We start from the raw sequence: 57,671 nt of genomic DNA on the forward strand, positions 1-57,671 counted from the left end.
GTTACGAGAAAAGAGATTTCGGCCTATGCGAAGGAACGAAAGATTGTATTCAGGCAGGATAAGAGCAATGATACTTTGAAATATTCTAGGAATGAGATCAGACATAAATTGCTTCCTGCTCTGGCGAAAATAAATCCTTCGGCAGCGGAAATGATATGGAGCCTCTCCATGAGACTCGCCGCCGATGCCGATGCTCTGACCGATGCTGCCGAGAAGGCCTTTCTCGTATGCGTAGCGCCAACAGCCGATCCTCTGTCGGTTGTTATAGATAAAAATTCTTATAAGAGTTTTCCTGAGGCGGTTAGGATTCGGATTCTAAGAGCAGCCTTCGAGAGGATAGCCGGGAGCAAAAAAGACCTCTCTTCAGACCATCTTTTGAAGATGGACTACATAGCCACTTCCGGCAGCGGATCCGGAAGCTACAGGCTTCCTTTTTCATGCAAATTCGTACGCACAGGGGACGTTTTGGAGCTATTTCGGGCCAAAACGACGCACGACAGGTGATTGATGCGAGCCGCCTTGCCTTGTCGGCTCCTTTCTAATATAGTCCGCGAAACTTTATGGAGGATAAGCAAATGGCCGTTCAGAAAAAACCCGGTATGAAACAGGCGCACAAGACGGTGGCGCTGTGGCTGGTTATAATTCTTTTGGTGCTCTCGGTGCTGCACATGATGAACCAGCCGGTTCAGACGGCCGAAAAGATCAGTTTCTCTGAATTTATGAAGGCGGCCCAGAATAATTCCATCGAGTCGGTCAGCATTCAGGAGGATGAATACAAAGGAAAGTTCAAATCCGATTATAAAACCGGCAGCCGCTTTGAGACGATAGGCCCGATCGACAGCGAGAGGGCGCTTTCCGTACTCGGCGCCAGCGACGCCAAGATCGATTACTTGAAGAAAAAGGAGACTCCATTTTGGCAGTCGATGCTTATCTCATGGCTTCCCATGCTCCTGCTTTTCGGATTTTTCTTTTTCTCCATGCGTCAGCTCCAGGCCGGGGGTGGCAAGGCGATGAGTTTTGGCAGAAGCAAGGCGAAGCTTATAGCCGACAACTTGAAACGTATAACCTTTGCCGATGTCGCCGGAGTGGACGAGGCAAAAGACGAGCTGCGTGAGATAATTGCCTTTTTGCGCGAGCCTAAAAAATTCACTATGCTTGGCGGAAGAATTCCCAAGGGAGTTCTTCTGATGGGTCCTCCGGGATCCGGTAAGACGCTTTTGGCCAGGGCGGTAGCGGGTGAGGCCGGCGTGCCTTTCTTTTCCATTTCCGGATCGGATTTTGTCGAGATGTTCGTCGGCGTCGGCGCCTCAAGGGTGCGCGATCTCTTCGAACAGGGAAAGAAGAATGCTCCATGCATCATCTTCATAGATGAGATCGATGCGGTGGGCAGGCATCGCGGCGCCGGCTTGGGCGGCGGGCACGATGAGAGGGAACAGACCCTCAACCAACTCCTCGTTGAGATGGACGGATTCGAGTCTAACGAGGGAGTCATAATAATGGCCGCCACTAACAGGCCCGATGTTCTCGATCCGGCTCTGCTTCGCCCCGGCAGATTCGATAGGAGGGTGATAGTTCCGCCGCCGGATGTCGGGGGGCGCGAAGCGATACTCAAGGTGCACGCAGCAAACAAGCCTCTGGCCGCGGACGTCAAACTTGAGATCATCGCGAAAGGAACGCCGGGTTTCTCAGGGGCGGATCTTGAAAATCTTGTCAATGAGGCGGCCCTTCTTGCCGCGCGAGCCTGTAAAAAGAAGATCGACATGTCTGATTTTGAAATAGCCAAGGACAAGGTCCTCATGGGCACGGAGAGAAAGAGCATGATCATCTCCGAGGAAGAAAAGAAGAACACGGCATATCACGAGGCAGGACATACCCTCGTCGCAAAATATCTCCCCGGCGCCGATCCGATACATAAAGTTACGATCATTCCGAGAGGGGCGGCCCTGGGCCTTACTCAACAGCTGCCTACCGACGACAGGTACACCCAGAACAAGAGGTTCTGCGAAAACAGCCTCGTACTTCTTATGGGCGGAAGGGCTGCCGAGGAACTCGTATTCAATCAGCCTACGACAGGGGCCGGAAACGATATCGAACGAGCCACCCACCTCGCCAGGAAGATGGTCTGCGAGTGGGGAATGAGCGAAAAACTGGGACCGCTTGCCTTCGGCAAAAAGGAGGAGGCGATATTCCTGGGCAGAGAGCTTTCCCGTCACTCCGATTACAGCGAGGAGACCGCGAGAGAAATAGACGGTGAGATTCGCCGCCTGGTGACTTCCAACTACGAAAAGGCGAAGAGCATAATATCGGAACACAGGGATCAGCTCGAAAGCCTGGCTCAGGCCCTTCTGAAACACGAATCCTTAAACGGCGAGCAGATCGACCAGGTCATGCGCGGTGAGGAGGTCGTCATCCAGCAACAAGAGATTCGCAGGGACATCCTCAAGGAACAGCAAGAAGAGGGAAAAGCGGTAAAGCAGAACCCCGCAGCCGACACATCTTTTTAAATGAAGATACGAAATCTGGAAATAGGCGCCGGTCCCATGCCAGCGATAATGGGGATCTTAAACGTAACCCCGGATTCCTTTTCGGATGGCGGTCTTCATTTTTTGCCTTCCGATGCGATCTCTCACGCCTTGAAGCTCATCGATGAAGGAGCGGATATAATCGATATAGGGGGCGAGTCGACCCGCCCCGGTTCATCCCCAGTTTCAGAGGATGAAGAGATCGACAGGGTAATTCCTATAATAGAAGGGCTAAGGAGTAGGTCCGAGATCCCCATATCAATAGATACGTCGAAATCCGCAGTTGCAAAGGCCGCCATCGAGGCAGGGGCCGACTTGATCAACGATATAAGCGCCGGTCGCTTCGACCCTGAAATATTTGAACTCGCGGCCCTGCATAAAAAACCGATTTGCCTCATGCATATGAAGGGTTTGCCCAAAAATATGCAGGATAACCCCCATTATGACGATCTTATCTTCGAAATTAGCGGTTTTTTGTCTGAAGCGGCCTCTTTTGCAATATCAAAGGGGGTCCCATCGGAGCTCATCATTCTCGATCCCGGGATAGGTTTTGGCAAGAGCGCCGACGATAACTTATCTATACTTCGCAATATCGGCTCCTTTAAATCTCTAGGTTTTCCTTTACTCATAGGTACATCAAATAAATCCTTTATTGGAAAGAAGTTAGGCTTGGATGTTAAAGATAGACTTGAAGCAAGCTTAGCGACGATTCCTGCTTGTATGAATGGCGGGGCCTCAATCTTGAGGATGCATGATGTAAAAGCAACAAAGCGCTTTTTGGATATGTACCTCCTACTGCAGTAACCCATATCGCACAAAACTTCTATTTGCTTGATATTTATGTAAATTTTTTGTACAAGCTCTCGCCTCTAAATTTATACGATTCTCAGGAACAGGGCGATATGGCAGAACTATCAAATAGAATCTTCGGCACGGATGGAATCAGGGGAAAGGCCAATTTTTATCCGATAGACTCCGAAACGGCGCTCGCCTTGGGGCGGGCCGTGGCATATCTCTTTAAAAACGGTACAAATCGTCATCGAATAGTCATCGGCAAGGATACCCGCTTATCGGGCTACATGATCGAGACTGCGCTTGCCTCCGGGATATGTTCGATGGGGGCGGATGTCATGCTAGTCGGACCTCTGCCGACCCCGGGGGTGGCATTCATATCCAGGAGCATGAGGGCGGATGCGGGAATAGTGATATCCGCTTCGCATAATCCATTCGACGATAACGGAATTAAGTTCTTCGACAGGGATGGGTTTAAGCTCAGCGATTCCATGGAGCTCGATATCGAGGAGTTGGTGAAAAGCGGGATTCCCCGCGAAAAATGGCCCAGCGGAAACCTGATAGGAAAGGCGCAGCGAATAGATGACGCTGGTGGCAGGTATATACAGTTCCTAAAGGACGTACTTTCTTACTCCATCTCATTGGATGGTTTTCGCATCGTGGTGGACTGCGGCAATGGCGCAGGCTATCGCGTCGCTCCCAGCGTATTTCAGGAGCTGGGAGCCGAAGTCATAGAGCTCGGGACTTCACCAGATGGCACCAACATCAATTGCGCTTGCGGTTCCATGCATCCGGAACGGATGTGCAACCTCGTTCGAAAGATGGGAGCCGATGCCGGAATCGCTCTGGATGGAGATGCTGACAGGGTTATCATGTGCGACGAGCATGGGAACATCGTCGATGGCGATGTCATCATGGCTCTTGCTGCAATAGACCTGAAGAAGCAGGGCAAACTGGCGAAAAACACCTTGGTCGCCACCATAATGAGCAATATGGCTCTGGATGGTGCGATGCGCGCTGAGGGTATAAATCTAATCAGGACGCGCGTCGGCGACAGACATGTAATATCCACGATGCGCGACAATGGCCTGAACCTGGGCGGCGAACAATCGGGGCATCTCATCTTTCTTGATCACAATACAACCGGAGACGGAATCGTCGGAGGCCTGAAGGTTCTTGCATCGATGGTTCGCTCCGGCAAGCCGCTTTCCGAGCTGGCGAGTGTTTTTGAGCCATACCCGCAGGTCAAAGTGGATGTGAACGTTTTGAAGAAGGTCGATCTTTCAGCTATTCCTCAGCTGCAAAAGGCCCTCGATAGTTACAGGGTGGAGCTCGGGAATTCCGGACGGCTGCTGCTGCGTTTTTCAGGAACTGAGAATATCGCCAGGGTTCTTGTGGAAGGACCCAATCGCGAGCGCATAAGGTGCATGGCAAGCGAGCTTGCGGGGCTGCTGACTGATCATCTCGCTAACTGATTCAACGGAGGAGCGCTTGATAAAATTAGGAGTAAATGTCGATCACGTTGCCACCTTAAGACAGGCTAGAGGGACCTCTTACCCCGACCCGATAGAAGCCGCACTCCTGGCAATAGAAGGGGGCGCCGACCAGATAACGATTCATCTGAGGGAAGACCGCAGGCATATTCAGGATCATGACCTGGTTCGAATGAAGTCATCCATAGATGTTCCCTTGAATCTGGAAATGGCCGCTGCAGATGACATCATCGCCGCCGCCGTCAAGATCAGACCCGATACCGTCACTCTGGTTCCGGAAAAGAGAAACGAGCTGACGACCGAAGGAGGTCTGGATGTGGTCTCTGCACCTTCCAAACTTAGCGAATGCGTATCAAAACTCAGAGATTCGGGGATTTTGGTCAGCATGTTCATAGATCCGGAGGCCTCTCAGGTCGATGCCTCGATCTCCATCGGAATAACCGCCGTCGAATTTCACACCGGTTCATTCTGTGATGCGGTGAATGAAATTCGCGCCTCTGCGGAATTGGAGCGCCTCCTCTTGGCATCCAGATACGCGGCATCGAAGGGGCTCAAGGTGTGTGCCGGTCATGGTCTCAATACAAAAAACACACCGACGGTGGTCAGGGCGATTCCCGAGATAGTTGAATACAATATTGGGCATTCGATTATAGCCAGATCCGTCTTTGTCGGGATGCGTGAGGCGGTAAGGGAGATGAAGGAAATTCTTTTTGCAGGCGGGAGGAAATAATTCTCGGGGGAATTGCCCGAAAGAGACCGCCGATTTTTGCCGGTTGTTCATCGAGGGTATAAAAACTGGGGGGAGAATGATTATCGGAATCGGAATTGATCTGGTTGACGTAAGAAGGTTCGAATCTATCATCTTCAGGTGGCGCGACAGGTTTCTAAAGAGGGTTTTTACCGACAAGGAAATCAAATACTGCAATACGAAGAAGCATCCTGCCCAGCGTTTTGCAGCCAGGTTCGCTGCGAAGCAGGCCTTCATCAAGGCCTTTTTCCCAAAGGGGCACAAGGGAATACGGATGCAGGATATCGAGATAGACCAGAAGGATTCGCGGCCGGTTATAAATCTTTACGGCATTGCAAAGGAGGCGGCCGATAAGGTCAAGGTCAGCGGCACTCACCTCATGCTTTCCCACGATGGCGATTATTGCATAGCCAATGTAGTTCTGGAATGGTGATCGATTCTCATCGAGATTTTAAAATGAAACTACTCTCCTCCTCACAGATGCGCTCGCTGGACGAAAGCGCTATAACCCAGCATCGGATTCCATCCATGGAACTCATGGAAAACGCTGGAAGGGCGCTCGCCGATGTAGCCGCAACCTCTCGTCCTTCCCGGGCAGCAGTCGTATGCGGCAGAGGGAATAACGGCGGTGATGGGCTCGTGGCTGCGAGGTATCTGATCGGCATGGGGATCGATGTAGCCGTCCTGATTCTGGCCTCGCCTCAGGAGCTCTCCCCCGACGCTAGGGCGAACTGGGAGAGGCTGGTGAGGATATCCACGAGGGTCTTCCCCTGTACGGATGCTTCGTATTTGAGCAGTCATGCCTCGATCTTGGCGGAGGCCGATCTCATCGTGGACGCTATTTTCGGAACAGGTCTCAGGGACGAAGTGAAGGGGATATCCCTTCATGCCATAGAGATGATCAACGCGATGAAGGGGCGAAAGTCGCGCGTGGTATCTGCCGATATCCCGTCGGGGCTTTCATCCGATACCGGCATGCCTCTGGGAGGATCCGTCGTTGCTGATGATACGGTTACATTTGCTCTGCCAAAACTCGGCCTTTGTCTCGGGAGGGGGTTGGAGTATTGCGGAAATATTCATGTCGTCGATATAGGTATTCCGCCGGAGGAGGCGGAGAAGATCCCTTCTAAATATTCTCTAATAGTCGGGGATGATGTGCGTCGTTCGTTTTTACCGAGAAGAATGAATTCCCATAAGGGGACCTTCGGACATGTGGCGATATTCGCCGGATCGCGAGCCAAGATCGGAGCGGGGTATCTCTCCTCGAGGGCGGCGCTGAGAAGCGGTTCCGGCCTCGTCACCTATGCGATGCCGGAAAGCGCCTTCGCATTTTTCGATTCGAATTATTCTGAGGTGATGTGCGAACCTCTTCCCGATAACGGTAAGGCATTTTTTTGTCATGAATCGCTGGATAAAGCGTTGCATCTTGCGCAGGACAAGAGCGCCGTCGCGATAGGTCCGGCGATCGGGACGGAGGAGGCGACGCGCGCTTTTCTCAACGCCTTTGTGAGGGATCTCAAAACCAGCTTGGTCATCGATGCCGACGGGCTGAACCTGCTCGATCTCTCTTCCCTCAGGATGAGGGGGGCGGCGACCGTTTTGACGCCGCATCCGGGGGAGATGGCCAGGCTCACCAAAAGCGATACCGGATTGGTCAATGCGAACAGGACGCAGGCGGCGATCTCTCTTGCGGCTTCCTGTGGGGCAATTGTGGTCCTCAAGGGGATGGGAACGGTAGTCGCTGCTCCCGATGGACGCTGTGCGATAAATCGAACCGGGAACTCAGGGATGGCATCGGCCGGAATGGGGGACGCACTCACAGGGATCATCCTCTCCCTTCTCGGTCAGGGGCTGGACCCATTCGATGCGGCCTGCGCCGGAGTTTTCGTTCATGGAATGGCCGGCGACTTTGCCGCTTCGGAAATAGGAGAGCGCGCGCTGATAACTTCCGATTTGATAAAAAATCTTCCGCGTGTTTTTTCGAGCATCGAAACTCATAGTCATTCCCGCGGAATAGAACTGGATCCCTGATAGAACCATTCGGGGATGACAATCATAGTGTCATTTCCGCGGTCTTAAGCCGCCGCTAACGCGGGGCAAACGGGAATCCCGTGGAATAGAAATACAAGATGATAAAACGAAAAACAAAATCTCCGGTAGAAACACAGGAATTTGCCGCCGAATTTTCGGCGCGTCTAAGGCCGGGGGACCTTGTCGCGCTCATCGGGGATCTTGGCGCAGGCAAGACCCATTTTGTCCAAGGGCTTGCAGCGGGTTTTTCCGTTCCGGAAAAAATCTACGTTCGCTCTCCTTCCTTTGCGTTGATAAACGAATATCTTGGCGGTCGCCTCCCTCTATACCATTTTGATTTTTACAGGCTTTCGGATCCCTCCGAAACAGAGGGGCTTGGAATGGAGGAATACTTTTACGGTGAAGGGGTAACGGCTGTCGAATGGGCCGATCATTTTCCTGAACTCATCCCCGCGTCCGCGTATTGGGTGGAATTTAAAATCCTCGGCGATAGGGAGAGGGAGATAACGATTACGGGAAAAGATGACGTCATTCCCTCGGAATAGAACTGGATCCCCGATTAAAGCACTCGGGGATGACGAACGCGTCGATAAGGAGGCACAATGTACGATCTCGCTGTAATAGGGGCCGGGCCCGGCGGTTACGTCGCCGCGATTTCAGCGGCTAAACATGGCGCAAAGGTTTTGCTCATTGAGCGCGAACAAGTTGGCGGCGTATGCCTCAACAGGGGCTGCATACCGACCAAGGCTTATATAGCCTCAGCCCACGCTCTTCACGCCATTCATAAATCCTCTGAATTCGGAATCGAACTCGCCGGAGCTGCGGCGATCAATTTCGCAAAAGCCAAGAGTCGCAAGGATGAAGTCGTCTCAACTCTTCGGGGCGGAATAGAGACCCTTCTCAAGGGAAACAAAATCGAGCTAGTCAGGGGAAGCGCAACCTTTGTGGATTCAGGGCTCAGGATCGGAGAGAGGGAGGTCGATGCGAAAAATATCATCATCGCCACGGGATCCGATTGGATCGATCTTCCAGGGATAAAGCGCGATGGCGAAAAAATAGTAACCAGCGACGAAGTTCTCGAATGGGACTCTCTCCCCAAAAGTTTGGCGATCATAGGTGGTGGAGTGGTCGGGTGTGAGTTCGCATGTATGCTTTCCGAAATGGGCGTCGCTGTGACCATAATCGAAGCGACTCCCTCTATCCTGCCCCCCGTCGAGGCCGGCATATCGCGCCTGCTCGCGCGTTCGATGAAATCCCGTGGAATAGAAATCCTGACATCCACCTTTGCCAACTCGGCATCTGTAACCGCCTCCGGCGTTTCGATATCCCTTTCAACCGGCAACTCCATAGAGGTTGAAAAAGTCATGGTGGCGGTCGGCAGGCGTCCTTTTGTCGAAGGGCTTTCGCTGGCATCGGCAGGAATCGAGACCGACGGGCGGGGCTATATCATCGTGGATGAAAATTTCATGACCAGGAGAAAGAATTGCTACGCTATCGGGGATGTCAAAGGGGGCTTCATGCTCGCGCATCAGGCCAGCGCGGAAGGGGAGGCGCTCTCGGAATATCTCTTTGGCGGCAGCGAAAGGCTTCGCGATATCGGTCCTATTCCAAAGCCGATCTTCACCTACCCGGAGGTAGCCTCCGTGGGATTGACTTCGGAAGAGTTGAAGCGCGACGGGATAAAATTTTCAACCGGAAGATTTCCGTATGCTGCGTGTGGCAAGGCGCTTTGCGACGGCGAAACGGAAGGACAGGTCCTTGTTCATGGAGATGAAGACGAAAAAGTTCTCGGCGTTCATGCCTTCGGCGAAGGTGCGACGCTTATGATAGCGGAGGCCGCGCTTGCCATGAAGGCCGGGCTCTCCGTAAGACAGATAGCGCAGACTGTTCACTCTCATCCGACCATCTCCGAAACGCTTGCAGAGGCCGCAGCCGACGTGTATGGCAGCGCAGTGCATAAGATGGGGAGGAAATCGTAGATGAACTGGATCCCCGATAAAAACGCTCGGGGATGACACACAGATTGGTCGGAGTAAAATGAATATTATCGTTCAAAAATATGGCGGGACATCGGTGGCGGATCTGGAAAAGATCCGCGCCATAGCCGGGCGAATCGCGAAACGCCGGGAGGATGGGGAGGGGATAGCGGTCGTCCTCTCCGCCATGGGGGATTCCACGGATCAACTCGTCGGGATGGCAAATGAAATATCAAAGGCACCGGATCCTTGCGCGATGGATCTCCTGCTTGCCACCGGCGAGCAAATTTCAATAGCGCTGATGGCAATGACTCTAAAGGAGCTGGGAGTGCCATGCGAAACCTTCATGGGCTTCGAGGCAGGTTTTTCCACCAGCGGCGATCACTGCAAGGCGAGGATAAGAAGGGTGGACCCCTCCGCGGTCAAGGCATCCATCGAATCCGGCAAAGTTGCAATAGTCGCCGGTTTTCAGGGGATTTCGGAGTCGAATGAAATCACGACGATAGGAAGAGGGGGCTCGGATACCACCGCGGTAGCGCTTGCGGCGGCGCTGGGCGCGGGCCGCTGCGAAATTTACACCGATGTCGATGGCGTCTTCACCGCGGATCCAAGCCTTTGCAAAGACGCAAAGCTTCTGGAAAAGAGCTCCTATGAAGAGATGATGGAACTCGCCGATGCCGGCGCCAAGGTTCTTCACAGCCGCTCTGTGGAGATAGCGGCGAAATACGGCGTGGTTCTGGAGGTTCGTTCCTCATCTACGGGAAGGCCCGGGACATCGCTAATCCCCGAAAGTGAAATTTCAGAGGGGAGTGTCATATCCGGGATATCTTGCAATCTAGATGAGGCGAAGGTCTCTATAAGGAAGGTTCCGGACAAAGTCGGAGTAACCGCGGCAATCTTCAAGCCGATTGCGAGGGCGGGGATAGATGTCGATCTCATCATCCAGACGGTTTCTGAGGAGGGCTTCACCGAGCTCAGCTTTACCGTCCCCAAGGAGGACCTTCGTCGCGCGATGACTCTGGCGGAGGTCGTCGCAAGGGAGGTCGATGCCGGCAAGGTAACCGCATCCGGCGATATCGCTAAAATCTCAATCGTCGGTTTGGGGATGCGCAGCCATGCCGGGGTCGCACACAGGATGTTCGATGCGCTCGCGCGGGAGGGGATATCCATCCAGATGATTGGTACCTCCGAGATCAAGGTCTCGGTGGTCATCGATATGCGCCGCGCAGAGGATGCCGTGAAGATACTTCACCGTGAATTTGGATTGGCGGACCGTTGACCTAAAAAACAGGTTGAGGCTGAGGTTAAGGTTAAGAAAAATCATTTTCGCTCAACCTTAACCTAAACCTTAACCTTTCGAATTTTTCGGTCGATGGTCAAAAACCGTGCGATAATACGATAGTGCAATAGTGCGATAAAAGCATGTCATCCCCGAGTGATGAGAAGGTTGTCATCCCCGAGTGGTGTAGTCGGGGATCCAGCAATAAGCGTGACTCGATATAAAAATAAAGATATATTAACTTGACTATGCAGGTTGATATATATTAACCTGCATAAAGAGGTTAATATGACCATCAAAAACTTCGTGTCGACGACGGAAGCCGCTAAAATCCTCGGAATAAGCACGGTAGCTGTCTTTAAAAAAATCAAGAATGGTCAGCTTCCAGCGCAGAGGGTCGGTAGAAATTATCTGATCGACATAAAAAACCTCGGTCTTAAAGATTCCAAGCCCAATAAAAAAACAAAAAAGCTGATCAGCGAAGCGGTGAAACGCGCGGTTTCTGAATATGGAGAAGCGTTGAAAAAACTGGGGGAAGAGTAGTGCATATACTTTCTCTTCAGGAAGTTCGCGATATAGCATTCGAGCTCGCCAGAGAGAGTATGGCATGGGACGAACCTATTCCGGATTTTGACACCCGATTTCCTAACGTCCTGGAAAGCTGTCTATCGGCACCTTTTCAAACCTTTGACAAAAAAAATCTTTACAAAGGGTTGCTCGAAAAGAGCGCAATACTTTTCTATCTCATGATAAAGAATCATCCCTTTGCAAATGGCAACAAACGCATAGCGGTTACAGCTCTGCTTGTTTTCTTGGCTCTAAATGGGAAATGGTTGGAGGTAAGCAATCAGGAACTGTATAATTTTGCGGTTTGGGTGGCAAGCAGCCCGCCGCAACTCATGAACGAAACCGCTGATGCTATAGAGGGTTTTCTGACAAAAAATATCGTCTGTTACAGTTGAAGGACTGGCAAATTGACCATGGACCATAGTGCGATAAAAGCCTGTCATCCCCGAGTGATTTTATCGGGGATCCCGTAACGACCGTGACTGGTGGAAAAACAGAGGCTAGAGGTGAGATGTTAGAAACTAGAAAAAAACGGGCTCGTAAAAATCTCGTTTCTCACTTCTAGATTCTAGCTTCTTGATGTCGGTCGATGGTCAATTGTCGGGTTTAGGATGCATATCCCTGAAAAGAGCTGTTGGCATATTCGTTCAGATATTGTTAGAATGGGCGCCATCATTATTTAAGATTCGGGGTCCCTTTTATGCGTCAGAAAACGGATGCGCGCCTTATCATAACGAGAATGCCTGTTTCGATTTTTTCGCGTAATCACTTGAAATTATTCATTATTAGCTAAATCGGCTTTGGCATATAGGTTGCAACGTTATACGCCTGGAGGTTCTTATGAAGAAAATAACCATACTAATTCTTTCCGTGATCGCGATCGCCGCGGCCTATCCGCTTTTCGCCGCACAGGATTTTGGGTTTTCCGATCCGATACCGGTCGTCGGGGATAACCCAAATGATCCAGGCGGGACGAGTGCTGTGAGGATGTATTTTTTCAATCATCCGGCATACACGGGGGACTCTAACTTCTCATCCTCATATGAGATCGATAAAAAAGTGAGCGATGTGATTGCAGTTCCGGGATCTGTTAGGATTGGAGAGCCTACTGCTATCTATTTACCCGCTTTTGGCTATGATAAGTCAAATATGCCGAAGTTAAAATCAACTTTAGGTTTAGGGCCTAGGAATTTGACTCTAAAGTTTGCTGAAGATAAGGAAATTACGCGTTATTTAGTGATGAGACCCTCCACCAAACCTAACCGACATGGAAGGTCAGTAGTGCTTGCAGATATCAGAAAAACGAAGTCAGGCGAATACCAATCACTTTCACTCGGAAATGACCGCCAATATATCGGCTATGCAGGCAACTATATTGCCCCATACTTGAGCGCTTCAGGGAAGAGCGATCATCCGGCATTATTTAAAAGTGCCAGCTCTGCTTACTTCAAATGGTGTTCCAGATCCAATAACATGGGTATCTACTTCGAATGTGCCGAAGAGGATACAATAGAAGAGATAGATGATATATTAGCGTACGACCTGGTTCCGCCTGTTGATGCCTCTTTGATGATAACCCCCGTTTTTGATCCATTGCAGATACATGTGGGCGGTACAACTGCTGAACGTGGGTACTTGCTGAAAAACGGCCAAAGCACCAAGGGTTTTTATGCACTGAACGCAGCTACTACGGGTGCAGAACAACGAAAAGGCGAATTTAGAAAAGGCGAATTTAACTTTGCCTTAATTTCTCCTCTAAGTTTCTTTTACAAAGGCAACTACGACAAATATCGTTTTTTGGGGTACTCAAGTCTTCAGGACTACGTGATAGACATGACAGCGTTTCCTGAGAACAACTCATCACTAGGGGGACTTAATCCAGAAGATTGGTTCGACTTACTCTATAAAAAGGTTGACGAACCTAAGGACTTTAGCTCAATTTTTATGTTGTATTCTTTAGGTTTAATAAATCTTCCCTATGCCACAGCTAACACTGTTTCGTCCGAGACACGTACCGCAGAATCACTACAGACGATCAGCGATATAATAGCGCCTGCCTACATCACCAACCCATGGTTTCCGGTGGCGGCCAACCCTGTGGCAGTTGTCAGGGATTCTAGCCAGGATGTAGCTACCCTTTATTACAACACACTCTTTAGTTGGAATGATTTTTTGCTTACCCCTTATGGGCGTCCGACAATTTTCAAGGACATGGATGTTCACAGAATGAAGGAACTCGTCGGTTTTAAAAAAACAGACGGATCCTTTACTTCTCTGGAAGACTGGTCTGGATATGAGTTCTTTTATCCGAGCAAGGTGGTAGTGCCGGTGGTGATATGGGGAGTCGGTGATGTAGATATTGCGCAGTATGAGACATCCAATCCATCTTCGATAATTACGCCGAAAACGGTAGCTCTCGTGGATTATGGCGCCTCCAGCCACCCTGGAATTTTCAATATGGCACATTTGCAGGACAGATCAAGAATTCCTAAAGACTATCTTCTTCTTCCCTCATCCATCGCTAACAATCGTGGCTTTGCCGGCATGATATACGTCATCGATAAAAATGACACGGAAAGCCAGCTTCATATGAAGAGTTGGAAATGGACCGAAGAACTAGGAAATGCTGACGATGTCAGAAAACGATTCGCCCTAAGGCCAAGAGAAGAAATATATACGGAAATTCCGTTCAGGGTTCCTTCCAAGGCTATTATGATTCCTCCCTATGATGGAGATCCAAACGTGGTCCCTTATCAACTTGCCACGGGAAACCTTGATGGAGATTCCTGTCAGGATATCGTGGTAAGTTATCGAAGCGCCGAGATGGTAACAGATATCCCAACTAAAAATTACACTGACTTTCACGTATCCTATCCAAACCTGTTCAGCATCATATTCAGGAGCCCGCTCAAAGATGGTAGCTGCCCATTTTCCACTAGTGATAAATATTGGGATCCTGATGGCATTACTGTTGTTCACAAAACTTTGCCGATTTTGGGTGGGAATACGGCCGGCAATGCCGCTGTTTCAGCGGTTTCAATAGGCAATTTCGTGGGAGAACTTGGAAATAAAAAAAGAAACGATATAGCCGTCGGAAACCTAAATCTCGAGAAGGACGCCGATGGCAATTTTGCCGGCTTTGTCTACGTCTTTGCGAATTCGGAAGATGACATTGATCGTACAACCGGAAAGCCGATCTTTAGTTCGCCAAACACAGGATATGACCCAACTACGGGCATTGGCGCCATCAGAATTAAGGCCGGTTTTAAATCTCATCCCGATAGCACAGATAAGTGGGGCGTGGGTTATTTGACGACTGACAGCGTTAGTGTTGAAGAATACGACAACATAGGTGCCATAAGCGGACTTCCGCTGATCCTCCCATCCCTGGCATGTCCAGTAAGCGGCAGCGATACAACCAGGGCAGTTAGCGTCCATGAAGGAATGCTCGCCACCCTATATGCGAGAATGAGTGAAAGCATAGGATGTGATGAGATAATATCAGCTAACGAAAATAATTTAAACCAAAGCTCATGCATGGACTCCACTCATAAAATGGAATACCCTTTTCAAAAATTCGGCATGCCATTGCCTCAGCGCTGTGCGCCCAGAGAAGGGGTATGTGGAGCTGGTCTTGTTGAAGAAGCAACTAATTACAAACTTCCGTTGTGGAGTGATATAGATTGCCCAACCCAATGCTCAAAATGGGAAAATCTATGCTTACTTAGCCAGATGGACCAAAATCTTACGTCATCTTCAGAACCTTATATGGGGCTTGGCGGAAATTTTTGTATGGTAAGAGATGACATTCATGGCCAACCTCTTAATCCAATGGCTTACCTTTGTATGCAGCAGCTAAATGCTGTGCGCGAGCCGGTGAATAAGCAAGACAGCTTTGCGTATTTAACCGACTTAGGCGGCATTGCCGATGGATCGCAGACGGAAAATGCATTCTATTATTTTGCGCCACTATTTCCGCCCGATGAAGAAACAAGTCTTAGTGTATATTCTACACTTTTTACTGGAAATAATCGCTATGCGCCAATTACGTTTATGGACAATTTGGTCAATGCGAGCAATGCTTGGACGTTCTATCTGCCATCTACGGCAAGTGCCCAGTATAATCCCACTTACCCAGAGCGTGTGCAACCGTTCCCAAGTGGCGCAGCCGGATGTTCCCTCTTACCTCCTTCTCAGCAGAACGTAGTCAGCCAGGATAGAGAGATGTCCGTGCCATTTGCATATGATTTTCTCGATCCAAAGATGCCGCTGGAGGATAACCCCCTGTTCAATAAAATAAGCCCTCCGAGCGGCTCTCAGGCCGAGACAACCTACTATCCCTCGACTATAGATTATAAAAAAATCCCCCTTATAAAGGGGCGTGAGATGCCGGGACCTAGGGAGATGACCGTGATACTGGGGGCCGCTGCGCCATGCGGCAATGGATCTGTAGATGTGTATCTTGGCGAGCAATGCGATCCTATTGCTGACGACCCAAGTTCCTCATGTAAGAGCTTGGGATTTGGAGATTCGAGCTCATGCAATGCAAATTGCATGTGTAGCGGATGTGGTGATGGTACGGTGGATTCGAATGCGGGAGAGGAATGCGATCTGGGTTCAGAGAATTTTTCAGATACCGATCGTGACGGATGTCGAACCGGATGCAAGTTGCACTCATGCGGTGATGAAGTGGTTGATTCCGACGAGCAGTGCGAAGGAAATCAGACGCAGGAAGGGTCACACTGCGATCCTGACAAATGCCAGTGGGTTTCAAATACCTGCGGAGATGGGATCTTTTCACAGGACGCGACTTACAGCGAAGAATGTGATTACTCAGCCGGTGAAGAGGGCGCCTGCAAAACTGCTGGTTTTGAATGTAGCCAAAGTTGCATATGTGAACCTATTTGCGGCGACAATATCGTAGCAGGCGCTGAGGTTTGCGATGGTACCGCCGGCTGTCAGTCAGGATACACCTGTAACGAAGAATGCAGCGTATGCGAAAAGGTGCCGGTCTGCGGCGATGGAACTGTCGACCCCGGGGAAACCTGCGGAGAGCTGGGGCTTTCATGTGCTGAAGGTTTTGAATGCATCGCCCAAGGGCAACCTAATGCCTGCACATGTACGCCGGTGCCGGACTCGTTTTCATCCGACTGCGAGGTGAAGTGCGTAAGCTTCGCAGACGAAGCGGAGAAGCTCTATTACGATTCACTTAACGAGACCTATTTCCGCGCTCCATCGGGAAGAAAGGACGATTTCTTCTGCCCGAACAACTCCGTCATCCAGATGTCCTGCCTTGTCGCAGATGCTGCATTCAACGGATCCGTCGGCCCTTGGATGATGGTCCAGAGCAAGGGAATGGTGCTGCATGACATGGCCAAGATCACATCATCGGATTTTCCGTTCGATGTCGTAGCCCCGCAGAGCCCGATTCGAATCGCTCCTCTCGCATCCTCCGCGAGCTCCGGCGGAAAAGCCGCTGCGGTCGTCCTCCCGAACCTGGCCTCGATTCGAGGGAATCTGGAGTTTTCAACCAGCGGAGTCTCGCCGATGGCGGCGACATCTGTGATGGAAAGCACGGCCGGCATAATGACGATCAACAACATGATAGAGCATCGTGCAGTCGCTCTAATGCCTTCGAGTTCAAAATCGCAGTCGAGGGATGCTGGCAAGGCTGCTGCGGCCCCTGCCGTACATTACACGAGGCTTCGGGCCTATCCGGAACCGACCCACACTACGATAGAGAGCTGGCCGAAGGATCTCGATCCTGAGAAGCTCTATGTCGAGAATCGGCTGAAACCGGATTATGTCAGGAGCATAATTGAAACTCGTAAAAAGGAAGGGGCAAAGGGAACCCGCGATATCGCCCTGGGAATTTCTGACGATGTCGGCATATACGAGATGTCGATATTGCAGGAGACCTATGGTGAAAAGAGCAGCGGCACTACGGCGGTCAACTATTCATTCTATGCTGGGCCCGTATCTTCGATCTCCGAAGGGGGCGCAGGATGCGGAAAGTGCTCGATATCCGAGAATTCTGGCTTCAATGCCAGGGCCGCCACACCTATATTGCTGGCAGTGCTGTTGTCGGCACTCGCCCTTGGCGCAGTAAGGGTGAGGGTTAGCGTGAGGTCGAAAAGGAAGTAGGGCGTTAAAATAGAAGTATCTTCTTCGGGGGAGATGTAATCGCTTCGTGCGGCCGTGTCCCCCGAGTTTTTTCAGGCATTCTTAAAATCGACCATGGACAATTGGCCTCTGTTTTTTCCAGTCACGGCTGTTGCTGGAGGGGGTCGAATCCTGATCGCTGATCCCTGATCTTTGATCAGCATTTTGTAAGATTAGCTTATATTCGAAAACATCCTTATTAAGATTAAGATCAGGATCAAGATTAAGATGAAGATTAAGATTAAGAGGAAGATTAATCAAAATATCGGATTAAATTTTTTCATATTGATGATCATAGCATAAGCCCTGCGAAGCAGCGTTTTTAGTTCTTCCTGATACTTGGCGGATATATATCCATAAGCCGATAGGATATCGATGATCGAGGCGACCTCGGCTATTGAGCCTGGGGAGATATCGAAAAACCGATTTCTGTCTTTTTGGGACTTTCTGCCATTTCCTTCCGCTAAGTTAAGCAGGGTGCTGGAAAGGGCTCGTTTAAGCTGATCCTCCAGATAGTAATTTCCCCTTGGAAGAGATCCTATTAGCTCTGGCATTCTTTTTGCGACCGAAAGCAAAAGTCCGTAGCAGTTAAGCCGCTGATGATTCATTTAAAACCTCCTCCTTGTGATTTTAATTTCAAAACCTCCCGACCGGCTGAGAGGTTTTGAAATTAAAATCACAGATGGAGGGGTTATGTTCGGACATCAGCGGCTTTACTGCTACAATCTTTGCCTTGGGGTGGCAAAAAGGATGCCAGAGCTAATCGGATCATGGCCATCGGGGTCAGGATATCTCGTGGATCAGCTTAAACGGGCCCTTTCGAGCGTTATACTGAATATCGCTGAAGGAAATGGTAGAAAGTCGATAAAGGAGAGAAGACGGTTTTTCGATATCGCGATAGGTTCTGCTGCCGAAGTATCCTCTATCTTCGATGTCGCCAGAGCTTATGGATATATCACCGAGCCAGTCTATGAGGAGCTTCAGTCGGAGCTGCTTCAGGTGGTGAGGATGCTATACAAGCTGAAGTAATCCTCGAATCCTGATCCCTAATCCCTGATCTTTGATCAGCATTTTGTAAGATTAGCTTATATTCGAAAACATCCTTATTAAGATTAAGATCAGGATCAAGATTAAGATTCGGGGATGACACCATGAATGTCATTCCCGCATGCTGTAAGCCGCCGCTAACGCGGGGCAAACGGGAATCCCTTGCCAATCGTTCAGCAGTTACGAGTCACCAGTCACAGCTTTTTACCCAATAATCTCTTGTAATCATTGACTTCTTTCTTTTTCTCAATAAGATCACCGCAAATTCAAGAAGTTAAAGCGGGGGAGGAAAAATGGCGAAAGTACGAGTCGTGTTGGTTCTTGCAGTGGCGGTTTTTGCGGCCGTCCTCTTTATCTCAAAAGCGGTCGAAGCGGGACACAGCCCGGATGTGGTGACCTTCAACCCGGTCACGGATGGCGGAAAGTACAACGTCATCCACCAGTCGAAAACCTTGCCACAGTGGGGATTCAACGTCGGAATGACCTTCGATTATGCCTACGAGCCGTATGAAAAAGCCACCGCCGCCGGAACGAGGATAATCGGGATAGTTGACGACCTCATGATGACCAACGTCCACGGGGCTATCGGCTGGACCGACTGGTGGTCGATGGGCGCAAATCTTCCTGTCGCGATTTGGCAAACCTGGTTTGATCCAAACCTTCCCATTGCCACCGTGCAAAAGGAGAACAAATACGGAAAACTCGGCGATGCGCGCCTCGAGATGAAATTTCGCCTTCTCGACATCGAAAGACACCACGTCGGCTTGGCGCTGGTTCCCTATATGTATTTTCCAACCGGACATTGGCAGACCTATCTCGGCAACGATATGTGGAGCCCCGGCGGAACTCTGGTTTTCGATGCCGATATAAAGAACCGCGTCTTTCTCTCTCTGAACGTCGGTTACAGGATGTATAAATATGTCCGTTACGATACGACAAACCCGAATGCGTTTCTTGATGACACCCTCAGCATGGGGGGAGGGATAAATGTCAGAATCAATGACACCTGGGCAATCACCGGTGAGGCATGGAGCGAGTCAGTCATAAAATCCCTCTTCAAGAACCAGCTTCAGAATCCCTCGGAGTTTTTGGTCGGGACCAAAATCACTCCGCAAGGTGCGGCGAAGGGGTTGGGAATCACAGTCGGCGGAGGAAGGGCGATCACTACCGGCATAGGCGATCCTGATTTTCGCGTCCTGGTCGGCGTAAACTATCGCTACGATCGTGAGCCGCCGCCGCCGCCGCCAGTTGAAGTTGAAGCAGCGGTAGAAGAAAAGATCATCATCACCCAGAAGATTCACTTCGAGTTCAACAAGGCCGTCATAAGGCCAGTTTCTTATCCAATTCTCGACGATGTCGTGATGTTGCTGCAGCAGAATCCGCAGCTGGGGCTTATCCGTGTTGAAGGCCACACCGACTGGATCGGGAACGATGCCTACAACCAGCGGCTGTCGGAAAAGAGGGCGAACTCCGTCCGCGAGTATCTGATCAGCAAGGGGATAGAGCCGTACAGGCTTCAGGCTGTCGGATATGGCGAGTCCAGGCCGATCGCCGACAACAATACCACAAAGGGGCGCGCCCGCAATAGGCGAACGGAATTTACGGTCGTGCAGTAAATTTCAAGAAGCAAACTAACTTCGACCATGGACAATTGACCTCTGTTTTTCCCAGTCACGCTTGTTACGGGATCCCCGATAGAACCATTCGGGGATGACGACCTTTTCGACACTCGGGGATGACAATCACGCCGTCATTCCCGCGGTTTTAAGCCGCCGCTAACGCGGGGTTCCGACTGTTTCTTAACCTTGATTTTCACTGAAAAATCGATTCTACCTGGCCAGGATGGCTAATAAATTCACAGAACGGGCTCCACTTGCGACCCCTGTGCAGTACGTAAAAGGGGTTGGTCCGGTCTTGGCAGGGAAGCTCCTCAAGATGGGGATCTTGACCGTTGGAGATCTCCTCGCGGTAACTCCCATCAGATATCTTGACCGCAGGAATCTCATCAAGATTTCAGAACTCACTCCCGGGAAGGATCGAACGATCGCCGGCGAGATAGTGAGAAGCAATATAGCTTTTATGGGACGGCGTAAAAAAAGAATTTATGAACTGGTTGTCGATGACGGCACCGGCAAGGTCTCCGCGAAATTTTTTCATTTCAGGCAGAGCTATTTCGAAGATCGTTACAGGGTTGGAAGCCGGATTCTGCTATCCGGAGAGGCGAGCGCATTTTCGCAGCGCCTGCAATTCATCCATCCGGAAACGGAAATTCTGGGGGAAGGGGATGATGCCGCCTCGATAGGAAGAATAATCCCGGTTTATCCCCTGACCGAGGGACTCTACCAAAAGACCATGCGCAAGATAATCAGAAATGCATGGGACAGATTCAACGGGCACATAAAGCCGATCTTCCCAGAAAAATTTACCGAAAAATTCAATTTGGCCGATCCTTGGAAGTGCCTTCAGGAGATGCATTTCCCGTCGAACGATCTCGACCCGGAGCTGCTTACCATAGGGCGTTCGATAGCGCACAGGACGCTTATATTCGACGAGTTTTTCTTTCTGGAACTTGGGCTGGCGCTTCGAAGAAAAAATCATTCGGTGAAACCGGGGATCGCGTTTCCAAGGAATGATGAAATTCACAGCAAATTCATATCATCTCTGCCTTTCGAACTTACGGCGGCTCAGAAGAGGGTGACAGACGAAATATTCAACGACATGAGTTCCCCAAGGCCGATGAACCGGCTCCTGCAGGGGGACGTCGGCAGCGGCAAGACGGTCGTGGCCCTCATTGCCGCCCTCAGGGCGATATCGGCGGGATATCAGGCTGCGATAATGGCCCCAACAGAAATTCTGGCGGAACAGCATTTTTTGACGATAGATCGCTTCGCTAAAAACGGCGGATTCAACTATGCGCTTTTGACCAGCTCGGTGAAGGGCTTCGAGCGGGAAAAAATTATCGCAGGCCTCGCAGACGGATCGATATCGCTTGCGGTTGGAACGCATGCGCTGATTCAGGAAGGGGTTAAATTTCAAAAGCTTGGCTTTATAACGGTGGACGAGCAGCACAGATTCGGCGTCATGCAGCGCGCTGAGATCAGGGATAAGGGTTCTCCTGAAAACGCCGATCGCGGCTGGCCGGACATACTCATAATGACTGCGACTCCTATACCGAGGACGCTGGCGATGACTCTCTACGGAGACCTCGATGTTTCGGTGATAGATGAACTTCCAAAGGGAAGAAAGCCGATTGTTACTCGCTTATACGAGGAGCATAATCGAAAGAAGCTCTATGACGGTATGCTGCATGAATTGAAAAGCGGCAGACAGGTGTACGTAGTCTATCCTCTTATAGAGGAGAGCGAAAAGGTCGATCTGAAAAATGCGACCGACATGTCAAAGGAAATTGCGCGCATCTTCGAACCGCAGTTTAAAGTTGAGCTGCTCCACGGGAGGATGGCTGGCGAGCGCAAAGAGGAGATCATGCGCGCATTCAAGGAAAATCGCGTTCATATTCTTGTGGCGACTTCGGTCGTAGAAGTTGGCGTCGATGTTCCCAACGCATCGGTGATGGTGATCGAACACGCCGAGCGCTTCGGCCTTTCGCAGCTCCATCAGCTGCGCGGTCGCGTCGGTCGCAGCGAGCACCAGTCCTATTGCATATTGATGACCAATTACAGGAGAACCGAGGAGTCGGGGACCAGGCTCGCCGTTATGCTTGAGACGACCGACGGCTTCAAAATCGCGGAGGAGGATCTCGCTATAAGGGGGCCCGGGGAATTTCTCGGCACGAGACAGTCCGGACTTCCACCATTTAGAATTGCAAACCTTGCGCGCGATGTTGGAATACTGTCGCAGGCGAGGCAGGCGGCTTTCGATTTGATAGCCGCCGACCCCAAACTTTCAGCTGCGGAAAATTTGCGGATAAAAGAAGTTCTGCTGTCGCGCTGGGCTGGAAGGATGAATCTGGCGGATATATCGTGACAGCCGTGACTCGTAACTGGTGAACGGTTGGAACCCCGCGGTAGCGGCGGCTTAATGCCGCGGGAATGACATTCATAGTGTCATCCCCGAATGACGAGAAGGTCGTCATCCCCAGTGTAAACAGAGATCTTGTTGTAACATGCTGAAATTAAACGATAAATCTGCATTATAAGCTTGTTATATGGTATGATATGTTAGTAATTGATTTTTTTACAGTATTATAATATAGTAGTGATCTATGAGCGAACAAGTTCAAATCTATCTTAATAACCAAATATCTAAAATACCTGCGTTTTTAGACGCTTATCTCCATGATCGCAGCGGTAAATTATATGCAAAACGCCATCTTTTTGACCGTGTAATGAGCCGTGTGAACAATTTTCTACAAAATCGTTCTGAGGTGAGATTTATTGGCATTTCAGGGCTTAGAGGGGTTGGCAAGACCACCTTGCTCGCTCAACTGTCTAAAGAAATTATCTCAAAATACCCAAAGGATTTTCTTTATTTGACGATGGATGAGGTGACAGGAGTCCTTCAGAGCGATTTGTTGGAAGTTCTAACGGAATATGAAAAAATTATAGGTTGTTCTTTCGAAGAAATTAAACGGCCTGTTTTTATTTTTATTGATGAAGTTCATTTTGATGAAAAATGGACGCTGGCATTGAAAACTATTTACGATAAATCTAAACATATATTTGTTATATGTACAGGCTCGTCCGCGCTTTCTTTGCGCGCGACTCCAGATCTTGCAAGAAGAATCTTATTTGAAAAACTTTATCCGATGAAATTTTCAGAATATATTTTTCTTAAAAATCACGACGATATTGTTTTAAATCAAAAAAAGTTAAATGGTAGTGTGTCAAACGACTTGAGCGCAAAGATTGTTCAGGCTTTGTTGTACAGTCCAAGCGGAAAATCTTGTTATGAATCTTTTTTGAAGCTTGAAAAGGATATTAAAGAGTTTTGGTATGGGTTGAACGCTTTGGAAATGGAAAGATTCCTAAAATTTGGCAATCTGCCTTTTGCATTAAAAGAAACAGAGGAATTCGATTGTTTAAAATTGATTTTAGAAATTATCGACAGGATTGTTGAAAAGGATATTCCAGCACTAGGAAAGTTTAAAATTGAAACTTTGTCTCGAGCAAAAAATATTCTTTTAATGTTGGCTTCCGGTGACGAAACTAGTTTTACGAGTTTTGCCAAAAGTTTAAATAATATTTCAATAATCACTCTTCAAGATTTGTTTGATGCGTTTGAAAAAGCTGAGATTTTGTTTCGTGTTTATCCCTATGGTTCGGCTTTTAAAAAGGTGAGAAAGCCGTCCAAGTATCTCTTTATGTCTCCATCCCTTCGTTATGCATTGCTTAGTGTCGTAGAGGGGCGCAATGCTTATTTAACCCATAAAGGAAAATATTTGGAAGATGTTGTGTGTATGACATTAATTTCAAGCGCTGAGGATATTATTGTGAAATCCCTTTTTTACGATAGCTCAAAAGGTGGCGCTGATTTTATTATAAAAATTGGAGATAAAAAAATTGTATTAGAGGTCGGTTTTGGGGAAAAAGGTAATGATCAAATTTTATATACGATGAGAAGGACGAAGGCGAATTATGGGGTTTTAATATCAGAAACAGAATTAAATTTTGATAGTGAGAACAATATCGTAAAAATACCGCTGCAAACGTTTTTAAGCATATAATTTGAACAGCCGTGACTGGTGAGACAAGAAGGTCGTCATCACCGAATGGTTCTATCGGGGATCCCGCAACGACCGTGACTTGTGACTAGTGACTCGTAACTGGTGAACGGTTGGAACGGGATCCCGCAACAACAGTAGTGAGTGATACGCATATGAATAAACTAACGCACACACGACTTCCCGAATGGCTCAAGAATCGCTGTGGAAATGTCGCATCGACTCATGATTTGAAATCGCGCCTGCGAAAAAGAGGGCTCCGTACCGTATGCGAAGCTGCCAAATGCCCCAATATTGGAGAATGCTTCGAGCGTGGGACGGCGACATTCATGATAATGGGCGATCTCTGCACGAGAAACTGCAGGTTTTGCAATGTAAAGCATGGGCTGCCGCAGCCTCTCGATCGGGAGGAACCTGTGCGGGTTGCTGCGGAAATTTCAGAACTAAAACTTCGTCATGCGGTGATCACATCGGTCACGCGCGATGACCTTCCGGACGGCGGAGCAGCGCACTTTCGCAAAACTATCGAGGCCATCCGTTCGCATTCTCCTAAAACTACTATAGAAGTTCTCACACCAGATTTCGAGGGGCGTGAAAAGGAGATATCCGAGGTTTGTTCCGCTGCTCCGCAGATATTCAACCACAATATTGAAACCGTAGAGCGCCTCACGCCATCCATAAGAAGCATGGCAAGCTACCGAAGGTCGCTCTCCGTCCTTGAATTCGCAAAGAGGAATTATCCTGACATTCTGGTGAAGAGCGGAATCATCGTAGGTCTTGGTGAACGCCGGGAGGAAATACTTGAGACTCTAGCCGATCTGAAAACGCTTGGCTGCGATATAGTCACAATCGGCCAGTATTTGAGGCCTTCCAGGAAAGCGATTGCTGTCCACGAATATCTCGAACCGGAATATTTTACAAAACTGGAAGAAGATGGCAAAAAGCTCGGGTTTAAATATATATTTGCGGGTCCTCTGGTGAGAAGTTCATATATGGCGGAAATGGTTTTAAAGGAGTTCTAAAAATGGTCACTGTCGAAAAATCGATACTCATAGGATCCCCGCGCGAAAAGGTCTTTGATGTAATATCGGCCTTTGAAGAGTACCCCGAATTTTTGGATGAAGTTACAAGGGCGAAAATAATCAAAAAATCGCCCAAGGGATCAACCGCTCAGTTTACGATGAACGTGATGCAGGAGGTTTCCTACACCTTGAAATTCTCCTCCGATAAACCTGAGAAACTTTCATGGAGCTTTATCGAGGGAGACAAACTTCTAAAGGATAACCGCGGTTGGTGGGGGCTTAAATCTAAAAACAGGAAGGCTACTGAACTTACCTATCACATAGACCTCGAGTTTTCTATCTGGCTTCCGGAGTCGATGGTTTTGGGGTTGCTTTCCGAACACGTCGAGAAGATGCTGGCAAAAGTCAAGGCGCGGGTGGAAAAATGACAGCCTCTTCACCACTCACCAGTCACGGCTGTTACGGGATCCCCGATAAAAGCACTCGGGGATGACACCATGAATGTCATTCCCGCATGCTTTATACTTCTTTCCCAGGGCTGAGCTCCTTGGCATATCTCCCAAGTGCCAGAAGAGGAAAGTAGTGGCGGTATCCGTGATATCTGATGTAGAAATGCCTCTCGAATCCGGTCCCCGTATAATGCTTCTCATCCCATCCGCCCTCTGCATTGCGGTTGTTCAGAAGCCAGGCAGCCCCGCGACTTGCGGCCTTTCCCTTGGCGCGACCGCCGGCAATCAGCCCCATGAGGGCCCAGGCAGTCTGCGATGGGAGGCTGACGTTATAGCCGGAAAACTCTTTGACATCCTCGTATGTAATAGGGGATTCACTCCAGCCCCCATCTGCCCTTTGGATTGACTCCAGCCAATTCAGGGCCTTCACTATGCGCTCATCGGATGGATCTACGCCGATAGCGGAAAGGCCCATAAGTACATTCCAGGTCCCGTAGATGTAATTTACGCCCCATCTGCCGAACCATGCGCCGAAGGGTTTCTGGCGGTTCCAGATGAACTCTATTGCGCGGGCGACGCGAGGGTCATCCTTCGTATAACCTTTTGTGACAAGGTACTCGAGCATCCTTCCGGTGATATCCGGGGTCGAGGGGTCGAGGCATGCCTTGTGGTCCGAAAAGGGTATTCGATTGACGAGCTGCTGATTCTGGTTGATATCGAAGGCCCCCCAGCCGCCATCCTTGCATTGCATGGAGAGCATCCAGTCTATGCCAACGGCAACCGCCTCAGATTTTTCCTCCTCCGGAATAGCTGTCCTGTCTATGGCCGTGAGGACCTCTATCGTGTCATCGACGTCAGGAAAATAGTCATTCTCAAATTCGAAGGACCACCCGCCTGGTTTTGCAAGGGGGTTTTTGATCTTCCAGTCGCCTTTTACTGTTCTTATCTGTTTCCCTATGAGCCATCTGGCTGCCTTGAGAAGGGCGGGGTGGTCAGGAGGGAGTCCCGTCTCGAGAAGCGCCATCATCATCCATGGCGTATCCCATACCGGCGATATGCAGCACTGCTGATGTATCCTATTTCCGTCGCTTTTGGAAACAAATGGGTCCTTGCCAATCTCACGAATTTTCGACGGGCGTGCTGCAGGGGTGTCGCGAATTTCATCCGGAAGCGCAGGTATTTCAGCTGTCGCATAACGCTGTTGAAACATTTTTAGCGCCTGGAAGGGCTTTCTTATCTGCGGCGAATCGTTGTGATATCCGATGGCTTTGAATGCAAGGGCACAGTAAGCCAGCGCGGGATATATGTCCTCGGTCCTCTTTACATGCTCCCATGTCCATTCAGAACACTTTGAAATCGCATACTTACGTAGTGGACTAATAGGTATTTTGTTAAGGATCTTTAAAGCTTTATCTGTGATTAGGAACATATTTTCAATAGAGATAAGGCCTTTTTCATGCTTAAACCGAAACTTTCTCTGTTCAGGTTTATCTCTAAAGAGCTCGTCTAATGTTATGTTATTAGGAGCTTTTTTATTTTTTTTCAGCGTCATGAAAATTAGCAGAGGCACGATCGTAGCGCGCGCCCAGCTGGAGAACTCGTATATGTTAAATGGTATCCAGTTCGGCATCAGTATAAACCATGCCGGCATCTCAGGGCATGCCGACCACGGGATGATGCCGAACATGGCAAGGTGTATCTTTGTGAAAACACGACATTCCTCTATTCCGCCATTTTTGACGATGTATTGTCTGGCTTTGACCATATTTTCATCATCGGCCGGGACGCCGGCTATGCGCAATGCGAAATAAGACTCGATCGTCGTGGAGAGATCGGGAGGGCCATCGTGATAGATAGCCCAGGTTCCATCTGAACGCTGGACATCGAGGATTCGGTTTTTGATTCCTTCCTGAATTTCAGCATCGACCTCGCCGAGATAGTGCATGAGGTATATAAACTCCGCTCCGATCGTCTCGTTGGCCTCAAGGGAATACCACCAGTATCCATCCTGGCGCTGCTGGGAAAGAAATCGTTCGACGGTGGGGGCGAGTGAGGAGAGCAGCCCATCCCGCGTAAGCTCTTTAGCGTCAGCGGGTGTCGGTTCGAGATCCCTTGAAATGCTCTCTTTTATAGCTGCGTTATCCTTCATATGACAATCCTCCAATCTCGGGGCCGAACTCCTGATATCCCCGTAAAGACGTATAAGAAATATTATGTCTGGTAGCGCGGCTCAGCGCCGAAGGGTCTCCACCTCTATACCGCTCTCCTTGAAGAAACCCTTCAATCTTTCTATCAGGCGCTCCTCTATTTGTCTAACCCTTTCTTTTGATATGCCAAATTGCTCGGCGATCTCCTTTAGCGTCAGCGGAACTTCGGAGAGCAACCTCTCCTTAAAAATCTTTTTTTCACGATCACTTAGCGTCTCAGAGAACTCGGCGAACTTATCTTTAAGAAGTTGCTCCGTCTGATGCTCGGCCAGCGCTACGTCCGGAGTCGCCGCCGCCGAGGCTATAGTATCCTGCCAGCGCCCGCCTTCATTATCATCCTGTTTTCTGATCGGTGCCTCGAGAGCTAGCTCAGGCGTAGTCAGGCGCCTATGCATATCCTCCACCGCATCCGCATCTACCCCCAGCCTCTTTGAAAGCTCTACGGGTGTAGCTACATAACCCATTGATTCTAAACGTTCTTTTTCGCGTATCAGATTGTAGAAGAGTTTTTTCTGTTCCTTGGTCGTGCCTATTTTGATCATCCTGAAGTTATCTATTATATACTTTAGGATGTACGACCTGATCCACCATGTCGCATAATGAGCCAGCCTTGAGCCCTTGTCGGGCTGAAAGTGTTTTACCGCCTGAAGAAGCCCTATGCTCCCCTCTTGTATCAGGTCATGGACGTTATAGTTGGCGCTACGATACTCCATGGCTATCTTGGCAACCAATCGCAGATGTGAAATTACGAGCTGCTTGGCGGCCTCGATGTCCCCATGTTCGCGGTACCTCTTAGTGAGCTCGAGCTCCTCCGCATGAGTGAGCATCGGATAGCTCGCGACCTCCTGCATATACCTCTGCAGAGGATCGAGGGCCACCAACGATTCCACCCGCCCACATTTGGGTTTATTGGTGTTTCCTGAGCTGATCATCGGGCGATAGCTCTATAATATCAAGGAATTAGGAGCAAGATAATTGTGCCCCGTTCAATTGAGCTCTATTAGTGTATCTGAAAGGCAGGTGGCGTGGATTTTCCCAAAACTCTCCATCCCAGCAAAGGGACAGTTTCTGGACTTGGAATGAAAGCGCTCCGGATCTATTACAACCCTCGCACTCGGATCGAAGATCGTGAACTCAGCCGGCATCCCAACCATTAGGCCGGCTGGTGCGCGACCCATGACCCTGCGAGGGCCGCTCGTAAAAAGTTCCAGGAGCCTTTTTAGATCCAGGAGGTCATCGCTTACAAGCTTCATGCAGACGGGAAAGGCACTCTCCATCCCTATAACGCCAAATGGAGCAGAGACCAAATCTCTTTTTTCGAAGTCTGCATGCGGGGCATGATCGGTTGCTATCGCATCCACCGTGCCATCGAGTATGCCGTCGATTAGGGCGAGCCGGTCTGCTTCGGTTCGAAGCGGAGGGCTCATCTTTCCATTTGCTCCCAGGTGCAACACGTCCTCTTCGGTGAGGATTATATGATGCGGGGTAACTTCGCAGGTTACGCGGATTCCCTCCCGCTTCGCCATTCTCACATAATCCATTCCCTCCGCCGTGCTTACGTGCCCAAGATGAAGGCGCGCCCCGCTTTTTCTGCAGAGCTCTATGTCCCGCCTTATTACGGAATTCTCCGCCTCGCGGTCGATTCCTTTTACATTCAGTTGGCGTGCGACAGGGCCGTCATTTATCGCCCCTCCAGCGGTGATCTTGGTATTTTCCGGATGAGTGCTGATGACAAGCGAAAGCTCTTTCGCAATTTCCATAGCGCGCAGCATGATTCCGTCATCGTCGACGCTGCGCCCGTCATCGGAGATCATTTCGATCCCCTCCTTTTTAAAGGATGCAAGGTCGGTGAGTTCGCTTCCGGAAATAGCGCGCGTAATCGCCGCAACTGGGCTGACGTTAGTAAGCGCTGCCTCACAGGCACGCGAATTTACAAGACGGATAGTTTCAAGAGAATCCTGAGCGGGTCTCGTGTTCGGCATGCAATAAATTTTTGTAAATCCACCTGCAGCCGCTGCCTTGCTTCCGGAAAGGATATCCTCCTTGTACTCAAAGCCGGGTTCGCGGAGATGGACATGCAGATCATGAAACCCGGGAGAGAGAAATAAGCCGGAAGCGTCATAGACTCGCAGCTCCGGCTTCGGGCGCCTTCCCCCTATTTCGGAGATCACGCCATTCTCGATAAAGAGATTGGCAACCTCGTCCAAGCCTATTGCGGGATCTACGAGTCTCGCACCTACGATTGCGTCTATCTTCCTCTTTTGTAAATCAGGTCCCATAGGGCTCCGTTATCTCCTTATCTATTCCGAATATCTTGGCGATCAGTGCGACGCGGGTCCACATGCCATTGCGTTCCTGCCGCCAGTATTTTGCGCGCGGATCATCATCCACTCTGATATCAATTTCCGTCCTTCTTGGCAGAGGGTGCATGATAATGGCGCTCTTTTTCAGAACCTTCATATGCTCGTATCTGAAGTGAAATTTGCCGTAATCGACTCCCTTCGACTCGCCTTCCGTATCATATTCATCCTGAATCCTCGTCATGTAGATCGCGTCGGCTTTCGGGATGACGGATTCGAAATCGTCGGTTTCGGAATATTTCATATTATTCTGATCGAGATATGACCTCAGATCATTTTCTATCCGCAGCGTTTCCGGAGATACGAATATAAGTTCGGTATCTTTGAAGTGTCGCATTAGACGGCTGAGCGAGCGCACAGTTCTTCCCCTCTTAACATCGCCGACCATCACTATCGTTTTTCCATCTATGTCGCCTCCGTTTTTCCCGAACGAGCGGCGAAGGGTGTAGATATCCAGAAGCGCCTGCGTCGGATGTTCATCCTTCCCCGATCCGCCGTTGATCACGGGAACCCTCCTGGGGGTCCTGTCCAGAAGATCCGCTATGGACTGTGCAAGCCCGGCCTTTGGTGAACGCATGATGATCATATCGACGTAGCTGCTGAAAGTCCGGATGGCGTCTTCCGCTGTTTCCCCTTTCATTTCGGAGGATGTGTTTGAATCCCTGATTTCGGATGTCTGCATGCCGAGTATTTGGCAGGCATTCAAAAAAGAGAGGAAGGTTCTGGTCGAGGGCTGTGTGAAATATAGCATTGCCCTTTTTTCCGACATCAGTTTGCGCAGATAATCGGCGCCTCGCTTTGTCCTGGAAATCTTGCGCAGGTTGTTGGTTATCGCATAGAGTTCATCCAAAAACTTTTTGTCGAACTGGTCCGAGCGTAAAACATGGAATATTTCAGACATCAGATCATCCTTTCACTATGACTTCGTTGATGCCGTCGGTGCTATGAAAGCGAACCTTCACATTCTGAGTAGCGAGAGTTTTTATGGTTTTTGCGGCATAGTCGGCCTGTATGGGGAGTTCGCGCCAGCCCCTGTCGACCATGACCATGAGCTTGATGAATTTCGGTCTGCCGATATCGACTATGGCGTCTAGAGCGGCCCGCGTCGTTCTGCCTGTGTACAACACATCGTCCACCAGGATGACCCCCCTCCCGCTGATGGGAAATTGAAGCTCGGACTTCTTTACGACCGGCTGGTATCCCACCTCGCTGAGATCATCCCTGTATAGATTTATATCGATGCTGCCTACATCTACTGGCTTGTCTCTGAGGGAGCGTATCTTTTTGGCGAGCCATTCGGCAAGGGGAACACCGCGCGTTTTTATCCCTACCAGTGCGATGTCGTCCAACCCATCCGCTACTATCTTTCTTGCGACATTGAGTATCGCCCGGTCCATCGATGCCTCATTTAGTAGCAATTTTGCGTTGGCCTCTGCCATATCCCCCCCTCGATCCCTAAAAAAAAGGCCTCCCGAATTGCTTCGGAAGGCCTGTTTGGTGCTATATTTTTTTCCTCTCCATTTGTCAGCATCCCCCAATTTTGCGGGCCGTTAAGCCAGATAATGAAAAAATAGTCAATGAAAAGTTAGTGTTTCTACGGAATGGTCGAAACAGGATCTCTGTAATTACTTCAGGAATTTCTGAAAAGCTAGCTGCAACAATAACTTCGACCATGGACGATTGACCTCTGTTTTTCCCAGTCACGCTTGTTACGGGATCCCCGATTACACCACTCGGGGATGACAAGCGCATAGTTTTTAGAGGTGCCCTGAATTTGCTGATTTCTCAGAGATTACTTAATCCATCTTCCAAACTCGCGCCATCTTATGCCGCCGTGATCCTTGTCTATGGAAAGCCACACGAACATCGCCTTTCCCTTTATATTTCCATCGGGAACAAAACCCCACTCCCTGCTGTCGGCGGAATTATCTCTATTGTCACCCATCACGAAATAATATCCCGGAGGGACAACGAGATCATAGGAGTTCCTATCCAGATATCTCTCGTACTGGACGATATGATCTGAATCCCCAGCCAGTTCATTATAAAAATCGAAATCACGCCAGCCTCTTACGAATGGGATTGCGCGCTCTGCCGAGTTTTTTACTAGGAGTTTTCTTTTGTCCCCGGGATATTCCTTCACGCTCAGCTTGTGTCGGGGCAGGTTTTCTCCATTTACCGAAACATCCTCGCCATAAATTTTCACCCTGTCCCCCGGCAGGCCGATAACGCGTTTGATGAAATCCTTGCTCTCATCTTCGGGATATATAAAGACGAGGACATCCCCGCGTTTGGGCTCCGTAAACCTAAAAAAACGATGCCTGGTCAGTGGAATTCTAAGACCGTAGATGAACTTATTCACGAAGATATGATCCCCGATGGAAAGGGTCGGTATCATCGACCCGGATGGAATCTTGAATGCCTCGATCCCAAAAGATCTTATAAAGAGAGCGGCGATAACCGCTATGAGTAGGGCCTCGAAGTACTCCCGAAATGCCCCCTTCTTTTTCTGATGTTTAGGATTAGGTTCTGCTGACATCACCCCTCCAAATAACGTCTTTTTACTTCAAGTAATGCTTTAATGTATCGTCCCCTGCGAGCGGACGAAGGGAAATCCCGTTCATTCGACCTATTTTATTTTCAAAACGCTCAAAAAGGCTTCCTGTGGAATATCGACGCTGCCGACCTTCTTCATCCTCTTCTTCCCCTCTTTCTGTCTTTCGAGGAGTTTTCGTTTTCTTGTGACATCGCCGCCATAGCATTTCGAGGTAACGTCTTTGCGATAAGCCTTGACCGTCTCCCGGGCAATTATTTTGCCACCTATCGCAGCCTGTATGGCGATATCATACATCTGTCTCGGTATCAGGGTTCGTAACTTTGATACAAGCTCCCGTCCTTTGTACTGCGCATCATCCCTGTGCACGATTACCGAAAGGGCGTCGACGGGATCGCCGTTGATCAGGACAGTGAGCTTTACAAGGCGCGCAGCCCGATAGCCGATGATTTCATAATCCAGCGAGGCATATCCCCTTGAGACCGATTTGAGATTATCAAAAAAATCGAACATCATTTCGGAAAAAGGCATTTCGTACTGGACCATAATTCTCTCGCGGCCGAAGAACTCCAGGTTTTTCTGTTCCGCCCTTCTCTCCTGGCAGAGCTTCATTATACCTCCGAGCGAATCGGATGGAGCGAGTATGGAGGCCTTGGCGTAGGGCTCTCGAATCTCTTCGATATTCTGAGGCTCGGGAAGCTTGGCTGGGCTATCGACCATGATCTTTTCACCTTTGGTCGTGATCACTTCATATACGACCGTCGGAGCGGTTGAAACAAGCTCGAGGTTATACTCTCTTTCAAGCCTCTCTTGAACTATCTCCAGATGCAGGGACCCGAGAAAACCCGCTCTGAATCCAAAGCCAAGGGCGGTTGAGCTTTCAGGTTCGTAGCTAAACGCCGAATCGTTCAGCTTCAACTTTTCGAGGGCCTCCTTCAATTCGTCGTATTGCCCCGGATCCGCCGGATAGAGCCCTGCGAAAACCATGGCCTTCAAGTCCTGAAATCCTGAAAGGGGTTTTGATGCCGGGTTGGAAGAGAGCGTAATCGTATCGCCAACCTTGGTATCTTTGACCTCTTTGATTCCGGCTACCACTATTCCCACCTCTCCGGATTTGAGAGCCTCTACATCTCGAAGATGGGGATTGTAAATGCCGAGGCGAAGAACTTCGAAGTTCTTTCCAACGTTCATGAGAAGAATCCGTTGGCCTACCCTGATTTCGCCGTCCACTACGCGAATCAGTGCGACGGCACCCATGTAGCTGTCGAACCAGCTGTCGAATATGAGCGCACGCAGCGTCGCTTTCTCGTTTCCCGTTGGTGGCGGAAGATGCTTCACTATCGCTTCAAGTAGATCCTTTATTCCTTCCCCGGTTTTTGCCGAAACCGCAACGGCGTTGTCGGCAGGAATAGCCAGAATCTCTTCGCATTGTTCCTTGGCGGATTCAACGTCTGCGCTTGGAAGGTCGATCTTGTTTATCACCGGCACTATGGCCAGATCGTTGTGCATTGCCAGAAGGGCGTTGGCAAGCGTTTGCGCCTGTACCCCCTGAGTGGCGTCTATGACCAGGAGAGCTCCGTCACAGGCTGCGAGCGAGCGACTGACCTCGTAATGAAAATCCACATGCCCGGGAGTGTCTATGAGGTTGAGTTCGTAGGATTTGCCATCTTCTGCGTTGTACGTGATTTGCACGCTCTGGGCCTTGATAGTGATTCCGCGTTCACGCTCCAAGTCCATCTTGTCCAGGAATTGGTCCATGTGCTCGCGCTTGCTGAGCGCACCGGTATGTTCAAGGATTCTGTCGGCCAGCGTCGACTTTCCATGATCTATATGTGCGATGATGCAAAAATTTCTGATGTGCGATTGGGACATAGAAAAGTCACTGCTCGTTCAAGACGACAAGAGCCTCCACATTTTCACGCGTTTGAAGTTCCTTCAGATAATGGGCGGCATCCTCCCTGTTTTCAAAACCACCAAGTCTGACCCTGTACCACCGGCCTCGATCCGGTATGTCAGCGATCATCATGTAGGCCGGATACCCCTTCCCCTTCCAACGCTCGACGATCTGGGTTCCTTCCTGCATGCTTGGGTAGGAACCTATCTGAACCGAGTATCTAGCGTTGGAACCCGACTTCACCCTGATCACGCTGGAATCGTTTGTCTGGGCAAGGTCCGCAGATGATATTGAACCGGGTTGTTGGGCCGGCTGAACGGCTGCAAGTTCTTCGGCAAAAGGCTGCTGTGCCGGAGCGCTTTCGATGACCTTGGGAAAATCCTGTGAAGGATCGGGCTCTGCCTGCGGCTGATCCGATATTCTTTTTTCTATAACGACGGGCTTTTCAGCGCGTAAACTTCTGTCCCCCGATGCACCATCTATCATCTGCCTTATACGTTCCTTGAGTTCAGGAGTCTTAGCTTCTTTGATGAGTTCCCTGGCTATTTGTTGTGCCTCCGGATCGCTGGTGGTCAGCACCTTCGGCTTTTGAAGATCCTGAGCAGTCTCGGAAATTTCATTTTCAGCATCAGCACGGAGCGTGCTTCCATCCATTCCCAAAAGCTCGCGTCCATAGCGCGCACCGAGGTAAAAGACGAAGAATATCGTAAAAACTTCCATGACCAGCAACGCGAAGAACTGCCCAAATGTAAAACGGCAGAAGAAACCATCGCTTCCTGCTGCGCCATTTTCCTGTTTTCTTCGGTTTCTGATATAATCAGACATCTGCTTCCTCCATCCGCTTCATTTCAGAAGGCGCGGAAATTCCGAGAATTCTCAGGGAGTTTTGTATCACAACCTGTATGTTTTTCAAGAGATAGAGCTTGGCCAGCGTTCTCTCCGCATCGGTGCTGATGACCCTGTAGCGTTCATCCCGCTTTCCCTGGCTGTAATAGGATTGGAACATCCTTGAAAGCTCGAGCAGATAAAAGGAAAGCTTGTGCGGCTCGAGTTCCTCGGCGCATTCCGATATGATGTTCGGAAGGGAGGATGCCATCCTGGAGAGCTTTATTTCTTCGGGAAGATCGAGCTTTGAAAGATCTACTTCTTCATTCGAAGGTAAAGTGAAACCGGCCTCTTCAGCTTTTCTGAATATGCTGCATATCCTAGCGTGGGCGTACTGTATGTAGAAGACCGGGTTGTCCGGCGTCTCTTTTTTAGCGAGATCCAGATCGAAATCGAGCTGGGCGTTGTGGGATCTCATCAGAAAGAAATATCTGCAGGCGTCCCTCCCGACTTCATCTCTGACATTTTCCAGGGTTTCGTAAGTCGCGGACCTGGTGGACATCGAAATCGATTCCCCACCGCGCATCAGATTGACGAGCTGTATGAGGACGACGTCTAGATTTTTCGGATCATATCCCATGGCCTCCACAGCTGCCTTCATCCTTGCGACGTATCCGCCGTGGTCCGCCCCCCATATATCTATAACTCGGTGAAATCCGCGATCGAACTTGTTTTTATGGTAGGCGATATCGGCTGCGAAATATGTGAGTGAACCGTCAGCCTTTCGCAGCACCCTGTTCTTGTCATCTCCGAATTTCATTGTATTAAACCAAAGCGCGCCCCCCTCTTCGTAGGTATGTCCGTTCTTTTTCAAAAACCTGAAAGCGCTGTCTATCGCAGAGTCGGCATGCAGGTTATTTTCGTGAAAGTAGGTATCGTGGATCACGCCAGTTTCGGCAAGGTCGCGCTTGATCCTGTCCAAAATTTTCACTCCAGCATACTCCCCGCAGTACATTATCGCATCTTCTTCTGTCATCGAATCTATCTTGCAGGAAGCTTTCTCCTCTATCTCGGTCGCTATCTCCGCTATGTATGAGCCTTGATAACATTCCTTTGGAAATTCGACGCTAGAACCTTTTTTTTGCAGGTAGCGCAGATAGACCGAACGCCCGAGGGTCTTTATCTGGTTGCCGGTATCATTCACATAATATTCCTTCGTAACCTCGTAGCCGGCCGCCGAAAGAACGCTGGCCAGAGCATCGCCGTACACCGCGCCCCTGCCGTGTCCTATGTGGAGCGGCCCGGTGGGATTTGCGCTCACGAATTCTATCTGAACTTTTTTTCCCGATCCCAGGTCAACTGATCCGTATCTCTCGCCTTGAACCGATATATCCCTCAGCATTTCCAGATAGACTTTTGTATCGATCTTAAAGTTGATAAAGCCCGGGCCCGCTATTTCAACTTTCTCGACGCCCTCCGTACCTAGCGGGATCTTGGCTGCAATTATTTCAGCCGCCTTTCTTGGGGGTATTTTGGCGCGCGAGGCTACGACTAGAGCTATGTTGGTTGTAAAATCTCCGTGTGCTTCGGACTTGGGAACGGAAATTTCTATTTCCATCTTGCCGTCAAGGCCTGACAGAAGTCCTTCCTGAACGGATGAAAGGATCGCAGCTTTAACTAGTTCTCTAATTTTATTTTCAAGCATATCATTCCTCGGTCGGACCAAGCATCAGGATCTTTATTCCGTCCGGATGTAAATACTTTGAGGCTGCATCTTCAACATCATCTTTCGAAACGCGGGCTATTCCTTCGTAAGCCTTGATCCAATAGTTTGATGGATAACCGTAAAACATGAAGCGGGCTCTGTCAGAAACTATCTTGAATGAACCGTCCAGTTCGAAAATCGAGGAGGCTAGTAGCGATCTCTTCGCCAGATCCAGCTCTTCGTCAGAGATCTCCCCGTGCTTTGAAAGCTTTTTTATCTGTTCCTTGGCCAGATTTATCGCAGCATATGCGTTGTCGGCCGATGTGCTCATCTTGACCGTGAAGAGACCGTAGTCGGTCGCCTGCGATATCCCGCCCGACACGCTATAGGCCATCCCCCTCTTTACGCGAATCTCCTCGACGAGCCGACTTTTGAACCCGCTGGACCCGAGTACCTGGCTAAGGAGATAGATCGAATACCAATCAGGGTTATGCCGCTTTACCCCCAGATGCCCCATCCTTATGAAGGTCTGTGTTTTGGGCCCTTTCACCACCCTCAAATCCGGAAGGAATGAGGGCTTCAGCTCTGGCACATTCGGGAATTCCACCTTCTTGCCGGATTCTTTGGGAAAATATTTTTTCAACTGTTCAACGAGATCTCGAGTTTTGAAATCCCCGGCAGCGGCAAGGATCATATTCGAAGGTACAAAATAGCTGGCGTGAAAGTTTTTTATATCCTCTTCCCCTATCGATGTCAGCAAATCCGGATCCGGCCTTCTGGCCCACGGGCTGTTTTTGCCGTAGACGAGCTGGGAAAAGAGTATCGATGCGAAGAGATTGGGTTCGTCCTTGTCGCGTCTCAACGACTCCGCAAGCTTGTGCCTTGCAATAGCGACTCTGCCTTTGTCAAATCTGGGTTTGAAGAGGAGATCGGAAAGAAGTCCGACCCCTTTTTCCATGTCCTCAGAAAGTATTGCGAGATATACCGAACCGCTTTCGGTTCCGATTGAGGATGATAATTCTGCCCCCATTGAATCAATAAGCAGATCCAAATCTTCGGGCGAAAGTTCACCGGCCCCCGCGCTTCTAACTGCGGAGCCGGTGATTGAAGCCAGTCCCAACTTATCGGCAGGCTCGTAAATGCTGCCTGTTTTTATGGTGACCTGAATCTGTATTATGGGCAGAGACCGATCTTCTTTGATAAAGCAGGTCATGCCGTTTGGCAGAACCACTTTATCTACGGAGGGAACAGTCATCTTCGGGAGTTCTTTTCCTTCCAACCCCTTCAAATATTCCGAATCGGCGGCAGCTCCACCTGGGAATGCGATGGCTAGAACGATCGCGGCAGCTATGGCTATGTAGAATTTTTTTATCATCTGGATTTCACCCTCTCCACGACTATCCTGTCATCTTTTGTCATGAACTTATTGGAAACCTTTATTACATCTTCAGGGGTGACCGCTGAGATCATTTCCGGATAATCCGCTAAAATCCTCCAGTCGCCAAATACTGCATCGAAACGTCCAAGGGCCATACCGAGCGATCGATTATCATCCAGAGCGAACATGATCTCTGCAAGCACCTGTTTTCTGACTCTTGCCAGATCGCCCGCAGATGCCGGAGAAGTTCTTAAAATTTCAATTTCTTCTTCGACAGCAGAAAGAATTTTTTTGGAAGGAACTCCTGTAAGTGGTTCTATCCACAGTATCAAGAGATTGTCCAAACGCGAGCCCGGATATCCGTTAGAACAGGAAATGCCTCTGGCAAGTTTTTCATCGTAGACAAGTTTTTTTTCCAACCTGCTCGATCTTCCTTCGCAAAGAAGAGAGGTGATGACGTCGAAGACATATTCATCTTTATCCGGAAGAGTCGGCTTATGATACGCAATCGCGATGGAAGGCTCCGAGTTGAAGGCAAATCGCTCGTATGTCCCGCGCTTCCACTCCCCAGAGTGAAGAGGTGCTTCGGGCAAGGGCCTTCGTTCGTAGCCGCCGAAGACCTTCTGAATTATTTTTTTAGCGTTGGTAATACTCACATCGCCGACTATTATACCGACCATATTCCCCGGGACATAGTAGCGACGATGAAATTCTCTCGCGTCGGCTATCGTCAGATTTTCTATGTCTTCCATGGATCCTATCGTCGAAGATCTGTAAGGACCGTCCTTGTAGGCGGCTCGAAGGATCCTTTCAGCCATCTCTCCGTTCGGATTGTTTTCTGTGAGAGACCTCCTCTCATCGGCTACAACATCTCGCTCTATATAGAATTCGCGAAACACGGGATCGAATACCATCTCGGCAGCGACCCGCGCCCAGAGTTCCAACCTGTTTTTGGGCATGCTGGCATAGTATGCTGTCATGTCCTTTGAGGTAAAGGCGTTGATTTCGTTCGCCCCGTTTCGCATCAGTATTTCCCAGACTTCATTTTTTAAGCGATACTCATCTGCTTCCTTCTCGAAATTTTTTATCCAGAGATCGATCTGCTCAATTTTCATCCGATCCGGTTTTTTGGAGCGTTCCTCCTCCTCTCGAAGTTCGCCAAGATCCTCAATCATCCTGAGCAACGGTTTTTCCTGATCATAATCTTTGGTGCCGAGGCGCGTCGAACCCTTGAATGCCATGTGTTCGAACATGTGGGCGAGCCCGGTTTTGCCCGGCGTTTCATTGAGACCGCCCACCCTGAGGATCACCGCACCAAAAAATACGGGAGCGCCGGTACGCCTGACTATGAGCCATTTCATACCGTTTTTTAGCTGTACCTCATGTACCCTCTGGGAAAGATTGGAGGCTTCCGCTGAAAAAGCGAAAAAAATGATAAAAACCGCAGCGATAAATCGTAAAAATATGCGCATAACTCCTCACTTTTAGCGTATCTCGGTAGCAAATTGGACGTACCATAACAAGTGAAATATATAGCTATTCATAGATATGAATTAACTTAATATTTCATATATCATCTTGACTTTATATAAAATATTTTTAAAATATACTTAAATTAAGCATAATTAAGTATAAACTAAGTCTGCTTTTGCTTTGATATTTCAATGACTTATTGCCTGCTTGGCACCCTAAGGCCGCCAAAGCTGATCCTAAAGGGGGATATATGGATCCAGCTCTCAAGGCACTTTGTATTGAAGTTTTAGACGGCGATGTTGACGGGGACGAATTTGCCACCCTGCTGATGGAGACCGGGGTCGATCTCGACGATTTTGAGTGGAATGTAGCAAGCAGGCTTCTCGAGCGCGGTGACGTCATGAATTTCCTTACCAGGCGTTATGGATATACCTTGCAGTGACCCACCCTTACCTTTCTCAATGCACAAAAACAGTTTTGATCAACGGGATAAGTTCTAAGTTTTCAGTGAATTAACCTTCGAAAAATCAGCAAATTCAGGGCACCTCCAAAAGCCATGCGCTTGTCATCCCAGCAACAACCGTGACTGGTGAATCGTAACTGGTGAACGGCGGATCAAAGATCAGCGACAATGGACCATTGACCAGCTACGATCGGTGGTTTTTGTCGATGGTCAATTGTCCATTAGCTTTTCAGATATTCCTGAATTATTTAGATATGCGATAGCCTTATAGCCGAGCTTGGCTGCCAGAAAGTCGCATGCGTGGAGATTCGCTATCGGCGCGAGCTCGACTATGTCCATCCCGACCACAGTCTTTTTTGCAAAAAGTTCATTCATGAAATCTACCGCATCGTACCATCCTATTCCTCCCGGCTCCGGAGTTCCGGTGGCAGGCATGAGAGAGGAATCGAATCCATCCAAGTCGAAAGTTATATAGACCTCTTCACTCTTGATCGAGTCGAGTGCTTTTTTGATCCAACCTCTGTCATGATGAATCTGATGGGCGTAGAATATCTTGTACTTTTTCTCCCGTGCGAGTTTTGCCTCCGGTTCAGAGAGATTGCGTATGCCTATTTGTATGGCATCCTTTACGATTTCCCTCACCCGAGCCATCGCGCATGCGTGGTTCATCTTCGATCCTTCGTAGGAATCGCGCAGGTCAGCGTGGGCATCGAACTGAACGACAGTCACATCGGGAAACTTTTTCTGGACCGCCTTGACAACTGGAGGGGTAATGGAGTGCTCGCCGCCAAGGAGGAGCGGCCACTTGTCGTCGGCCAAAATCTTTGAAACCGCTGGCGTGATTAGGTCCCCTATCCTCTCGTGACTTATTCCTGAAAAGTCAAGGGGAGGAAGGGTTGCTACGCCGATTTGATAAGGTTCGCATCCTGTCTGTTCGTCATAGAGCTCGACCTGCGTTGAAGCATCGAGTATCGCAGCCGGTCCCAACGCAGTTCCCTTGCCGTAGCTCACGGTAGCTTCGTATGGAATCGGAAGAACCACCACCTTCGACTCTTCGTAGGAAGGAGAGAATTCATTATTTCCGAGATATCTTATCATCTACTGTTCATGGAACGAATATTGCGCCGGCAATAACTGTGGTCCAAAGGCCCTTCGGATCCGCAACCGCTGACTGAGTGACGTTCATGGTCCTGACTATTTCGCCGGAAATTGTCCACGTTCCCTTTCTGTCGTTCCAAGATTTATCTGGATCGAATGGAACGCCAAGGACGGTCGCTAGCATCTCGGCGGCCAAATCCTCAGCATAGTCGCCAGCCTGTTTTTCATTCTGCCCGTAGGCATGATGTTCAGAAAGATAGCCATGATTGTCCGGATTCTTCGGCGTTGAAAGTCCGACCGAAGCCGCAAGCAAACGATGTGGTTCATTTGTTGCGATGTCGGAGAGGACGCAATAGACAATCTGGCCGGGGTTCAGCTGATTTACTCCCTCGTTCCTGCTTATGATCTTGCAGTTAGGGGGATAAATGCTCGACACGCGCACCAGATTGAATTGCGCTATTCTTGCATGTCTGAGAGCCATTTCAAAGCTCTGAAGTTTTTCGCGATGTCTGCCGACTCCCTTGGTAAGAAAGACCTTGTTCGGAACAAATGCTGACATTTAAAACCTCCCTTCAAAATCATCCTGAAAATTCGATGAGCGCAGCTAACACATATGGATAGGTGAAACAAGATAAAATGGAGGATCATGTAAAATATTTTCACCGAGAGATCGCTCACGGCTTTTACTGGATCCCAAGCCGCCTCGCTGTAGGCGGTGTGATTAAAGCACTCAAGGCAAGGGGGAATAAAAAAGGAGCCTCAAGAGGCTCCCTTTTATGTCTGCATCTTCGAAAAGAACTACTTCCTGGTCTTTCTCCTCGGGGACGCCTTCTTCTTTGCTACTTTTTTCTTCTTCACTACCTTTTTCTTCTTTGCCACTTTTTTCTTCTTCACTACCTTTTTCTTCTTCGCCACCTTCTTTTTCTTCGCTACTTTCTTCTTGCAAACCATTTTCCCCCTCCTTTGCAAAAAAGGTTGTAAATCAAGTACTTCTGCCAAATCCAAGGTAATTATATGGATTTACAGGGAGATAGTCAAACAGATTTTATCAAATTATATTCAATTTAGCTTAATTATGTATATGAGTTCTCAAAGAGGGAATTTTTTTGTCGAACTTTTTTCATGGCAAGCGCATCAGGAATTGCGTTTGCGGGAATTTTGAGCTGCACGATATGATAGATGGAAGGGCGGCAAAAAAATCACTCCGACTTCAATTTTCTAAGAATTCTGAGGGCGGCGCATGCGGCCCCGAATCCATTGTCGATGTTCATGACTGTAATTCCTTCGGAACAGCCGTTGAGCATCGCGAGAAGTGCGGTAACTCCTCTGAAACTTGTGCCATAGCCTACGCTGGTCGGAACAGCGATGATCGGAGCATCGATCAATCCTCCAAGCACGCTCGGCAAAGCCCCTTCCATCCCGGCAGCAACGATAACACAGTCGAGTTCCCGGATGGAGGGAATCGATTTCAGAAGTCTGTGAAGTCCTGCTACGCCTACATCATAAAATCGGCTGGGCTCGGAGCCAAAAAATTCGGCTGTCTTCGCGGCTTCCTCTGCCACGGCGATATCGGCTGTCCCGGCGCAGACTATCGCTAGACGCCCCGAAAGCTTCTCGATGCCTCTGTTTATGATGGAAAAGGTCCTGCTCCGCTGATCTATCATAGCGCGTGGAAATCGCTGCGAAACCTCGGAAAGAAGTGAGGGGGCTGCGCGAGTCGCGAGGAGATTGGAGCCTTTTTCGCTCACTGATTCGACTATCTTAAATAGATCTTCGGTCTGTTTCCCCTCGCAGAATATCACCTCGGAAAATCCGTTCCTTAGAGGACGATGAAAATCGTGCTTTGCTATCTCAATATCCGAGTAAGGCATCTCGCGAAGGGAATCGAGAGCCGCATCGACAGATATGCTTCCAGCGGCGACTTGTTCTATGATCTTTTTTATATCCGATCTGTTCATCCCCTGCTCCCCCCGGTTCTATAGCCGATGATATCGAGCGTTATGAATTTCCAGCCGAGGCGTTTTAGCTCTTTATGAACGAATTCTCCGGCTTCAATACAAATTCCGAATTCGTCCCGCCTTATTTCTATTCGCGCGAGTTCTCCGTGGTGCCTGACTCTGACCTGTGAAATTCCCAGCGAGCGAAGAAAATCTTCCGCTCTGTCGATTCTCGACATGAGTTCGGGGCTCAATGAAAGGCCGGTCGGAATTCGCGAGGCCAAGCATGCAGAGGATGGCTTCTCCGCCGAAGGGAGTGAAAACTCCCTGGCCACGGCGCGTACATCTTCCTTTGTAAATTCACAATCTATCAGAGGGGTCACCACGCGCGGATTTTCCTTTGACGCCTGATACCCCGGCCTGTCCCCTCCCAAATCTTCAAGATTCGTCCCCTCGACGAGGAGATCAAGTCCAAGGTGATCGGCGAGCTTCACGAAAGCGCCGTACAGATTCTTTTTGCAGAAATAACATCTGTCGTCCAGGTTGGCGATAAATGCGGGATCTTTGAACTCAGTTGTTTCTATGATTCTCAGATCGACTTTAAAGTCTGAACAAAACTTTTTAACCTGCAAAAGATCAGAAGATGGGTAGCTCGGAGATATGGCTGTTGCAGCTACAAAGTTCCCCGGAATTGTCCTCCTCGCGGCCTCCACGAGGAGCATGGAATCGACTCCTCCGGAAAATGCAACAACGGCGCTCCCAATCTCCCGGAAGCGCCGCATGAGAAGATCTATCTTTTCGGCTATTTTTTTGTTCATGGTACAGCGTTCAAAAGGCACTGGCGAAGCTCGCCGACCGTCTCAGCGATATGATCAGCGCCCGCGCTCACAAGCTCATCCTTGGTGCCATACCCGTAGGAGACACCGATCGACTTCAGCTGGCATTTCTTCGCCGCCTCGATGTCGATTCCCCGATCGCCTATTACGAAGGCATCCTTTATCTTTTCCTTCGCGCAGATATGTTTCAACAGATCACCCTTGTTGGAATTTTTTCCGCCGAGATCGGCACCGTACACCGAGGTAAACATCGGCCTGATGCCCAAGTGATCGAGGACCATCTCGCATGATACCTGCGGCTTTGTCGAAGCGATGACCAGCGTGCCGGCCTTGGATGCAGCCTCGAGCAGGCCGACGATCCCCGGATAGAGGCGGTGCTCCGCGATCCCTTCTTTGTGGAAGCGCTCGCGATAGGTCTCGACGCACTGCTTTATGAAGCGCTTGTCCTTTCGCTTGGTGATCTCTTGGAAGATAGAATCGAGGCTGAAACCTATATAGCGCTTGAGCCGTTCGATTGGTACGGACTTTACGCCGAATTTCTGAAGGGCGTGATTTATGCACCTTGGAATCGCAGTGCCGGGGTTTACCACGGTTCCATCCAGATCAAAAATGAAGTACGTCCTCTTTTTTGTATTCATAGGGCGGGCCTTATATATGAAGTGGCGGAGCACTTTCAAGCTTAAACTTCTATCTAATTGATATTTATGACATATTAGCGTATTTTTAGAATCCAGCCGGCGTCGAAAAAATGGCCATATTCAGCTAAAATCGTCAAAATTATACCACCACCGACTAGGCCTATTAAGATAAAATCCCTGCCTTTTTATGCGGGGGTGGGTAGTTTGATTGATCTCAGCAAGACCATCACCTTCTACCCGAGCCCTCATCGCTCATATTCGCTTCGCCAGAGCAATTGTGTACTCCAAAACAGCAAACTCCAACTGCAACAGAGGTATGGGAATACCCTATCTCTATAAAAGCTACCTATTGATTTATTTCCATAAATGTGAGAGTTAGCCGCGCTCAGGTTATTTAAACCCGTCTGCGAGGATTCAGATGAATCTCAAGAAGATATTTACGGCGGGCTCGGTGACGGTCGATCTGCATGGCGGCAACAAGCAGGAAATTATCAGGGAGCTGATGCTCCTAATGGTGAGCTCGGGCCGGGTCAGATCATCGGATCTCGAAGGCGTAATCGACGCTATCGTAAAACGCGAGCTGCGCATGTCCACTGGCATGCAGGATGGGATAGCCATCCCTCATGCAAAGAGCAAGGCGGTCAAGAGTCTCGCTGCGGTTTTGGGGATCAAAAAAAACGGCATCGACTTCGATTCCATCGATGGAAAACCTTCGACCATCTTCATAGCGACCCTTTCGCCGGAAGAAAATCCCATCCCACACGTTCAATTTTTGGCTGAAATTAGCAAGAGGCTCCGAAGCGCTAACTTCAGAACGAACCTAATCAACTCGAACTCGGATGAGGAGCTGCTCGCCAACCTCATCGAAGGCTCGAAATGACAATCGAAAAGAACAGGCCATGAAAAAAACTTTATTTTTTCTTTTGCTTCTCATTTTTCCACCCCTCCTCCTTGCCTCAGACGGTTCGACCAGTTCAGATATGGGGGAGAGGATGACGCGCCTAATCCTCGAACTCGCTCTCATCATAATAGTGGCGAGGGGTTTTGGATATTTCTTCACAAGGGTTCTTAAGCAGCCGGCAGTGCTTGGCGAGCTTTGCGCAGGAATGATCATAGGTCCCTATGCGCTTGGATCACTTCCCCTGCCATTTATAGGCCCGCTCTTCATGCCCCATCACTCCTCGATTATTCCTCTTAGCGCCGAATTGTATGGAATCGCGACACTTGCCTCCATAATTTTACTTTTCCTTGTCGGTTTAGAAACGGACGTAACGGCCTTTCTGAAATACTCCGTTGCTGGAACGTTCGTAGGAATCGGCGGGCTTTTATTTTCATTCATATTCGGAGATCTGCTGGCAATCTTCTTCGGCGTCGCCGACAGCTTTCTGGATCCGAAGGCGCTTTTCTTGGGAGCGATATTGACAGCAACATCGGTAGGAATAACAGCCCGAGTTCTCTCCGATCAGAAGAAGCTCGATTCCCCTGAAGGCGTTACGATTTTGGCAGGAGCTGTCATCGACGACGTCTTCGGCATAATAGTTTTGGCCATAGTCGTCGGTATCAGCAAGGCATCCGGCATGGGAGAAGGCGACATAGAATGGAAGAGCATATCGATGATCGCGATCAAAGCCTTCGGATTCTGGATAATATGTACCGCGCTTGGGCTTTTGCTCGCCAGAAAGATAACGAAGGTACTGAAGTGGTTCAAATCCACCGACCTGATCGCCAGCCTTTCGCTGGGCTTGGCGCTTTTGCTCGCCGGCCTTTCGGAATTGGCGGGTCTAGCGATGATAATCGGCGCCTACATAGTGGGGCTTTCCTTGTCGCGCACGGATCTGGTCAACGAGGTGCACAATCACCTGAAGGGAATTTATTCCATACTGGTTCCGATATTTTTCTGCACGATGGGAATGCTGGTCGATTTTCAAGCGATGAAAGGAGTAATTCTCTTCGGGCTTGTGTATACAGCCTTTGCCTTTGCCGGAAAAATATTCGGGTGCGGAATCCCAGCGCTTTTCATGGGTTTTAACTTAAGAGGGGCTGCGAGGATAGGAATCGGAATGCTTCCGCGTGGAGAGGTCGCTCTTATCATAGCAGGTATCGGACTTTCATCCGGCATAGTCGGACCTGAGATATTCGGCGTTGCCATTATGATGACGCTTATGACGACCATCGCGGCCCCGCCGGCGATGATGAAGGTATTCAAGGGAGACTCCGGTCTCAGAAAGCCCCTCACAGCTGAGGAAACACAGCTTGAAAAAATCACCATCACCCTTCCCAATGCCGATATCGCGGAGTTCGTGACGACAAGGCTCGTAACGGCCTTTCGCAATGAGGAATTTTTCGTGCATAGAGCCGATTCTCGCCTCAGACTATTTCAGATAAGGAAGGATGACATAGTCATGACTTTGACTCAAAGGGGCGGCGTTATAACTGTAGAAACAAAAAGCAAATATGAGTCTCTGGCGAGGTTCGTCATGGCAGAGGAAATGCTGGATCTCGAAGGGGTCTTTGAAGCGATAGAGGGGATTGTCTGCGCAAGGAAGATAAGCGCCGACCTCATCTCCGGTGCACTAAATTGGAAGGCCTGAAAATGAAAAATCAAACCTTGATTGAAACTGTAATGTCCAAAATTCCAATTCCTGAAACCGCAGCAAGTGCCGGTCTATTTCTGGTCGCCATTTTCATCAGCAGAGTTTTTGGAAAATGGTTGGAAAGGAGGCTGGCAAGGTCGCAGAGTGAGGGTTTTATTGGCGAGTTCTTAACCAAGGAAAAGAAACTGCTCATACACAGCATCAGAATAATCGTATGGTTCGCATTTATCGTATTCCTATCGATGATATGGGCGGATTACATCGAAAAAATATTCTCCTCTGCGAAGTCTTTGTACGCTCCTATCATCAAGGGAGTAGTAATCGTCGTAATCGCACTGATGCTTTACAGGGCGATACATCTTGCCACCGAGATTTTGCTCTCCCGCCTCACCCCGGTTGCCGAGAAAGCGACCCTTCGCGGAAAACAGCGAATGAACAGCATCAGCCAGATATTCCGCTACGGATCATCAGCATTCATATTCTTCGTTGCCTCGCTGATGCTCCTTGAGACATTCGGAATCGATCTCAAGGCTATACTTGCGACGATAGGAGTTGGAAGTCTCGCGGTAGGCTTCGGCGCGCAGAGCCTTGTCAAGGATGTAATCGGAGGGGTATTCATACTCTGTGAAGACCAGTTCGGTGTCGGAGATATCGTGGACATAAACGGCGAAGGTGGTTTGGTTGAAAGGATGACATTGAGGATCACGCAGTTGAGAAATTCGGAAGGAACTCTCATAACAGTTCCAAACGGGTCGATAGTGAATGTCAAAAACTTCACCAACGAGTGGTCGAGGGTTGACTACAAGATATGCGTTGCGCTTAAAACGGATCTGGAGTTTGCGATCAAGGTGCTTTCTGATGAAGCCGAAAAATTAAAAAACGATATGCCTGAAGATATCACGGATAACCCTGAAGTTTTAGGTGTGGATGAGTTTCAGGACTCCGCTGTGGTTCTGCGCCTGTGGTTCAAGACGGCTCCGCTCAGGCAATGGGTGGTTCGGCGAGAGTTTAATAAGAGGGTCCATAAGCGTTTCAAAGAGGAAGGAATTAGCATCCCCTTCCCTCAGAGAACTCTCTGGGTAAAACCCGAGGGAATTACACTTCCACCCGGTGCAGAAAAATAGAACTCGGATAAACTTGACAGGAAGCGGAGGATGGTATATCCGCCTACCTCCATATTGCGGGGTAGAGCAGCCTGGTAGCTCGTCAGGCTCATAACCTGAAGGTCCTAGGTTCAAATCCTAGCCCCGCTACAAAAAGCCTCCAGTCGATCGGCTGGAGGCTTTTGATTTTCTGAATAGAAAGCATATCCGATCTAGCGCATTATCAGAGCAGGAGCTCTCATAAATGACAGCGATGAAGCGATAAAGGGCTGAGTCAGTCCGATCATTGCAGAGCTCGCCATCCCCGTCCCGCCTTGGACTGGACCCGGGATGGGCGTGCCCTGCGGAGTCTGCATTCCGAGCGATTGAAGTTTTGCTGGAATGGTAACCTGAAATTCGGTCCCTGCGTTGAAAAGTCCATAACTCTTCAAGTGTTTGTAGGTCATTATCAAGCCGGCTTTTTCGGCCAGTTCGTGGGCGGCCTTTAGCTCTATGCCAAGGCCTGGTGCCATATCCGGACGTTCTCTCTTCCCTCCCATTGCGGAGGCAGGGTCCCTAAAACCGACACCGTTATCCTTTACAGTAAATGTCAGGTTGTCATCGCTGACCGATGATGAAAACTCAACCATCGCATCGGATCCACGCCTCGCAGGATCCGAAAAATTGATGGCGTTATCCAAGAGGGTATTCAGTATTTTGAATAGATCAATTTGGATCTCCTGAGGAATCGCTAGGTCTGTCTCAGCAGTTGTCATCTCAACCCGCACTCCAAGCTTCTTCGCCAAATGGTTCTTGAACCCGAGGACCTTACTCATCATTCCGCTCGCAGTGCCCATACCATGGTAAATGCGCAGCAGCCTCAAAGACCAGCTCTGGCGATCCTCATATGAACGATGGAGCCCTATCTGTTCGATGAGAGAAAGGTTTCCATCTACTTGGCGGAGTGCCTTTTCCATATTTGTTTCCGTGGCGAGAATCGTATGGAGCCAGTTGGCATTGAAGGTCGGATCCGTAACGAACGCACTGGCAAGCTGATTCACCATCCCCCGAAGGCCCCGATTCGCATCGAGCAGCGCTACAACGGCCTCCCTAAATCTTTCAGTTTCCTTTCTGGCGAGATCGAGCTCTTCTTCCGTTGGGATCCTGTCCACAGGAAGAAAATGTCCGGCCAGAATAGATGGAAGATTTTTTTCAATCACCCATATCGTCTTTTGATAGCTGTGCAGAATCTGCTCGGCATCTGAAAAGAATCTTTGATGAAGTGCCGCCACCGTCGGTGCTCGTTCTCCTCCCATAAGGAAAGACAGATTGACCGACTGAAGATCGCTTGCTTTGTCAGGATGTTCAGATTCCTCCAGGTTCAAAAGAAAATTATTCAGCTTCTCCTGCGTGGAGGCAAGCAGCCCTCTAACAACGCCCCACTCCTGAGAAACATTCTTTTCTGCACTTTCTTTAATCTTATCTTCCTCGGCGATGCTTTCACCTCGGTATCTGGAATATATTCTGTAGAGACCATTCCAGAATGCTTTTAGCCTCCCGCCGGTTCCCCTGGCGTTACGAAGGGCTTCGATCGCCCTGAATGCCTCATCGACCACATCGCGAGCCCCCTTCGGCCTGTTGAAAAATCTGATTATGATGGCGACCAAAAAAGCTCCAAGCCCGCCAAGCGTACCCCATATCCAACCGCGGAACTCCTCTATTTTTTCGTGATACTTAAGGACTCTGCGATTGCACTCTTCATTTATCATGATGAGTCTTTCCATCCGCTCCTTGCAAATCGGCCTTTCCTCATCACTTACATCGGCACAGAGCCTTTCCCTTTCGGATTTACCTTCGAGGATCCTTTTAAAGCCTCTGCATAGTTCAACCGCAGGTTGGCGCTCATCAACCATAAAATCCGGGATGAAGCTACGCATCAGACTATATTCCTGATCGATATTGAAATCTTTCGGATTGCCCATGCAATAAGGGGCAACGAGAACTCCGCCACAGAGGTGCCTGCTATAGAATTTTATTTCCGATCCGGGTATCTGGGCCGACATAATGACCTCCCTATGCTACCCCCGCCCGAATCCTAATAGAAGTCGTATAAAATTTTCAAGGGATTATTGAAAAAAATGAGGATTTCGTCAAATTTCGTTACAAACTCCGTCAGACGGAGCAAAATTTAACCCTCCCTTTCCCTCTGGTGTAGATTTAAAGCTTAGAATTAAACTATCAAAATAAGTATTTGTTATATATTGCTTTTTAAATATTTTATCCCTTATGGAATCGACTTGCCCTAAAGAGCAGGCCCTGATATTAGCACGGGCCAGTCAAAGAACAGGAGAAGGCAAATGACACGATCACTCAGGACCCTGAAGGATATCACATCGCAGGAATTCACCCAGATACTGGAGAGGACTGGAAGGGTTAAAGCTGCCATAAAGAGCAGGAAGCCAATAGGAAGTCTCGACAATCGGGTCGTCGCCCTTCTCTTCGAAAAGCCCTCGACGAGAACCCGAGCAAGCTTTGAATCGGCCATTGCAAGGCTCGGCGGAACCCCGGTTTACCTCCCTTCTGCCGACCTTCAGATGAAACGCGGCGAACCGGTCAAGGACACTGCACGCATGTTCGGCAACTATTTTGATGCTATCGTTGCAAGGGTTTACAGCCACCAGACCATCCTTGAATTGGATGAATTCGCAGGAGTACCTATAATCAACGGCCTATGCAACCTGGCACATCCAACACAGGCCATCTGCGACCTGTTCACGGTAAAAGAGGTTAAAGGCGACCTGAAGGGTTTGACGCTGGCCTACATAGGCGATGGCAACAACGTCTGCCATTCCCTTCTCCTTGCCTGCGCGCACGCCGGCATGAACATCAACGTCGGCTGCCCTGATGCATACGGGCCAAAAGAGGAATTTGTAAATTATGCGAAGGATATCGCTCAAAAGAGCGGTTCCAAGATCGCTATAATGAGCGATCCGCGGGAAGCGGCTTGTAGCTCCGATGTTCTCTATACCGACACTTGGGTGAGCATGGGTGAAGAATCGGAGAAGGAAAAGAAGTTGAAAGATTTCCAGGGATATCAGATCAACAAGGAACTTCTGGGACTCGCCAACAGGGGCGCAATAATCATGCACTGCCTGCCCGCTTATCGTGGGTACGAAATAACCGAGGAAGTGATGGAAGGACCGAACTCCGTTATCTGGCAACAGGGCGAAAACAAGATGCACGCCGCAGCCGGAGTCCTCGATTTCTTCTTCGGCAAATGATCACGGCCAAATTCTTTTCATCTTCTGCGATCAGAATTTTCTTCGTATCCCTCCTCGTTTAATTCCCTTATTATGGAATCTATCTTTTCCTGTGATAGAACGTCGGAGGCGACGAAAGATTTGGAATAATCCTCAATCCTCCTCTCGTATATTCTGAGAGCGCTATTTCTGGCGACAAATTTACCAGAGGCGGCACCTACCAGAGATTCACACATCCCAAGAATAAGTTTTCCCCCCGGGTTCAGGCATTCGCAGAGTTTTAACTGGGTTTCCTCCTGCAGCTCCTTATTGAAGTATATGAAGGTGTTTCTGCAGAAAATTATATCGTTGAAGCGAAAGGGCCTATCGGTAACCACGTCATGCCGTTTAAAATGCACCATCTTCCTGATGGACGGCGCAACTTCAAAGTCATCGCCGGATTTGATAAAATATTTATCACGACGTTTTCGCCCTATTTCCTTTAAATCAGAAAATCCAAAGACCCCCGCCCTCGCCTTCGTTATCGCCGAGATGTCTATGTCGGTGGCGACAATGGAACAGGAGATTTTTGAGCCTAAACCTTCTATGCAATCAGATACGGCTATCGCTATGGAATATGGCTCCTGTCCGGTGGAACATCCGCAACTCCAGATCCTTATCATCCTGTGTTTTTTTGTCAGTTTTTCCTCGATGATGTTGGGAAAAACTACCCTCTCAAGCTCATCGAACAGCTCAGGATTTCTAAACATCCCGGTGACGTTTATTGATATCGCATCGAGCAGCTTTGACTGTTCGGAGGGATCTGTTCGCAAGCGTTCGGCATAGTCAGAATACTTGGAAAGCTCAAGGGCCCGCATCCTGCCGACGATCCTTCGGTTTAGAGTTCCTTCCTTGTACAGGGAAAAGTCGAACCCCGTCCTTTCATGGATGACCTTCAGTATTTCGATAATATCGCTGTTCAAAAGACACCGCCTGTCAAATTGCGCCATCAACGCCGAGAGCCACCATTATATTCTTGAAAGATTCCGCGTCGGGCATGAAGAGAAAATACGTCTGCAGCTTTTCACCTTTTATCGAAAACTCGGTATCCACAACCAATATATCATCAACATCTCTGCAAAATTCTGCAAGGATGACATCTGAAAGAGCTCCTGCCATGTCACTGGCATACTCCGGAACTGATTGCATTACCTGGAAATTTACAATCTTGGATATCGCGATCAGATAAGATCCGGAAATGATGCTCATCGTTTCTTTGATCGAAGATATTCCCACCTCATCGCAGGAGGATGAACTACCCGGCGCTCTGCCGCTCAAGATATCGGCTAGGGAAAGAACTGTCTCATAGTCAAAGGTCATCATCATAGCGCCCGATATTCCCTCGCTAAGGCGCATGTACACCGCAGATATGGCGGACTCCGCACCGCCGAAAATTTCGGTAAAATCGGAGATATTTCGCAAACGCACGGAAGGAACAGAAAGATCAACCCGCCTTTTCAGAAGGGAGGAAAGTGCCGTAGCAGCATTTCCAGCGCCTATAGTCATGACCTCTCTCAGGGCATCAATTTGGGCGGAAGTTATCGATTTTTCCATCTCATCTCTCCTGTTAAAAATAATTAGCGATTAGACTTCATAAAACGACTGGCTATATTTAGCAATTCCTTGCCGTAAACCGGCTTATCGTCTATAGCCAACACAGCCCATTCAGATGCCATCAATCCCCCGGCTCAAGCTTTAAGAGAATAAAGCAAGGTATCCACTGAATCTTTGGAAGGACTAAAAACAATATATGCCTCTATTTTTGCGTCGAGCTGCATAAATTCGGTCTTTATACATATCACCTCATCCATCCCCTTTCCAGAGGTCTTCAATGACAAAGATATATCCGACAAGTTTCCTCTGAAAATATTGGGGGAAGTTATGTTAAATTTGAGACCTGCCAGTTCAGAGAGCGAATTCAAGTAGGCAGCTAAAACGATATTGCCCACCTCTGAAATAACGGAGAGTTCGTAAGCATTAACATCTTCCTTGCCGCGCTCTTTTAGAACTGGCATGAGAGAAACCAGATGCCGCGCATAGTCATTTTTCATAAAAAATGAAATATGCCCGCGTATATCTCCGCTTATGCCGGTATTTAAAAGAAGATACTCCGATAATTTATCCATCGATCCTGCGAGGACGTCTATCGCCATGACCTCTACAGATGGTATGGCGATCATTATCTTTCTATTCATCAGCTTGGACAGGGCTATCGCTGCATGACCGGAACCTATGTTGGCAGCTTCAGAAAGGGCGCTTTTCTGCATCTCAGTTAAGTACATATTCAGGCATCCTCCTTGATTGGAATTGTAAAATAAAAACAGGAACCCTTTCCATACTCGGACTCAGCCCATATCTTACCCCCATGTAGCTCTACAATCTCCTTGGAAATCGACAAACCGAGGCCGGTGCCGCCGGGCTTCCTTGTCGTCGAAGTATCGAGCTGTTCGAATTTTCTGAACAGCCTGTGCATGTTCTCTTTTTTGATTCCAATTCCATTGTCCCTTACCGATACGACCAGCGAGTTCTTGAGCTTGGCAAAGACCTTTGCATCTCTAAGAAAGGAAGGAAATTTTCTCGAGCTCGAAAGAAAAGTTGAGATATCAATGGAGCCTCCCTCTTTGGTAAATTTTATTGCGTTGCTCAGCAAGTTAACCAAAACTTGGGAAATACGGTCACGATCGAGAAGTGTTTTTGGCAGTTTTAGATTAGCATCGTATTTAATATTTATGTTCCTCGTCGTAGCCAGAATCTTAATTGCACCTGCAACTTCCGCAATCAATTTGTTTATATCCGCACTAACCAAATTAAGATGTAATTCCCCGGTCTCTATCCTCGAAAGATCGAGCAGATCGCTTATAAGCTGAGCGAGACGGTCTATGTTTCTCATCGCTATAGAAAGAAAGCGCTTTTGGGGCTCCGACGCTCTCCCTGCTGTCTCATCCTGAAGCAGCATCACCGACTCTTTGATGGCAGTAAGAGGAGTTCTGAGCTCATGAGATGCGGTGGAAATAAATTCAGATTTCAGCCTGTCGACTTCTCTCGCCTTTGTAACATCCGAGATCAGGATAACCCATCCGCTCTTACGCCCAAGCACATCGGCCATAGGAGTGATGGTCAATTCCATGATAACTTCCACATTATTCCTGTCGAACCTGATCTCCCTTCGCGCTATACCCTCCAAGGATGAAAAGTCCTTAAGGATGGAATAGATCTGACCGATCTTGACAGTATCCCATATCGGAAATCCGTATTTAAACTCCGTTATGCCGAGCAAATTTTTTGCAGAGGGATTGATCAGCGTCAGATTATATTGGTTATCTATCGCTATCACACCTTCAGCCATGGCATTGAGAATTGATTCCAAACCGATTTTTGAATCCGCAAGGTGCCTCTTTACGCTATCATAGTCTGAAAACATCGCGAGAACCTGCGCGAACACTCCAATGACTACCATATCATCGTCTGATAAGAAGCGGGAATCTCCTGTGGATATCAGCAGATAGCCGACTGTTCTGTCGGCTATCCTCAGCGGGACCACCCTCTTGTTTTTAAGAGAAAGCCTGGATGAATCGCATTTCCTGAGATTTGTGGATATAACGTTGAGAGGGAATCTCACATCCCTGTCAAGTTCTCCAGCATTGCTCTCATCGAGAATAGAAGCGTGTATCGATTCGACATCTTTGTCTGATGGTTTCGAATCGCAGGCAAGTATGAGAGTATCCGAGTGTTCATTTCGTGTGAATATTGCAAAGAGTTCGACCGGATATGAATCCTTAAGAATCTCAAAAACAGGTAGAACTACATTGTTGATGTCATACCCGGAAGAGAGGACCGTTGAAAGTCTGTTTATGAGACTGAATTGATCTACTTTTTTTGCCTTTTCCCTGGATAGGGCGACATCTACAAGCAGCTCCACTGCGTGCGAATCCACTATTCTGGTTTCTTTTGGAACGATGGAGTAGAGAGTCTTCTGATATTCTCTGGAACCCGAGAGCTCCATTATTACATCGATCTTCTCTTTCCCTACGAAATCGAGTATATTGGTTCCGGTTTTTACCCCTCGAGCATCCGCATTTATCATAGCCTTGGAACTTTTTGTCGTATCGCAGAGCCCAACGACTTCAACGGAATCTATATCGAGGAGCATGTCCAGAAGGAACGGTACTCCGTCGCCGCCACCCACAATAAGAATCCTTGACTTTGAAGCGGATGACATTTTTTTCAATTCCCCCTGTTATGCGGTCGAGTTTTCTTGCAAGTTGTTAATCACCACTTCACATACTGATTCACAGGAACATCACCATTTGTAGCAACACCGACAATGTTATGCCCCTTCCGCTTCCTAATTCAATTCAGAGTGAGAACGTCAACAACGAGGGCGATTGAACCGCTGCCTAGTATCGTGGCTCCGGCAATGCCCTTGACCCCCTTGAACTCTTTGGAAAGTTGCTTTATGACTATGTCCTGTTGGTTGAGCAGCCTGTCCACCATCGCTGCGTATTTGCGCTCTCCGTCGTCAACTATGAGAGCGTAACCCTTTGAAGATTTTTCACATGGTGCATCGGCGACTGACAGTTTGGTGGAAAGAATTTCATTTATTCGCATGAGAGGAATAACTTCTCCTCTATGCACTATGGTTTCGGCATTTTCTATCGACCTAATATTTAAACTGGTAACCGGCGCTATTTCAACCACGCTGGATATTGGAAAAGCAAAAAATCTCTCTTCAACACCTACTATGAGAGATTTTACAACGGCAGTAGTGATGGGAATCTTCATGCTTATCTTAGTGCCAAGATGCGCTTTGGATTCTATCAGGATGGTTCCGCCGAGCATCTCCGCTTTATTTTTTACAACATCCATTCCGACGCCTCTGCCCGATATCTCCGAAACGGATCTTGCAGTGCTGAATCCTGGCATGGCTATTATCATTAAAATTTCGTCATCGGACATTTGAGAAAGCTGCGCCTCAGTGGCAAGCCCCCTTTCTATTGCACCCATCTTAACGGCTGATATATCCACCCCTTCTCCATCATCAGAGACCGATATGACCACATAGTTTTTCTCACGGACAGCGGACAGCATCACCCTGCCTTCCTCCGCTTTTTTATTTCTTTTTCTTTCTTCAGGTTTGGCAATCCCATGATCTACCGCATTTCTAATCAAATGAATCAATGGGTCGGCTATTTCATCTAAGACCGCTCTATCGAGCTCTATATCTCCACCGATCATTTCAAACCTGATTTTTTTACTCTCTTTCATCGCAAGATCCCTGACGACCCTGGGAAACCTGTCGAAAATCTGTGCGACCGGGACTAGCCTCGCCTGCATAATCTCGTTCTGAAGGTCATCAACGAGTCTGTTGAGCGGATCTATGGAAGCTTTAAGGTCGGCCTCTCCAAGGCGATCGGCTATTTCTCCAATTCTCAGCTTCGCTATCGCGAGTTCCTCCACCAAATTCATCAGTCTGTCTAGCCTCTGCACATCAATCCTGACACTGGAAATTCTCTTTATTTGCTCAGCTTGCTGGCCGGTTTTTTTTCTAGCATCTTCGACA

Annotated in this window: 48 protein-coding genes and 1 tRNA gene (1 of these 49 running past the window's edge); 25 read left to right on the forward strand and 24 right to left on the reverse strand. The window is 48.9% G+C overall.

Annotated features, from left to right (window positions below):
* The 13 genes from GX659_02725 to GX659_02785 form a co-directional block, all read left to right on the forward strand.
* Positions 1 to 504 (forward strand): hypothetical protein (locus GX659_02725; protein ID NLD27704.1); only part of this gene is annotated, 504 nt, incomplete at its 5' end.
* Between the two features lie 95 nt (positions 505 to 599).
* Complete coding sequence (locus GX659_02730) at positions 600 to 2,504, forward strand: ATP-dependent metallopeptidase FtsH/Yme1/Tma family protein (protein ID NLD27705.1); 1,905 nt, start codon at positions 600 to 602, stop codon at positions 2,502 to 2,504.
* Complete coding sequence (gene folP / locus GX659_02735) at positions 2,505 to 3,326, forward strand: dihydropteroate synthase (GenBank protein NLD27706.1); 822 nt, start codon at positions 2,505 to 2,507, stop codon at positions 3,324 to 3,326.
* Between the two features lie 98 nt (positions 3,327 to 3,424).
* Complete coding sequence (locus GX659_02740; GenBank protein ID NLD27707.1) at positions 3,425 to 4,789, forward strand: phosphoglucosamine mutase; 1,365 nt, start codon at positions 3,425 to 3,427, stop codon at positions 4,787 to 4,789.
* Positions 4,790 to 4,808: 19 nt separating this feature from the next.
* Positions 4,809 to 5,537, forward strand: coding sequence for a pyridoxine 5'-phosphate synthase (locus tag GX659_02745; protein NLD27708.1), 729 nt, complete (start codon positions 4,809 to 4,811; stop codon positions 5,535 to 5,537).
* Between the two features lie 76 nt (positions 5,538 to 5,613).
* On the forward strand, positions 5,614 to 5,988 hold the full coding sequence (gene acpS, locus GX659_02750; GenBank protein ID NLD27709.1) for a holo-ACP synthase: 375 nt from the start codon (positions 5,614 to 5,616) through the stop codon (positions 5,986 to 5,988).
* A 23-nt stretch (positions 5,989 to 6,011) separates the two neighbouring features.
* On the forward strand, positions 6,012 to 7,586 hold the full coding sequence (locus tag GX659_02755; protein NLD27710.1) for an NAD(P)H-hydrate dehydratase: 1,575 nt from the start codon (positions 6,012 to 6,014) through the stop codon (positions 7,584 to 7,586).
* Positions 7,587 to 7,684: 98 nt separating this feature from the next.
* Positions 7,685 to 8,131: a tRNA (adenosine(37)-N6)-threonylcarbamoyltransferase complex ATPase subunit type 1 TsaE gene (tsaE, locus tag GX659_02760; protein ID NLD27711.1), complete on the forward strand. Its 447-nt coding sequence runs from the start codon at positions 7,685 to 7,687 to the stop codon at positions 8,129 to 8,131.
* Between the two features lie 57 nt (positions 8,132 to 8,188).
* Complete coding sequence (gene lpdA, locus GX659_02765; GenBank protein ID NLD27712.1) at positions 8,189 to 9,565, forward strand: dihydrolipoyl dehydrogenase; 1,377 nt, start codon at positions 8,189 to 8,191, stop codon at positions 9,563 to 9,565.
* Positions 9,566 to 9,623: 58 nt separating this feature from the next.
* The gene (locus tag GX659_02770; protein NLD27713.1) at positions 9,624 to 10,841 is read left to right on the forward strand and encodes an aspartate kinase; all 1,218 of its coding nucleotides are present in this window, start codon (positions 9,624 to 9,626) and stop codon (positions 10,839 to 10,841) included.
* A gap of 288 nt (positions 10,842 to 11,129) precedes the next feature.
* A complete protein-coding gene (locus tag GX659_02775; GenBank protein NLD27714.1) occupies positions 11,130 to 11,384 on the forward strand; it encodes a helix-turn-helix domain-containing protein in 255 nt (84 codons plus the stop codon).
* Complete coding sequence (locus tag GX659_02780; protein NLD27715.1) at positions 11,384 to 11,803, forward strand: type II toxin-antitoxin system death-on-curing family toxin; 420 nt, start codon at positions 11,384 to 11,386, stop codon at positions 11,801 to 11,803. The genes GX659_02775 and GX659_02780 overlap by 1 nt, the downstream gene beginning before the upstream one ends.
* A gap of 445 nt (positions 11,804 to 12,248) precedes the next feature.
* Entirely contained in the window at positions 12,249 to 17,552 is a 5,304-nt protein-coding gene (locus GX659_02785; protein NLD27716.1) for a DUF4215 domain-containing protein, read from the forward strand.
* A gap of 275 nt (positions 17,553 to 17,827) precedes the next feature.
* On the opposite strand, the gene GX659_02790 is transcribed toward GX659_02785, so the two are convergent.
* Positions 17,828 to 18,178 (reverse strand): four helix bundle protein, encoded by a 351-nt coding sequence (locus GX659_02790; protein NLD27717.1) that lies wholly within the window; start codon positions 18,176 to 18,178, stop codon positions 17,828 to 17,830.
* A gap of 85 nt (positions 18,179 to 18,263) precedes the next feature.
* Between GX659_02790 and GX659_02795 the strand changes: the two genes are divergently transcribed.
* From GX659_02795 to GX659_02820, 6 genes are all read left to right on the forward strand, one after another.
* On the forward strand, positions 18,264 to 18,599 hold the full coding sequence (locus GX659_02795) for a four helix bundle protein (GenBank protein NLD27718.1): 336 nt from the start codon (positions 18,264 to 18,266) through the stop codon (positions 18,597 to 18,599).
* A gap of 311 nt (positions 18,600 to 18,910) precedes the next feature.
* Positions 18,911 to 20,233 (forward strand): OmpA family protein, encoded by a 1,323-nt coding sequence (locus GX659_02800; protein NLD27719.1) that lies wholly within the window; start codon positions 18,911 to 18,913, stop codon positions 20,231 to 20,233.
* Between the two features lie 226 nt (positions 20,234 to 20,459).
* Entirely contained in the window at positions 20,460 to 22,601 is a 2,142-nt protein-coding gene (recG, locus tag GX659_02805; protein ID NLD27720.1) for an ATP-dependent DNA helicase RecG, read from the forward strand.
* A 238-nt stretch (positions 22,602 to 22,839) separates the two neighbouring features.
* Positions 22,840 to 24,300 carry an ATP-binding protein gene (locus tag GX659_02810; GenBank protein NLD27721.1) on the forward strand — a complete coding sequence of 487 codons (1,461 nt, stop codon included), beginning with the start codon at positions 22,840 to 22,842 and terminating at the stop codon, positions 24,298 to 24,300.
* Between the two features lie 152 nt (positions 24,301 to 24,452).
* A complete protein-coding gene (gene lipA, locus GX659_02815; protein NLD27722.1) occupies positions 24,453 to 25,319 on the forward strand; it encodes a lipoyl synthase in 867 nt (288 codons plus the stop codon).
* A gap of 2 nt (positions 25,320 to 25,321) precedes the next feature.
* On the forward strand, positions 25,322 to 25,747 hold the full coding sequence (locus tag GX659_02820; protein ID NLD27723.1) for a hypothetical protein: 426 nt from the start codon (positions 25,322 to 25,324) through the stop codon (positions 25,745 to 25,747).
* 91 nt (positions 25,748 to 25,838) lie between these two features.
* On the opposite strand, the gene GX659_02825 is transcribed toward GX659_02820, so the two are convergent.
* The 11 genes from GX659_02825 to GX659_02875 all read right to left on the reverse strand — a co-directional run bounded on the left by GX659_02825 (position 25,839) and on the right by GX659_02875 (position 40,163).
* Positions 25,839 to 27,917, reverse strand: coding sequence for a terpene cyclase/mutase family protein (locus tag GX659_02825; GenBank protein ID NLD27724.1), 2,079 nt, complete (start codon positions 27,915 to 27,917; stop codon positions 25,839 to 25,841).
* 81 nt (positions 27,918 to 27,998) lie between these two features.
* Entirely contained in the window at positions 27,999 to 28,907 is a 909-nt protein-coding gene (locus GX659_02830) for an RNA polymerase factor sigma-32 (protein NLD27725.1), read from the reverse strand.
* A 54-nt stretch (positions 28,908 to 28,961) separates the two neighbouring features.
* Entirely contained in the window at positions 28,962 to 30,254 is a 1,293-nt protein-coding gene (locus GX659_02835) for a dihydroorotase (protein ID NLD27726.1), read from the reverse strand.
* Positions 30,244 to 31,236: an aspartate carbamoyltransferase gene (gene pyrB, locus GX659_02840; protein ID NLD27727.1), complete on the reverse strand. Its 993-nt coding sequence runs from the start codon at positions 31,234 to 31,236 to the stop codon at positions 30,244 to 30,246. Before pyrB ends, GX659_02835 begins: the two co-directional genes overlap by 11 nt.
* Before the next feature lie 4 nt (positions 31,237 to 31,240).
* Positions 31,241 to 31,774, reverse strand: coding sequence for a bifunctional pyr operon transcriptional regulator/uracil phosphoribosyltransferase PyrR (gene pyrR / locus GX659_02845; GenBank protein NLD27728.1), 534 nt, complete (start codon positions 31,772 to 31,774; stop codon positions 31,241 to 31,243).
* Positions 31,775 to 32,127: 353 nt separating this feature from the next.
* A complete protein-coding gene (lepB, locus tag GX659_02850) occupies positions 32,128 to 32,874 on the reverse strand; it encodes a signal peptidase I (GenBank protein NLD27729.1) in 747 nt (248 codons plus the stop codon).
* Positions 32,875 to 32,964: 90 nt separating this feature from the next.
* Entirely contained in the window at positions 32,965 to 34,761 is a 1,797-nt protein-coding gene (lepA, locus tag GX659_02855; protein ID NLD27730.1) for an elongation factor 4, read from the reverse strand.
* 7 nt (positions 34,762 to 34,768) lie between these two features.
* A complete protein-coding gene (locus GX659_02860; protein NLD27731.1) occupies positions 34,769 to 35,608 on the reverse strand; it encodes a hypothetical protein in 840 nt (279 codons plus the stop codon).
* Entirely contained in the window at positions 35,601 to 37,313 is a 1,713-nt protein-coding gene (locus GX659_02865; GenBank protein NLD27732.1) for an arginine--tRNA ligase, read from the reverse strand. The genes GX659_02860 and GX659_02865 overlap by 8 nt, the downstream gene beginning before the upstream one ends.
* A gap of 1 nt (position 37,314) precedes the next feature.
* Positions 37,315 to 38,688 carry an insulinase family protein gene (locus GX659_02870; GenBank protein NLD27733.1) on the reverse strand — a complete coding sequence of 458 codons (1,374 nt, stop codon included), beginning with the start codon at positions 38,686 to 38,688 and terminating at the stop codon, positions 37,315 to 37,317.
* On the reverse strand, positions 38,685 to 40,163 hold the full coding sequence (locus tag GX659_02875; GenBank protein ID NLD27734.1) for an insulinase family protein: 1,479 nt from the start codon (positions 40,161 to 40,163) through the stop codon (positions 38,685 to 38,687). The genes GX659_02870 and GX659_02875 overlap by 4 nt, the downstream gene beginning before the upstream one ends.
* Positions 40,164 to 40,414: 251 nt before the next feature.
* Between GX659_02875 and GX659_02880 the strand changes: the two genes are divergently transcribed.
* Positions 40,415 to 40,606, forward strand: a complete 192-nt coding sequence (locus GX659_02880) for a hypothetical protein (protein ID NLD27735.1) — start codon at positions 40,415 to 40,417, stop codon at positions 40,604 to 40,606.
* A gap of 231 nt (positions 40,607 to 40,837) precedes the next feature.
* Here the strand turns inward: GX659_02880 and speB are convergent, their stop codons facing one another.
* The 6 genes from speB to GX659_02910 form a co-directional block, all read right to left on the reverse strand.
* Positions 40,838 to 41,725 carry an agmatinase gene (gene speB, locus GX659_02885; GenBank protein ID NLD27736.1) on the reverse strand — a complete coding sequence of 296 codons (888 nt, stop codon included), beginning with the start codon at positions 41,723 to 41,725 and terminating at the stop codon, positions 40,838 to 40,840.
* A 7-nt stretch (positions 41,726 to 41,732) separates the two neighbouring features.
* Positions 41,733 to 42,284 (reverse strand): arginine decarboxylase, pyruvoyl-dependent, encoded by a 552-nt coding sequence (locus GX659_02890; GenBank protein ID NLD27737.1) that lies wholly within the window; start codon positions 42,282 to 42,284, stop codon positions 41,733 to 41,735.
* A gap of 171 nt (positions 42,285 to 42,455) precedes the next feature.
* Positions 42,456 to 42,671: a hypothetical protein gene (locus GX659_02895; protein NLD27738.1), complete on the reverse strand. Its 216-nt coding sequence runs from the start codon at positions 42,669 to 42,671 to the stop codon at positions 42,456 to 42,458.
* 253 nt (positions 42,672 to 42,924) lie between these two features.
* Positions 42,925 to 43,683 (reverse strand): nickel pincer cofactor biosynthesis protein LarB, encoded by a 759-nt coding sequence (gene larB, locus GX659_02900; protein ID NLD27739.1) that lies wholly within the window; start codon positions 43,681 to 43,683, stop codon positions 42,925 to 42,927.
* On the reverse strand, positions 43,680 to 44,480 hold the full coding sequence (gene larE / locus GX659_02905; protein NLD27740.1) for an ATP-dependent sacrificial sulfur transferase LarE: 801 nt from the start codon (positions 44,478 to 44,480) through the stop codon (positions 43,680 to 43,682). Before larE ends, larB begins: the two co-directional genes overlap by 4 nt.
* Positions 44,477 to 45,136: an HAD hydrolase-like protein gene (locus GX659_02910; protein ID NLD27741.1), complete on the reverse strand. Its 660-nt coding sequence runs from the start codon at positions 45,134 to 45,136 to the stop codon at positions 44,477 to 44,479. Before GX659_02910 ends, larE begins: the two co-directional genes overlap by 4 nt.
* A 418-nt stretch (positions 45,137 to 45,554) precedes the next feature.
* On the opposite strand from GX659_02910, the gene GX659_02915 reads away from it, so the two are divergent.
* From GX659_02915 to GX659_02930, 4 genes are all read left to right on the forward strand, one after another.
* On the forward strand, positions 45,555 to 46,016 hold the full coding sequence (locus GX659_02915; GenBank protein NLD27742.1) for a PTS sugar transporter subunit IIA: 462 nt from the start codon (positions 45,555 to 45,557) through the stop codon (positions 46,014 to 46,016).
* Positions 46,017 to 46,128: 112 nt separating this feature from the next.
* Positions 46,129 to 47,727, forward strand: coding sequence for a cation:proton antiporter (locus GX659_02920; protein ID NLD27743.1), 1,599 nt, complete (start codon positions 46,129 to 46,131; stop codon positions 47,725 to 47,727).
* Between the two features lie 32 nt (positions 47,728 to 47,759).
* Positions 47,760 to 48,854, forward strand: a complete 1,095-nt coding sequence (locus tag GX659_02925; GenBank protein ID NLD27744.1) for a mechanosensitive ion channel family protein — start codon at positions 47,760 to 47,762, stop codon at positions 48,852 to 48,854.
* Between the two features lie 55 nt (positions 48,855 to 48,909).
* Positions 48,910 to 48,983 (forward strand) — tRNA-Met (locus GX659_02930).
* Positions 48,984 to 49,045: 62 nt separating this feature from the next.
* On the opposite strand, the gene GX659_02935 is transcribed toward GX659_02930, so the two are convergent.
* Entirely contained in the window at positions 49,046 to 50,875 is a 1,830-nt protein-coding gene (locus GX659_02935; protein NLD27745.1) for a hypothetical protein, read from the reverse strand.
* Between the two features lie 294 nt (positions 50,876 to 51,169).
* On the opposite strand from GX659_02935, the gene argF reads away from it, so the two are divergent.
* Positions 51,170 to 52,093: an ornithine carbamoyltransferase gene (gene argF, locus GX659_02940; GenBank protein NLD27746.1), complete on the forward strand. Its 924-nt coding sequence runs from the start codon at positions 51,170 to 51,172 to the stop codon at positions 52,091 to 52,093.
* A gap of 17 nt (positions 52,094 to 52,110) precedes the next feature.
* Here the strand turns inward: argF and GX659_02945 are convergent, their stop codons facing one another.
* From GX659_02945 to GX659_02965, 5 genes are all read right to left on the reverse strand, one after another.
* On the reverse strand, positions 52,111 to 53,034 hold the full coding sequence (locus GX659_02945) for a protein-glutamate O-methyltransferase CheR (protein NLD27747.1): 924 nt from the start codon (positions 53,032 to 53,034) through the stop codon (positions 52,111 to 52,113).
* A gap of 13 nt (positions 53,035 to 53,047) precedes the next feature.
* Positions 53,048 to 53,665 carry a hypothetical protein gene (locus GX659_02950; GenBank protein ID NLD27748.1) on the reverse strand — a complete coding sequence of 206 codons (618 nt, stop codon included), beginning with the start codon at positions 53,663 to 53,665 and terminating at the stop codon, positions 53,048 to 53,050.
* Between the two features lie 134 nt (positions 53,666 to 53,799).
* On the reverse strand, positions 53,800 to 54,393 hold the full coding sequence (locus tag GX659_02955; GenBank protein ID NLD27749.1) for a hypothetical protein: 594 nt from the start codon (positions 54,391 to 54,393) through the stop codon (positions 53,800 to 53,802).
* 2 nt (positions 54,394 to 54,395) lie between these two features.
* Positions 54,396 to 56,330 carry a cell wall metabolism sensor histidine kinase WalK gene (locus tag GX659_02960; GenBank protein NLD27750.1) on the reverse strand — a complete coding sequence of 645 codons (1,935 nt, stop codon included), beginning with the start codon at positions 56,328 to 56,330 and terminating at the stop codon, positions 54,396 to 54,398.
* 131 nt (positions 56,331 to 56,461) lie between these two features.
* A protein-coding gene (locus tag GX659_02965) for a chemotaxis protein CheA (GenBank protein NLD27751.1) crosses the window boundary here: on the reverse strand, positions 56,462 to 57,671 show its 3' portion. It continues 773 nt past the right edge of the window; only the last 1,210 of its 1,983 coding nucleotides appear in the window; its start codon lies beyond the right edge, outside the window — the gene reads right to left on this strand; the stop codon is at positions 56,462 to 56,464.

The sequence above is a fragment of the Myxococcales bacterium genome (genome assembly GCA_012513515.1).
In the GTDB taxonomy this organism is placed as follows: domain Bacteria; phylum UBA10199; class UBA10199; order 2-02-FULL-44-16; family JAAZCA01; genus JAAZCA01.

Bases quoted from the DNA above. Each gene is read 5' to 3' on its own strand.
- GX659_02830 (NLD27725.1), bottom strand. From the start codon at position 28,907: ATGATCAGCTCAGGAAACACCAATAAACCCAAATGTGGGCGGGTGGAA.
- GX659_02835 (NLD27726.1), bottom strand. From the start codon at position 30,254: ATGGGACCTGATTTACAAAAGAGGAAGATAGACGCAATCGTAGGTGCG.
- GX659_02810 (NLD27721.1), top strand. From the start codon at position 22,840: ATGAGCGAACAAGTTCAAATCTATCTTAATAACCAAATATCTAAAATA.
- pyrR (NLD27728.1), bottom strand. From the start codon at position 31,774: ATGGCAGAGGCCAACGCAAAATTGCTACTAAATGAGGCATCGATGGAC.
- GX659_02740 (NLD27707.1), top strand. From the start codon at position 3,425: ATGGCAGAACTATCAAATAGAATCTTCGGCACGGATGGAATCAGGGGA.
- acpS (NLD27709.1), top strand. From the start codon at position 5,614: ATGATTATCGGAATCGGAATTGATCTGGTTGACGTAAGAAGGTTCGAA.
- GX659_02935 (NLD27745.1), bottom strand. From the start codon at position 50,875: ATGTCGGCCCAGATACCCGGATCGGAAATAAAATTCTATAGCAGGCAC.
- GX659_02910 (NLD27741.1), bottom strand. From the start codon at position 45,136: ATGAATACAAAAAAGAGGACGTACTTCATTTTTGATCTGGATGGAACC.
- lepA (NLD27730.1), bottom strand. From the start codon at position 34,761: ATGTCCCAATCGCACATCAGAAATTTTTGCATCATCGCACATATAGAT.
- GX659_02915 (NLD27742.1), top strand. From the start codon at position 45,555: ATGAATCTCAAGAAGATATTTACGGCGGGCTCGGTGACGGTCGATCTG.
- GX659_02755 (NLD27710.1), top strand. From the start codon at position 6,012: ATGAAACTACTCTCCTCCTCACAGATGCGCTCGCTGGACGAAAGCGCT.
- GX659_02865 (NLD27732.1), bottom strand. From the start codon at position 37,313: ATGCTTGAAAATAAAATTAGAGAACTAGTTAAAGCTGCGATCCTTTCA.
- GX659_02875 (NLD27734.1), bottom strand. From the start codon at position 40,163: ATGCGCATATTTTTACGATTTATCGCTGCGGTTTTTATCATTTTTTTC.
- GX659_02960 (NLD27750.1), bottom strand. From the start codon at position 56,330: ATGTCATCCGCTTCAAAGTCAAGGATTCTTATTGTGGGTGGCGGCGAC.
- folP (NLD27706.1), top strand. From the start codon at position 2,505: ATGAAGATACGAAATCTGGAAATAGGCGCCGGTCCCATGCCAGCGATA.
- GX659_02950 (NLD27748.1), bottom strand. From the start codon at position 53,665: ATGGAAAAATCGATAACTTCCGCCCAAATTGATGCCCTGAGAGAGGTC.
- GX659_02870 (NLD27733.1), bottom strand. From the start codon at position 38,688: ATGATAAAAAAATTCTACATAGCCATAGCTGCCGCGATCGTTCTAGCC.
- GX659_02825 (NLD27724.1), bottom strand. From the start codon at position 27,917: ATGAAGGATAACGCAGCTATAAAAGAGAGCATTTCAAGGGATCTCGAA.
- GX659_02770 (NLD27713.1), top strand. From the start codon at position 9,624: ATGAATATTATCGTTCAAAAATATGGCGGGACATCGGTGGCGGATCTG.
- GX659_02820 (NLD27723.1), top strand. From the start codon at position 25,322: ATGGTCACTGTCGAAAAATCGATACTCATAGGATCCCCGCGCGAAAAG.
- GX659_02860 (NLD27731.1), bottom strand. From the start codon at position 35,608: ATGTCTGATTATATCAGAAACCGAAGAAAACAGGAAAATGGCGCAGCA.
- recG (NLD27720.1), top strand. From the start codon at position 20,460: ATGGCTAATAAATTCACAGAACGGGCTCCACTTGCGACCCCTGTGCAG.
- GX659_02775 (NLD27714.1), top strand. From the start codon at position 11,130: ATGACCATCAAAAACTTCGTGTCGACGACGGAAGCCGCTAAAATCCTC.
- larB (NLD27739.1), bottom strand. From the start codon at position 43,683: ATGAACAGATCGGATATAAAAAAGATCATAGAACAAGTCGCCGCTGGA.
- argF (NLD27746.1), top strand. From the start codon at position 51,170: ATGACACGATCACTCAGGACCCTGAAGGATATCACATCGCAGGAATTC.
- lipA (NLD27722.1), top strand. From the start codon at position 24,453: ATGAATAAACTAACGCACACACGACTTCCCGAATGGCTCAAGAATCGC.
- lepB (NLD27729.1), bottom strand. From the start codon at position 32,874: ATGTCAGCAGAACCTAATCCTAAACATCAGAAAAAGAAGGGGGCATTT.
- lpdA (NLD27712.1), top strand. From the start codon at position 8,189: ATGTACGATCTCGCTGTAATAGGGGCCGGGCCCGGCGGTTACGTCGCC.
- pyrB (NLD27727.1), bottom strand. From the start codon at position 31,236: ATGTCTGAAATATTCCATGTTTTACGCTCGGACCAGTTCGACAAAAAG.
- GX659_02880 (NLD27735.1), top strand. From the start codon at position 40,415: ATGGATCCAGCTCTCAAGGCACTTTGTATTGAAGTTTTAGACGGCGAT.
- GX659_02795 (NLD27718.1), top strand. From the start codon at position 18,264: ATGTTCGGACATCAGCGGCTTTACTGCTACAATCTTTGCCTTGGGGTG.
- GX659_02955 (NLD27749.1), bottom strand. From the start codon at position 54,393: ATGTACTTAACTGAGATGCAGAAAAGCGCCCTTTCTGAAGCTGCCAAC.
- GX659_02920 (NLD27743.1), top strand. From the start codon at position 46,129: ATGACGCGCCTAATCCTCGAACTCGCTCTCATCATAATAGTGGCGAGG.
- larE (NLD27740.1), bottom strand. From the start codon at position 44,480: ATGAACAAAAAAATAGCCGAAAAGATAGATCTTCTCATGCGGCGCTTC.
- GX659_02785 (NLD27716.1), top strand. From the start codon at position 12,249: ATGAAGAAAATAACCATACTAATTCTTTCCGTGATCGCGATCGCCGCG.
- GX659_02790 (NLD27717.1), bottom strand. From the start codon at position 18,178: ATGAATCATCAGCGGCTTAACTGCTACGGACTTTTGCTTTCGGTCGCA.
- GX659_02800 (NLD27719.1), top strand. From the start codon at position 18,911: ATGGCGAAAGTACGAGTCGTGTTGGTTCTTGCAGTGGCGGTTTTTGCG.
- GX659_02925 (NLD27744.1), top strand. From the start codon at position 47,760: ATGTCCAAAATTCCAATTCCTGAAACCGCAGCAAGTGCCGGTCTATTT.
- tsaE (NLD27711.1), top strand. From the start codon at position 7,685: ATGATAAAACGAAAAACAAAATCTCCGGTAGAAACACAGGAATTTGCC.
- GX659_02730 (NLD27705.1), top strand. From the start codon at position 600: ATGAAACAGGCGCACAAGACGGTGGCGCTGTGGCTGGTTATAATTCTT.
- GX659_02890 (NLD27737.1), bottom strand. From the start codon at position 42,284: ATGTCAGCATTTGTTCCGAACAAGGTCTTTCTTACCAAGGGAGTCGGC.
- speB (NLD27736.1), bottom strand. From the start codon at position 41,725: ATGATAAGATATCTCGGAAATAATGAATTCTCTCCTTCCTACGAAGAG.